The sequence below is a fragment of the Pseudomonas sp. ICMP22404 genome, assembly GCF_006227205.1.
Classification (GTDB): Bacteria; Pseudomonadota; Gammaproteobacteria; order Pseudomonadales; family Pseudomonadaceae; genus Aquipseudomonas.
On sequence record NZ_VCNG01000005.1, the window covers coordinates 230,070 to 287,740 of the forward strand.

Genomic DNA, 57,671 nt, shown 5'->3' on the forward strand with positions numbered 1-57,671 from the left:
CACGTCAACATCACCTTCAATGGCGATACCGTCTTCGAAGGCCAGCGTCGCCTGTTGCAGCGCCAGTGGGCTGAAACCAGCTACCAGATCCAGCGTCTGCGGGACAACGCCGATTGCGCCGATCAGGAATTCGACGTACTGCTGGAAGAAGACAACCCGGGCCTGAGCGCCAAGCTCAGCTACGACGTCAACCTGGACGTGGCCGCGCCTTACATCAAGAAAGGCATTCGTCCACAAGTGGCGGTACTGCGTGAGCAGGGCGTCAACGGCCAGGTGGAAATGGCGGCGGCATTCGACCGTGCCGGTTTCAACGCGATCGACGTGCACATGAGCGACATCCTCGCGGGCCGTGTCGACCTGAATGACTTCAAGGGCATGGTGGCCTGTGGCGGCTTCTCCTACGGCGACGTGCTGGGTGCCGGTGAAGGCTGGGCCAAGTCGGCGCTGTTCAACAGCCGCGCCCGCGATGCGTTCCAAGGCTTCTTCGAGCGCACCGACAGCTTCACCCTGGGTGTGTGCAACGGTTGCCAGATGATGTCCAACCTCCACGAGCTGATCCCGGGCAGCGAGTTCTGGCCGCACTTCGTGCGCAACCGTTCCGAGCAGTTCGAAGCACGCGTGGCGATGGTCCAGGTGCAGGAGTCGAACTCGATCTTCCTGCAAGGCATGGCCGGTTCGCGCATGCCGATCGCCATCGCCCACGGTGAAGGTCACGCCGAATTCGAAAGCGAAGAGGCGTTGCTCGAAGCCGACCTGTCCGGTTGCGTGTCGCTGCGGTTCGTCGACAACCACGGCAAGGTCACCGAAGCCTACCCGGCCAACCCGAACGGCTCGCCGCGCGGGATTACCGGCCTGACCAGCCGCGACGGCCGCGTGACCATCATGATGCCGCACCCTGAGCGGGTATTCCGCGCGGTGCAGAACTCGTGGCGTTCGGATGACTGGAACGAAGACGCGCCATGGATGCGCATGTTCCGCAACGCTCGCGTCTGGGTGAACTAAAGGCGTGTACAAGCTCTGCTTCTTTGTCCCGGCCAGCCATGTGGAAGAGGTCAAAACCGCCGTATTCGCTGCCGGTGGCGGACGGATCGGCGACTATGACCACTGCGCCTGGCAAGTGCTGGGCCTGGGCCAGTTTCGCCCCTTGGACGGCAGCCAGCCGTTCATGGGCGAAGTGGGTCAGGTTGAGCAGGTCGAGGAGTGGAAGGTGGAGCTTGTGGTGGCCGATGAGTTGATTCGCGTAGTGGTGGAGGCCTTGAAACAGAGCCATCCCTACGAGACACCGGCGTATGAGGTGTGGCGGTTGGAGGATTTCTGATCCTCTGCCCGTGGAAATGAGAAACCCGCTGATTGATTCAGCGGGTTTTTTATTGGGTGGACGGTTTGTTGCAGTCAGTGACGGCCTCTTCGCGAGCAGGCTCGCTCCCACAGGGTAGGGTGCAGGTCACGACTTCTATGAGCACCGCAAATCCCTTGTGGGAGCGAGCCTGCTCGCGATGACGCCCGACCAGACAATGACGTCCCGACCTGCGGCGACGCCGGGCCCATCTACTGATGCCGACGCTCCAGGCGACAAACTTCTTTCTCGATACCGATGCACTCGACCGGTTCGCTCAAACCTTTCTCGAACCGCCGAGCATTCATCAACAATCCGCCCTTGATGCCACCGATGAATGCGTAGGCGCCCTCACGTGCGCCGGTGCTACGTCCTGATAGATCAACCGCCACGGTGTTGGGCCTGACTTCATAGACCCAGCCGCCGTTCGAGGCTTGCTCGGTGGCCCAGAGCTTGGCTTCGCCATAATCGTGAAACGCTACGACGACCGATTGAGCCAAGGGAGACTCCGGCTGGGTGGCCAGTCTCAAATTCGGCGGGAGAGCGTTCCAGGCCTGCAACCCCTGGCTAAGCGCATCCGCGCCCTGCACGGGGTTGATTGTCGTAGAGCCGACGGCCCAGAGGGGTTCCTTGGTCGTTACCCAGGCCAGTCCTTCTGGAGGCTCCAGCCGATTCCAATCGATGGGAATCGCAGCAACCTGCTGCATCGTCTCGTGGCCGGTGGGTTCCCGGTAGTCCGGATTTGTCACGCAATTGGCCAGGTTCGTTGCCTTGCAGGCCTTATTGATGAAGGACCCCTTGACCCCACCTGGGAAGCTGATTTCCACCTCGCGGGGGAAGGGGCCTCCTGATTGCTCCTGATCGATCCCATGGGGGGCCTTGAATTCGTACACCCACTCGCTGGCGTAGTGCTGGGCGATGAACTGACTGCGCGTCGTGCTGCTGAACACCGTCCCGGCGGAGCCACCCGCATGGTTGTACCAGTTGTATATCCATTCGCTCTCGGGGATGCCCGCGGCTTTGGGCAGCAGACCGTCCTGAAAAGCGCTGAGACCCTGGCCCGTTGTATCTCCCCGGTAGAGCGTGTCCATGTCGGTACGCCAGCGCAACGATGGCTTGGTTTTGCGAATATCCACGTCTGGATTCGCCGTGACCTTGAGCCAGGCTTGGTACCAGGGCTCTGCTTTCGGGTCCTGAGAGCCTTGGGTCGCTGCCCACGCATAAGGGCCCGTTTGCCAGGCGCCTACAAGTACCGCCGCGACAGTCGCCGCCCGCATGAAAGTGCTTTTTCTAGTCATGATTGAATGCCTCAGCTGGAATGAGGGGCCAGTCGAATCACATACGTCATGACTACCTATTCTTCGACGTGACAGGTTTGGTGATTGATCGCGCCGGGAGGGCGCCGCTGGGGCGCGCCTCGGTCCGCCGCGTGAGTCCAAAGAATAGGCGACGGCGGGTTTTTCAGCCGTTTTTTGGGATCCAATCTTGTAACAAGCTGCTCCGGCGGAGATCGTTAGAGGGATTGCGCGCAGGTTTTACGGTTGTTCAGCATTGCCCTTAGCGCTTCACCCATTGCACTGGCCCGATTTCCCACCAGCACATGCCAGATGCCGCCTTCCATCTGGCTGACACCTTGGCAACCCAGGGCTCTCAGATCCGTCTCGGATAACCGTCGGGCGTCTTCGAGCTGCACCCGTAGCCGCGTCTGGGCGACGCATTCCAAGGCCAACACATTGTCTTTGCCGCCCAGTGCGTCCAGCCATTGCCCGACCTGCTCGGTGCTAAACGAGGCCGACTCGGCCTGCACCGGTTCACTCACCGGGTTGTGGATCGAGACGGCCATTGGCAAGGCCAGGCGGATTTCGTCGGCGATGCTGTCGGCCATCGGCCCAACCACCACCTGTAGGCTGCCGCCGTTGCCGGGGCGCACCACGGCCATGGCGCCCAGGGCCTTGAGTTGTGCATCGGAGGCCTTGTTGCGATCGACCATGTCCAGTCGCAGGCGCGTGGTGCAGGCGCCGACGGTGATCAGGTTGTCGGCGCCACCGAGCGCTGCGATGTAGGCCCCGGCTCGTTCATTCTGGGTAAAGACCGGTTTGTCTGCGGTCGGGACGTCTTCACGACCGGGGGTCTTGAGGTCGAAGCGGCGGATGCAGAAGTCGAACACGGTGTAGTAGATCACCGCATAGGCCAGGCCCACCGGCACCACCAACCAGCCGTTGTTCGACTTGCCCCAGCCCAGGACCATGTCGATGAAACCGCCGGAGAAGGTAAAGCCCAGGCGGATGTTCAGCCAGTCGGTAATCGCCATCGACAGCCCGGTGAGCAAGGCATGCAACAGGAACAGCAGCGGCGCGAGGAACATGAAGGCGAACTCCACCGGCTCGGTGACCCCGGTGAGAAACGAGGTCAGGGCCATGGACAACAGAATCCCGCCCATGACTTTGCGCCTTTGGGGCAGGGCGTTGCGGTACATCGCCAGGCACGCGGCGGGCAGGCCGAAAAGCATCACCGGGAACATTCCGGTCATGAACTGGCCGCCGTTGGGGTCGCCGGCAAAATATCGGGTCAGATCGCCGGTCACCACCGCACCGGTGTGCGGGTCGGTGAAGCTGCCGAAGATGAACCAGGCCATGTTGTTGAGGATGTGGTGCAGACCGGTGACGATCAGCAGCCGGTTGAACACCCCGAATACGAATGCCCCCAGGCTGCCGCTTTCCATCAACAGCGCGCCGAAGCTGTTGATGCCTTGCTGGATCGGCGGCCAGACCAGGCCGAACGCCACTCCCAGGCCCACCGCGCTGAAGCCGGTGACGATCGGCACGAAGCGCCGGCCGCCGAAGAACGCCAGGTACTCCGGCAGCTTGATGTCCTTGAACCGGTTATACAGTGCCCCCGCGAGCAGGCCGCTGATGATCCCGGCGAGCATGCCCATGTTGATGCTGGCGTCGAGCACCTTCAGCGTGGCGATCATGACCAGATAACCGATGGCCCCGGCCAGCCCCGCCGTGCCGTTATTGTCCCGGGCGAAGCCCACGGCGATGCCAATGGCGAAGATCATCGCCAGGTTGGTGAAAATGGCCTGCCCGGCATCATGGATGATGGCGATGTTCAGAAGATCGGTGTCGCCCAGGCGCAACAACAGGCCGGCGATGGGCAGGATGGCGATGGGCAGCATCAGCGCCCGGCCGAGACGTTGCAGTCCTTCGATGAAATGCTGGTACATGGCGGTTCTCCCTTATTGTTCTTCGACGTACTCAGCCCAGGGGCCAGTGTTGATGACAGGCCTGGCGCACGGCAGCGGCACTGCCCAGCCCCAGCAATTCGGCGCTGAGGCAAGCGCACTTGACGGCGTCAAGATCGCGCACGCGGGCTTTGATCTCGGCGATCTGCGCCGGGCTGACCGACAGTTCGCGCACACCCAGCCCCACCAGCACCGGCGTCGCCAAAGGATCGGAGGCCAGGGCGCCGCACACGCCGATCCAGCGCCCATGCCGGGCCGCGCCGGCGCAGGCCTGGGCGATCAGCCGCAGCAGTGCCGGGTGCAGGGCATCGACCCGGGCGGCGAGGCCGGCGTGGTCGCGGTCCATGGCAAGGGTGTACTGCGAGAGGTCGTTGGTGCCGATGGACAGGAAGTCCGCGTGCTCGGCCAGTTGTTCGGCCAGCAAGGCGGCCGCTGGCACTTCGATCATCACCCCCAGTTGCGGCCGTTCGCTCAGGCCCAGTTCACGGCCCAGTGCATCGAGGCGCTGGCGGATGTGCAGCAGTTCGTCGACTTCGGTGACCATGGGCAACAGGATCCGGCAGCGGTCCAGTGGACGGGTTTGCAGCAACGCCCGCAGTTGCTGGTCGAGCAATTCCGGGCGCACCTGGGCCAGGCGAATACCCCGCAGGCCCAGCACCGGGTTGGCTTCGGGCGGCAGCGGCAGGTAGTCCAACTGTTTGTCGCCGCCGACATCGATGGTGCGGATGATCACCGGCTTGTCGCCCATGGCGTCGAGCACGGCTTGGTAGCTTTGGCGCTGTTCTTCTTCGTCCGGAGCGGTGCGGCGGTCAACGAACAGGAATTCGGTACGCAGCAGCCCGACACCGTCAGCGCCATTAGCCAGGGCCTCGGCCGCATCGGCGCTGGAGGCAACGTTGGCCGCCACTTCGACCGTCACGCCATCAACGGTGCGGGCCGGTGCGTGGGCCTGGGCTTGTTGTCGAGCGCGACGGGCGGCTCGCTGGGCATGTGCCTGTTGCACCTGGGTCATGCGCTCGGCGCTGGGTCGCAATTCGAGACGGCCTTCGTCGGCATCCAGCACCACCGACTGGCCTTGTTCCTGTTCCAACAGCGCCGCGTCCAGCGCCACCAGGCACGGCATCCCTTTGCCTCGGGCCAGGATGGCCACGTGAGAAGTGGCGCCGCCCTCGACCATGCACACGCCGGCGACGCCTTGGGCACTGAGTTGCAGCAGGTCCGACGGGGTCAGTTCCTGGGCCGCGACAATCGCGCCCGCCGGCACGTCGAATTGCCAGCTTTCCCCCAGCAATGCCCGCAGGACCCGTTGGCGCAGGTCGCGCAGGTCGTTGGCGCGCTCGGCCAGCAGTGTGCTGCCCAGTTGCTCCAGCACCCGGCATTGCGCGTCGATGGACTGGTTCCAGGCGTGAGTCGCGGCGCTGCCCTGGTCGATGCAGAGGTGGGCGGCATCGAGCAGGATCGGGTCGTCCAGCAACGCCAGATGGGCGCTGAAAATCGCTTCCTCGTCGCTGTGGCGCCGGGCCTTGGCGTTGTCCAGGGTCAGGTGAATATCGCGGCTGACGTGGGCCAAGGCACTGCTCAATTGCTGGCGCTGATCTTCGACGTTGTGACCGCCCGCGTCCTCGGGCAATTGAATGCCATTCAACCGGACCAGCGGCCCGGCCACCAAGCCGGGGGCGGCGCATACGCCGTGCAGCACGCCGTCTTCGGCAGGACGAGCATGGGGTTTGAGTGCAGGTGCTGCGGCGTGGGCGTCTTCGGCCAGGGCGGTGGACAGGGTCGTCAACAATGCTTGCAGTGCCGCTTCGGCATCGTTGCCACGGCAACTGACCTGCACTTCTGCCTGCTCGGTGATCGCAAGGCTCATCATCCCCATGAGGCTGTCGCAGGAGGCCGACTTGCCGCCGAAATGCAGTTGCGAGCGACTCTTGAAGCCCTGGGCGGTCTGGCGTATCAAGGCTGCCGGCCGCGCGTGCAAGCCGCCGCGATGGGCGATGCGGATCTGGCCGAAGACCTCGATGCCGACGTCCTGAGGTTCATCCGTTGACGAGCCTGTAGCCACGGCGACGACATGCAGCAGCGGCTCGCCGACCTTTACGCCCTTGAGGGTGACGGGCCGCGCCTGAAAGCGCTCGCCATTGGTGATGACCAACAGACTGACCAGGCTCTTGCAGCGCCGCGCCACTTTGTCCACGTCATAACGCAGCAACGGCTGGCCGTTACTGACCCGTGCACCTTCCTTGACCAGCATGGAAAACCCGTCGCCACGCAGCTCGACGGTGTCCAGCCCCAGGTGCAGCAGCAGTTCGGCCCCATTGTCGGCCCGCAGGGTCACGGCGTGGCCGGTGCGGGCGACATGGATCACTTCGCCGTCGCAGGGTGCGTAGAGGGTGTCGTTCAGCGGATCGATGGCGATCCCGTCGCCCATGGCGCCGCTGGCGAACACGGCGTCCGGCACATTGGCGAGGGTGAGCACCGGCCCGCTGAGCGGGGCGCTGAGGGTCAACTCTTTATTATTGTTGGGCATGGCGCGCTCTCATCAGGCTGTCATTAATCAGTGCGTACGGGTGACTTTGCTCAGGTGCCGCGGTTGGTCGGGGTTCAGGCCCCGGGCCACGGAGAGGTGGGCGGCCATCCCGTAAAAGCTCTGGATCGCCAGGATCGGGTCCAGGGCCGGGTGTTCGGCGCGGGTCAGGGTCAGGTCGCGTTCGGCGATGTCATCGGGCGCTGCCAGCAAGACCCGGGCGCCGCGCTGGCGCATGTCGGCGGCCAGGCTCAATACGCCGGCCTGCTCGGCACCGCGAGGGGCGAGCACCAGCAGCGGGTAGTTTTCATCGATCAGCGCCATCGGCCCGTGACGCACCTCGGCGCTGCTGAAGGCTTCGGCCTGGATCGCCGAGGTTTCCTTGAACTTGAGCGCCGCTTCCTGGGCGATGGCGAATCCGGCGCCACGGCCGATCACCATCAGCCGCTGGCAATTGCGCAGGGCCTCGACGGCGGTACTCCAATCCTGGTGAGCGGCCTCGCGCAAACCTTCGGGCAGGGCGCTGCCGGCCTCCAGTAGTTCGGCGTCGTCCTTCCATTGGGCCACCAACCGTGCGCTGGCGCTGAGGGTGGCGATGAAGCTCTTGGTAGCGGCGACGCTGCTTTCGACACCGGCGCACAGCGGCACGCTGAACTCACACGCTGCTTCCAGGGGCGAATCGAGTGTGTTGACCAGGGCCACGCTCAAGGCGCCGCGCTTGCGCAACAGGCGCAGGCTGTTCACCAGGTCCGGGCTCTGGCCCGACTGGGAAAAGCCGAATGCCACCTGGCCGCTGACCTTGAGCGGCGCCTGCTGCATGGTCACCACCGACATCGGCAGCGACGCCACCGGCAAGCCCAATTGCTGCATGGTCAGGTAGGCGAAGTAGCTGGCGGCGTGGTCGGAACTGCCGCGGGCGATGGTCATTGCCACTTGCGGCGGCTGACGGCGCAGGCGTCCGGCGATTTCCTGCAGGGCCGGGTCCAGTTGCTGCAACTGGCGTTCGACGGCTTCGCAGGCGGCGAGGGCCTCTTCAAGCATTTTGGAAGTCAATGGCTTCTCCTTCGACCATCACGTCGGTCAGGGTCAGGGAACGGTCAAGGCGCACGCAGTCGGCCCAGGCGCCCGGTTGCAGGCGTCCGCGCTCGGGCAGGCCGAGGTAGTCGGCAGGAAATTGGGACAGGCGTTGCGAGGCTTCGGCGATGGGCAGGCCGATTTTCACCAGGTTACGCAGGGCCTGGTCCATGGTCAGGGTGCTGCCGGCCAGGGTGCCATCGGCCAGCCGCACGCCGCCCAGGCATTTGGTTACGGTGTGGCTGCCCAGTTTGTACTCGCCGTCGGGCATGCCCGCTGCCGCAGTGGAGTCGGTGACGCAGTACAGGCACGGGATCGCGCGCAAGGCCACGCGCATGGCGCCGGGGTGCACGTGCAGCAGGTCCGGGATCAGCTCGGCATAGCGGGCGTGGGCCAGCGCCGCGCCGACAATGCCCGGCTCGCGGTGATGCAGCGCGCTCATGGCGTTGTACAAATGGGTGAAGCTGCTGGCGCCGGCGGCCAGTGCGGCGACGCCTTCTTCGTAGCTGCCCAGGGTATGGCCGATCTGCATGCGCACGCCACGGGCACTGAGGGTGCGGATCAAGGCATCGTGGCCGGCGATTTCCGGGGCGATGGTGATCACCCGGATCGGCGCCAGGGCCAGATAACCTTCCACTTCGGCCATCAACGCGGTGTGGGCGAAGTTCGGTTGCGCGCCGAGTTTGCCGGGGTTGATGTAGGGACCTTCCAGATGCACGCCGAGCATCCGGGCGCTGCCGTTCTGCCGTTGCTCACAGAACTCGCCCAGGGCCTTGAGCACGCGGGTGATCTCTTCGCCCGGCGCGGTCATGGTGGTCGCCAACAGCGAGGTCGTACCAAAGCGCACATGGGTGCGGGCGATAGTGTCGAACGCCGGGGCGCCTTCCATGATGTCCTTGCCGCCGCCGCCGTGGACATGCAGGTCGATGAAGCCGGGCAGCAGGTAAGGCAAGTCATTGTCGGCCGGATCGCAGGGTTGGCCTTCGACGGACACGACCTTGCCGTGGGCGTGGATCAGGCGGCCGCGAACCCAGCCGTGGGCGGTGAGGATGTTGTCTTCGGACATGGGCAGTCTCTGATGTCTGGGGAGGCAGCGCTGCTAGCGCCGGAGCTCGGCGACAAAGTCGTAGTAATCGTTGCGGCAGTAGGTGTCGGTGACTTCGATGGGCGTGTTGTCCTCCAGGTAGCCGACCCGGGTCATCAGCAGCATGGCGGTGCCTGGGGCGATACCCACCAGGGTGGCGAACTCGTCCGAGGCGTTGATGGCCTGGATGTGCTGCAGGGCGCGCACCACCGGTTTGCCGATGCTGTCGAGAAATTCGTAGAGCGAAGCGCCAATGGCCTGGGGCTTGGGGATGATGGCGGCGGGCAGGGTGCTCATCTCGATGGCCATGACCGTGTCGTCGGCCTTGCGCAGGCGCTTGAGCCGCGCGACCTTGTCGGTGGGTGAAAGGCCCAGGCGGATCAGTTCTTCGTGGGTGGGCGGGGTGATTTCCCGTTCCAGCCACTGGGAGCCGGGCACGAAACCCTTGAGCCGCAACATCTCGCTGAACCCGCTGAGGCGTGACAGCGGTTGTTCCAGGCGCGGGGTGATGAACGTGCCCGAGCCTTGGTTGCGGCGGATCAGGCCTTGGTCGAATAACACTTCCAGTGCTTTGCGGGCGGTGACTCGGGAAATGCCCAGTTGTTCGCTCAAGCTGCGTTCGGACGGCATGGCTTGTTCGGCTTTCCATTGGCCGGCGTGTATTGCGGCTTCCAGGTTGCGGGCCAGTTGCAGGTAGAGCGGTGTGGCTTGGGTGTCGTCGGGGCGCAGGGCCAGGATGTCGTTCATGGGGTGTCCGATGCGGTTGTTGGGGTGTTGTCGCTCGGTGATGGGGTGGAAATTAATACCACTTGAATACCACGTCAATGAGGGTGGCCTTAAGGTTTCTGAGGTTGTCGGGGGGATTTTTGGGAGTGGATTTCAAGTGGTATTACTTTTGGTCGTTTTGGTGGAAGAGGACCGTAGCTGCTGAGGGGGACTTTGAGGGAAGTGGTATTTGCGCTTTGGTGATGGGGGTGGTTGGATTTATTTTTTTATGCCGACCGGCGGTTGTTTTGAGGGAGAGTTGGATGGTGTGTATATCCATTTCTTCGGTAACGGCGACTTATGGTTCCGCTCTTACAGCGGGTTACTTTTGGCAGACGCCCCAAAAGTAACCAAAAGGTCTTAGCCCCACCACTCGGCACCTCGCCTAGGCTCGGTGTGCCCTCACTCCGGCATTGCTCCGTGGGCCCGCCGCGAAGGGCCATCCATGGCCCAGCGCGGCTACCCCGGCATCCATGCCGGGGTACCCACTACGCAATACCTGCGTTCGGCCAGCGTGGTTAACGGGGCCTGAAGATCAAAAGCAAAAGCAAAAGCAAAAGCAAAAGCAAAAGCAAAAGCAAAAGCAAGGCGGCTTTGCCGCCGACCTGCTTTTTGAGCGTACGTGTTCCCCCTGTGGGAGCGAGCCTGCTCGCGATGGCGTCGGCTCATGCAGCACTTTTCAAACTGACCCACCGCTATCGCGAGCAGGCTCGCTCCCATAAGTGGATTCAGGTACAACCGAAAAAGTCAGGCCGGCCATTAGGCCGCCTCGCTTTTGATCTTGATCTTGATCTTAGACGCCCCGTAAACCACAAGGGCCGAACGCAGGCGTTGCGTAGTGGGCAATCCGGCATGGATGCCGGATTAGCCGCGCTGGGCCATGGATGGCCCTTCGCGGCGGGCCCACGGAGCAACGCCGGAGTGAGGGAACACCTCGCCTTGGCGAGGTGCCCAGTGGTGGGGCAAAGCGCTTTTGGTTACTTTTGGCGCTTTTCCAAAAGTGACCCGCCGTAAGGGCGGAACCTTTAGTGGCCGTTACCGAAGAAATGGATATACACACCTACTGGCATTTGCAGGCGATTGAAATCATCAGCGATCTATCGCGCGGTCTGTCAGACGCACCGAAGTTTCCGACAAGTTTTTAAGGTTGTCCCTCGGAAGCGGCGGCTCTAGCCTGTGGGTGTCGCTGCCAATTCAGCGACCGGATTTGACCGTCCGAGAATCTAGACGCGCCAGCGTTCCAAGACCCAGTTCAGGCGTTTTTCTTTCGTCTGATGTATCGTGTCGCGGCGGCTGTGCGTGGGACGTCCTCGGACGTGCCGGATTCCTGATTCCCGGTCGGTCAACCCGCGTACAGCTGCCACTTTTTGTTTGACCGCAGAAGGTTGGCAACTCCACCGAATCAGGAGCTGCACATGATCAAAGAAACCCCAAACCCTTCAAAACCCGCATCAACCTTCCCCTACGGCGACTACGCCCCCGAAAAGCTCCAGCAGGCCGGTGATCGAGCCCTGGACTTCTATCTCAAGCCTGAAGACAGCGAACCCGAATCCAAATCTTCGACGCAGCTGTTCATCGTCGCAGACAGCGTCGACACCGAAGTCCTGCTAGCCAACCTCAGCGAAACCCTGGCTTCGGCCAATGCCATGCTCAGCGACCTGGCCTTCGACCTCGACGGCTCGCGGCGGCATGTGGCGCTGGGGGTGGCGCAGATGATTGAGTTGGGCGCGTTGTTGGCGGACAAGGCGCTGGATCGGGTGGAGCTACGGGCTTGATGGCGTAAGGGCCGGCGCCATTGCGAGCAGGCTCTCCCACAGGGGGGGGCACAGATGTGTGGACCCCCTGTGGCGAGGGGATTTATCCCCGCTGGGGCGCGCAGCGGCCCCAAAGCAAGCGACTCAATCTGCCTGACGCACCGGGTTGTTTGGCTTTAGGGACGCTGCGCAGCCCAGCGGGGCGGTGCGACGTTTCGCTGAATCCCCTCGCCACAAAAGCTTTCATGTCGCAACAAGGCTTCCATGCCTCAACAAGCGCTTGCCACATAAGAGACAGAGGCTACGGCCGAATCTCGATCATCGTGCCATCCGGCACCAGGTTCCAGACTTCGCGCATGTCGACGTTGCGCATGGCGATGCAGCCATCGGTCCAGTCCAGGGTGTGGAACAGCTGTTCAGGGGTTTCTTCGGAATCAGGCGTGCCGTGGATCATGATCATGTTCCCAGGCTCCACGCCTTCGCGCCGGGCGCGGGCGGCGTCGCTGATGTTGGGGTAGGAGATGTGCATCGACAGGTAGAAGCGATCACTGACCTTGCGCCAGTCGATCCAATAGAAACCTTCAGGGGTGCGCTTGTCGCCCTGGATCAGCTTGGGGCCTTTCTTGGCGCCCTTGCCGAGGGAAATACGGTAGGTCTTGAGTGGTTTGCCGTCGTTGATCAATTGCAATTGATGGGCGGACTTGAGCACCAGCACTTTTTCGATGACCTTGCCGTCGTAGGTTCCCACCGCAGAAGCCTGGGACACAGCAGCGAACGACAAGCAGAACAGCACAAGCAACCAGCGCATTGAAACGGTATCCCTAAAGGTCGTGACGATATGGTTTTTCAGGTCTTGGCAGGCTGAGCCAGGGGTGGGATCGATTCGGATCGCACCGGGTAATGCTCGGTCCGCCGATCAGCATAGAAGTATTCCAGGGTCCGGCCCACTGTGCGAAAAGCCAGTTCGTCCCAGGGAATGTCCGCTTCTTCGAACAGTTTCACTTCCAGGCTCTCGGGTCCGGCGGCGAAATCCTCATCCACCAGCTCGGCGCGAAAGAATACATGCACCTGGCTGATGTGCGGTACGTCGATCAACGTATAGATGCTTAAATTTCGCACCCGGGCGCAGGCTTCCTCGGCGGTTTCGCGTTCGGCGGCCTGTTCGACGGTTTCGCCGTTTTCCATGAAGCCCGCCGGCAGCGTCCAGTAACCGCGTCGCGGCTCGATGGCGCGGCGGCACAGCAGGACTTTGCTGCCCCAGGTCGGTACGCAACCGGCCACGATGTTGGGGTTCTGGTAGTGGATGGTGTGGCAGGTGTCGCAGACAAAGCGCAGGCGCGAGTCGCCTTCGGGTATGCGCTGGGTCACCGGGTTACCGCACTGGCTGCAGAATTTCATGCTTGGGTTCCTGAATGCTGCGCCTATCTTGGCGTGCGGGACGGGTGTCGGCAAGTTGTCGTTTCGCGACACGACGCGGTCCGGGGGTTGGGCGGCTTGAACGATTGGTGCATGATGCAAGGCAGCGAATGAATCGAGAAGTCTCATGCTGGACGAGCTACTGCATCGAGTAAGCAACCATACCCCGCGTGATTTGCAGGCCGACCGACGTTTCCCTGAAGCCGCGGTGCTGGTGCCGATCACCCGCAGTGACGAGCCGGAGCTGGTACTGACCTTGCGCGCCAGCGGGCTCTCGACCCATGGCGGCGAAGTGGCCTTCCCCGGCGGACGGCGCGATCCGGAGGACCCGGACCTGGTGTTCACCGCCCTGCGCGAAGCCGAAGAGGAAATCGGCCTGCCCCCCGGCCTAGTGGAAGTGATCGGCCCCCTCAGCCCGTTGATTTCGTTGCATGGCATCAAGGTCACGCCCTATGTCGGAGTGATTCCGGATTTCGTCGAGTATCAGGCCAACGATGCCGAGATCGCCGCGGTCTTCAATGTACCGCTGGACTTTTTCCGCAAGGATCCCCGCGAACACACCCATCGCATCGATTACCAGGGCTGCAGTTGGTACGTGCCCAGCTACCGTTTTGGCGAGTACAAGATCTGGGGCCTGACGGCGATCATGATCGTCGAGCTGGTGAACCTGCTGTTCGACGCCGGCATTGACCTGCACAAACCACCCAGAAGCTTCATCAATACCTGAGCCCGAGGATCCTCATGAAATACCGCCTGGGCGATGCCCGTGTCGAAACCCACCCACAGAGCTGGGTCGCCCCCAACGCCACGCTGGTGGGCAAGGTCCGCCTCGAAGAAGGCGCCAGTGTCTGGTTCAACGCCGTGCTGCGCGGCGATAACGAGTTGATCCTGATCGGCAAGGACAGCAACGTGCAGGACGGCACGGTGATGCACACCGACATGGGTTTTCCACTGACCATCGGCACCGGTGTGACCATTGGCCATAACGCCATGCTCCACGGTTGCACGGTGGGGGATTACAGCCTCATCGGCATCAATGCGGTGATTCTCAACGGCGCGAAGATCGGCAAGAACTGCATCATCGGCGCCAATGCGTTGATCGGCGAAAACAAGGAAATCCCCGACGGTTCGCTGGTGATGGGCTCACCTGGCAAGGTCGTCCGGGAACTGACCGAGGCCCAGAAGAAGATGCTCGAGGCCAGCGCGGCGCATTACGTCCACAACGCGCAGCGCTATGCCCGCGACCTGGCTGAGCAAGACTCATGAACACCCCCGAACGCCCGGTGCCTTCGCCCTGCGTGAGCATCTGCTCGCTGGACGATGACGATGTCTGCACCGGCTGCCAGCGCACCGTGTCCGAGATCACCCGTTGGCGCAGCATGGACAACGATGAGCGGCGTAGCGTATTGGCGTTGTGTCATGAGCGGGCGAAGGCCAGTGGGCTGGTGTGGATGTTGCCGGGGAGGTCTTGAGTACAAGTCCTCTGTGGCAGTCTTCTAATACCGTTGCCCCATCCACCGATCCAATCCCACCACCCCCAGCGCGATCCCGACAAACCCCAGCAATATCTCCCCGGCATTGATGAACACCTGTGGATAACCCAGCGTTGCCACGTCGATGAAAGGGTAGGGGTACGCCCCGAGGAAACTCCCCCGCAACAGGACATGGGCGAAGTACACCACGGGGTAAATCACCCACAGTCCGATATGCCGCAGGCGCAGGGTGCCTTTGGGCACGTACCGCCACCAATAGGCGATGAACAGCAGTGGCATCACGTCGTGCAACAGTTCGTCGGCCAAGAACTGCCAGCCTTCGGGTTGCCACAGATGGCGCAGCAGCAGGTTATAAGCCAGGCCGACCAGGGCGATGCTCGCGGCGATACCACTGCTGACGGCGGGGCGCAGGAACCAGCGTCGGGCGGCCGATTCGCGGCGGGTCACTTCACACGTCAGCACCACGGCCACCAATATATTGGTCAATACCGTGAAGAAGCTGAAGACATTCACCAGGCCGCCCAGCAGGCTCGCGCCCAGTTCCCAGCGCCCCAGCAGGATCAGATACAGCTGGATGCTCAATCCCGCCCAGCCCAGCAGCGCCGCCACGGATACGAAGCGCTGTCGAAGGTTCATGAGTCAGACCGGCCGCTTGGTACGCATCAGCTTGATATACAGCCGCTCGACTTTCTCCCGCGCCCACGGCGTCTTGCGCAGGAAGGTCAGGCTCGACTTGATGCTCGGGTCGCTCTTGAAGCAACGGATATCGATGCGTTCGGCCAGGCCCGACCATTCGTAGTGCTGCACCAGGGCGTTGAGGATTTGCTCCAGCGTCACGCCGTGCAGGGGGTTGTTGTGCTGTTCGGTCATGGAGGTATTTGCGTGAAGAGGAATAAGCCGCGCACCTTATCCGAGGCGCCCATGTGTTGGAAGTCTAGTGGCAACACTGTTACCGGATTCGAAAAGATTCATGTCGGCAAAAGCGCTTTCTCTATTGGTAGCGGGCCATTATTCTTGCGCCCCCTGCTGAAACGGTTCTTCTGACGTATCAGGATTTAAAAAGATAGCGCTGTCTTGCCCTGCAACCTCATGTGGGAGCGAGCCTGCTCGCGATTGCGGCGTCACACGCAACAGGCGTGTTGGCTGATCCACCGCAATCGCGAGCAGGCTCGCTCCCACAAGAGGCTGCTGATAGCGGGTCAGCTTTTTACTGAACCATGCCTGCGCAAGATCGTCATCTACAGTGATTACTTGCGCGGGACTCCTTAAATATCACGGAGAATCACACTATGAGCACTGAAGGTGCTTTGAACCGAGGCCGTCTGCTACCGAGTCTGCTCGGCATTCTGCTTCTATTGATGGGCTTGGCGCTGTTGGCCGGCGGGGTCAAGCTGAGCACGCTTGGCGGTTCGTGGTATTACCTGCTGGCCGGTATCGGCTTGGCGCTGACGGGTGTGCTGTTGATCATGGCCCGTCACGCGGCCCTGGGCCTGTACGCGCTGGTGCTGTTCGCCAGTACGGTATGGGCCTTGTGGGAAGTGGGCCTGGACTGGTGGCAACTGGTGCCGCGCCTGGCGATGCTGTTCGCCCTGGGCATCGTCCTGTTGTTGCCATGGTTCCGTCGTCCACTGCTGACGGCCGATGCATCACCCATGGGCACTCGTGCGCTGGGCGCCGCCGTGGTCATCGCCGGCGTCGCGGCGCTTGCCAGCCAGTTCACCAACCCGGGTGAAATCAAGGGGCAACTGGACCGCGACAACGTCGCGGGCATGGCCAACACCGCGCCGGCAATGCCGGACGGCGACTGGAATTCCTATGGACGTAGCGCCCATGGCGACCGTTATTCGCCGCTGGCGCAGATCACGCCGCAGAACGTCAGTAAGCTGGTACCGGCCTGGACCTATCGCACCGGCGACCTGCCGGGACCGAACGACCCGGGCGAGACCACCGCTGAAAACACCCCGTTGAAAGTCAACGGCATGCTCTACGTGTGCACTCCCCACAGCCAGGTAATTGCCCTGGAGCCTGAAACCGGCAAGGAAATCTGGCGTTTCGATCCGAAGCTTTCCACCCAGAAGGCGGAAAACTTCAAGGGTTGGGCCCACATGACCTGCCGTGGCGTGAGCTATCACGATGACGCCGCGTACGCCTCTGCCGAGCAGAGCCCCACCGGTGCTGCCAGCACCACGCCGGCCAGCGCCGTGTGCCCGCGTCGCATTTTCCTGCCGACCGCCGACACCCGCCTGATCGCCCTCAATGCCGACACCGGCAAGATGTGCGAAGACTTCGGTGACAAGGGCCAGGTCGACCTGAGCGCCAACATCGGTGGTTTCACCGCGGGCGGTTACTACTCCACCTCGCCTCCGGCCGTCACCCAGAACCTGGTGGTGATCGGCGGTCATGTCACCGACAACGTTTCCACCGACGAACCCAGCGGCGTCATCCGCGCCTACGACGTGCACACCGGCAAGCTGGTGTGGAACTGGGACAGCGGCAAGCCGGACGACACCATGCCGATTGCCGAGGGCCAGACCTACACCCGCAACTCGCCGAACATGTGGTCCATGTTCAGCGTCGATGAAAAACTCGGCATGCTCTACCTGCCGATGGGCAACCAGACTCCCGACCAGTTCGGTGGCTTGCGCACCCCTGAATCGGAAAAATACTCCGCCGGCCTGACCGCGCTGGACATCGCCACCGGCAAGGTGCGCTGGTACTTCCAGTTCACCCACCACGACCTGTGGGACATGGACGTCGGCGGTCAACCGACCCTGATGGACATGAAGACTGCCGACGGCGTGAAGCCGGCCGTACTGGCTTCGACCAAGCAGGGCAGCATCTACGTGCTGGACCGCAGCAACGGTCAACCGATCATCCCGATCAAGGAGATCCCGGTGCCGCAAGGCGCGGTAGAAGGCGACCACACCTCGCCGACCCAACCGATGTCCGACCTGAACTTCGTGCCGCCGGTCCTCAAGGAGCGCGACATGTGGGGCGTGACCCCGTTCGACCAAATGCTCTGCCGGATCGACTTCAAGTCGCTGCGCTACGACGGCATGTATACGCCGCCGTCGCTGCAGGGTTCCATCGTTTACCCGGGTAACTTCGGGGTGTTCGACTGGGGCGGCATTTCGGTAGACCCGGTGCGCCAGATCGCTTTCGTCAACCCGAGCTACATGGCGTTCAAGTCGAAGTTGGTACCGGCGGCCGAAGTGGCCGGTGGTCCGGGACGCAAGAGCGAAACCGAAGGCGTGCAGCCGAACAAGGGCGCACCCTATGGCGTGATCCTCGAAGCGCTGCTCTCGCCTATGGGCCTGCCCTGCCAGGCTCCGGCCTGGGGTTATGTGGCCGCGGTCGACCTGACCAACAACAAAACCCTGTGGAAACACAAGAACGGCACCGTGCGTGACAGCTCGCCAGTGCCGATTCCGCTGAGCATGGGCGTACCGAGCCTGGGCGGCACGTTCACCACCGCCGGTGGCGTGGCGTTCTTGAGCGGCACCCTCGACCAGTACCTGCGTGCCTATGACGTGAAAAACGGCAAGCAACTGTGGGAAGGCCGCCTGCCCGCTGGCGCCCAGACCACGCCGATGACCTACACTGGCAAGGACGGCAAGCAATACGTGCTGGTCGTTGCTGGCGGTCATGGTTCCCTGGGTACCAAGCAGGGTGACTATGTCATCGCGTACAAGCTGCCGGAATAAGCCCAATCGGCGCTCATGAAAAAGGCGACACCCTTGCGGGTGTCGCCTTTTTCATTTGATCGTTCCCACGCTCTGCGTGGGAACGCAGCCCGGGACGCTCCGCGTCCCAAAGAGCCGAACGCGGAGCGTCCGCAGAGGCGTTCCCACGCGGAGCGTGGGAACGATCAATGCAGCAGGGTAGTCGCCAAACTTAAAGCTCGATCTTCACCGCCTGGGAAGCCCGGGTCGCCTTGGCGCGGGCGGCTTCGATGGACTCGTCGCGGGCCAGGGCCACGCCCAGGCGGCGTTGGCCGTTGACTTCCGGTTTGCCAAACAGGCGCAGCGCGGTGTCCGGTTCGCTCAGGGCCACGCCCAGGTTGGCGAAAGCGGTCTGGGTCGACTGGCCTTCCACCAGGATTACCGCCGAGGCCGACGGGCCGAACTGACGGATCAACGGGATCGGCAGGCCGAGGATGGCGCGAGCGTGCAGGGCGAACTGCGACAGGTCCTGGGAAATCAGCGTCACCAGTCCAGTGTCGTGAGGGCGCGGAGAGACTTCGCTGAACCACACCTGATCGCCCTTGATGAACAGCTCGACGCCGAACATCCCACGCCCTCCCAGAGCCTCGGTCACCGCCTTGGCGACGCGCTCGGATTCGGCCAATGCCACCGGGCTCATGGCCTGGGGCTGCCAGGATTCCTGATAATCGCCTTTCTCCTGGCGGTGACCGACCGGCGCGCAGAAGGTGGTGCCGCCGACATGACGCACGGTCAGCAAGGTGATTTCGTAGTCGAAGTCGATAAAGCCTTCAATGATCACCCGACCCTTGCCGGCGCGGCCGCCTTCCTGGGCGTAGTCCCAGGCTTTCTGCACGTCGTCGTTGCCACGCAGCAGGCTCTGGCCCTTGCCCGACGAGCTCATCACTGGCTTGACCACGCACGGGAAACCGAGGGTTTCAACGGCCTTGCGGTAGTCTTCCACGGTATCGGCGAAGAAGTACGGCGAGGTCGGCAGGCCCAGCTCTTCGGCGGCCAGGCGACGGATGCCTTCGCGGTTCATGGTCAACTGCGCGGCGCGGGCGGTAGGGATCACGGTGAAGCCTTCGGCTTCCAGTTCCACCAGGGTAGCGGTGGCAATGGCTTCGATTTCCGGCACGATGAAGTGCGGCTTCTCGGCCTCGATCACGGCACGCAGGGCGGCGCCGTCGAGCATGTTGATCACATGGCTGCGATGGGCCACTTGCATGGCGGGTGCGTTGGCGTAGCGATCCACGGCGATCACTTCCACGCCCAGGCGCTGCAATTCGATTACCACTTCCTTGCCCAGCTCACCGCTGCCACACAACAAAACGCGGGTCGCGGTGGGCGACAAGGGAGTTCCGATACGGGTCATCTGAAGGTCCTCAAACAGGAGCGGATCATCGAGGGTTGCACGCCGGGCGAGCTTCCCATAGGGAGAAAACGCGGCATTTTACATGAACCACGGGGTTTGGCTTCAGCCGGCGACGGCCTGTTTGCGCAAACGCCAGGCCATGATCAGCCAGACGGCAGTGACCCCTGCGAATTTCGAGGCCAGGGCGGTGATCACCACCGGTGGGGTCAGGGCGTCGATCAGGCCGAAGAAGATGAACGTGTCCAGGGGAATGCTCAGCGCCGAGCTGATCCACAATCGATCATGCAACGGACGCTTGGTGATCGTGAACACCAGCCAGTCGATGCACTCGGACACCGCGAACGCCGTGGCGCTGGCCAGGGCGATGGTCGGGTCCGAGGTGACATAGGACAGCACCAGCGCCGCCAGCATCGCCGCGATGGCGCCATGACCGAACCGGGTCTGCACCATGTCCCGCAGGATGAATACCAGGCCACCCCAGGCCGACCAGATGATGTCCAGGTGCGGTGCGGCAGAAAAGGCGTAATTGATCAGCACGACGCTGGCGATGTAGGCGATCAGGAAAAGCATGCAGGTACCTGGCTCAGCAAATATTCGAAGACGAATGATAAACCTGCCTTGCCGTGGCAGGCCGGGTTTGTCGGAGGATCATTCCTCCTCGCTACCATCCGCCTTCCAATAACCCACCGCTTTTACGAAGTCCTGGTCCAACCCTTTCTCCTCCAGCAACACCTTGCGAATCTGCCGCGATACCTTGCTTTCGGTGGCGACCCAGGCGTACAGCTTGCCGACAGGCACTTCCAGTTGACGGACGGTGGTCAGCAGGCTGTCGTGGCGACCCTCGCGCAGCACCCAGATCACGTGGACCTGGGCCGGACTTTGCAAAACCTGCTGCTCAGCACCGTTTTCCACTTCCACGACCACCAGGGCACGCCGGTTGGGCGCCAGGCCTTCGAGGCGACGGGCGATGGCGGGGAGGGCGGTTTCGTCACCGATCAGCAGGTAGCTGTCGAAGATGTCCGGCACGATCATCGAGCCCCGTGGCCCTCCGATGTGGAGGTACTGCCCTGGCTCGGCCTGGGCCGCCCAGGTCGAGGCGGGGCCGTCGCCGTGGAGCACGAAATCGAGGTCCAGCTCCAGGGTATCCAGGTCGTAGCGGCGCGGGGTGTAGTCGCGCATTTCCGGCAGCGCGCTCTGGGCCTTGCCGGCGCTGGGATCGAAGGTTTCCAGGGCGGCCCGTTCCTCGGCGTTCTGCGGGAAAAACAGTTTTACATGATCATCCGTGCCCAGGCTGACGAACCCGGCCAGTTCCGGCCCACCGACGGTGATGCGGCGCATGCGCGGGGTCAGGTCCACCACCCGCAGGACTTGCAGGCGACGACGCTTGATCTCGTGGCTGACGCGGTGAATGGTGTTTGGATCGATTTCAGTCATCGCTTGACTCCGAAACAGGTGGACGGGCAGGGCCGTCCATGATGGCTTTGGCGGTGTCGTTGAGTAGATCGCGTATCCGCTGGATTTCTTCCGGGCTCCAGCGATCCTGGTGTCTCTGCAGGGCACGACGCAGGTTACCCACCGCTTCGTGGATTTCAGCCGGTCGATCCTGCTCGCGCAGGATGCGCTTGCTGGCTTCGATGCGTATCCGCACGCCGTCCAGCGCCTCGGCCTGGTCTTGAAGGAATAGGCGTCCGACGTCGGTGGCGCTGTAGCATTTTTTCCCGCCCTTGGCGTCTCCGCTGACCATCTTACTCATTTCCAGATGAGTCAGGGTGGGGTAGATCACGCCGGGGCTTGGAGTATAGGCACCGTCGAACATGGCCTCGATCTGGCGTATCAGCTCATAACCGTGACAAGGCTTTTCGGCGATCAGTGCCAGCAGCAGCAACTTAAGGTCGCCGGCAGCGAACACCCGTGGACCGCGCCCACCTCTCTCACGGCCCGACGGGCGCCGTTCGAAGCCATCGTGATGACCCTGTTCGCGAATGGAAGGAGGATAAGGAACTGTCATCTATCTGCTCTCTGTTCTGCATAAATAGAACCGAGATATATCTTTGACTTCAGATATATCTTCGACTATAGATATATCTTTGTTAAAAGATATATCTCAGTTGCGTCATACTTGAAATGAAACAAGACCTTACCTGAATCCCTTATGTCTGCGGGACGAAACCGGATGGTTGTCTGGGTGTTTTAACGGCAACTAGTGAAAATGTCGGAAGTCTCTTACATTAAAAGTTACGTTTTATCGAAAAGTGCGTATTTTTCGACGTTTTGTATGCGCGATTTACTACATGAGTCTACGAACTTTCCTGCTTATTTTTAATTAAAGAGCGACGATCATGCACCGGCGTTGAAGGGGCACGCCAAGCTGTATTGGTGTGCAACTTCGGCCCTTCTCTCTTTATTGCTATGAACAGGTGTTAACAATGCTCATGAAAATCGTAACCGCCGCTTCCCTGACCGCTGCGGCCCTGAGTTCTTCGCTGGCTTTCGCTCTCGATGACGCACGTTCGTCCATCCACATCACCGCGAATATCCCGACCCAGCAGTTCCATGTGCAGCCACGCGACGGGAGCTGGGGTAAGGACGAGACCATGTCCTACAACACGGTCAGCGGCACTCTGACTTCGCTGCGTCAGACCTACGACGTGAAGAACACCGACGGTTCGGTCAATGCCTACATCGAAGGCGGCCCGGCTTCGCTGTACAACGGCAGCGATGCCATCGCCCTGACCACGACCTTCAATGGCGTCACCCTGACCGCCCTGTCCCAGGAAGTGGTCGACGATGCAACCTCTACCCCGGGCACCCAGGCTGAGATGACCATCGTTCCGGCCAAACCGCTCGCGACCCAGAACGGCCTGTACACCGCCGACATGACCGTCATCTTCGACGCCGTGCCGCGCCCGTAAGGCTATTCGTTACCCGGTGAGCCTCACCTCGCCAGCAGCAGGTCGGCCGGATCTCCCCAGCCGGTCGGCCTGAACCTGAAACACCCCGAAAGCTCGCTGATTATGAGAGTCCGTTGATGTTACCGATGACACCCATCGCGGGTGCGCTTGCGCTGTTGTTATGCGCGAGTGCATTGGCCGCGCCGACTGCCCCCGGTACTACACCGACAAGCCTGCTGTCCCAGGCCAAGGGTCTGCCGGCGGAGTTTGAAGCCCACTTCTTCGATGTGCCATTGGCTGTTCGTATTGAGCTCAATCAACAGTATCTCGGTGAAGCCATGGTGGTCTTGACGCGGGATGATCGCATTACCCTGCTGGAATTTACCGACACCCACGACAGCACGATCAAAGCCGCTGAGCGGGACCAATGGGAGCACACACTCAAACAGGGACAACTGTTAGGTGCCTGTGAAAAAAACTGCACCGCCGGGCTGCTTGCAGTGCACTACAGTCTTGAAAACTCACTGGTGTCGATCCTCACTCGGGATGTCGAGCGCGGTACCGAAACCCAGCGCTATCACGACCAGCCCCAGGGGGGCAGCCTCGGCCTGATCTTCAACAACCAACTCAACCTCAACGGTGGCCAGGAACAGGACACCGGTGGCCGCTATGGCCTCAATGCCAGTTCCAGCGTGGGCAACTGGAGCCAGTCCATGGACCTCCAGCTCTCGCGCCTGGGTGGGCCGGACGACAAGCTCTACCACGCCGTTTATGAGCTGTTCACCCAACGTGAACTGGAAGGGCATTTTTTCCGGCTGGGGTATTTCACCCCCAGCTCCGATGGCTTGAACCGCCAGATCCGCTCGTTTGGCGCCAACCCGGACACTGCTCTGGGCGTGATGTATGGCAGCTCGGACAGCCTGGCGATCGAAAACCCCAAGCCCAGCGTCTACCCCATTTACGTCACCGCCAGCCGCCAGGCTTCGGTGGAGATTTATCGCAGCGGCCTGCTGATCAATACCCAGGCCGTCAGCGCAGGTTTGCAGAGCCTGGACACCCGCCCATTGCCCGGCGGCATCTATGAAGTGGAAGTGCGGCTGATCGAGGACGGACAAACCACTGCCACCAGTCAGGAACTGGTCTACAAGCCGAACAATTGGAGCAGCACCGAGGAGCGTTGGCGCTACAACCTGTTCGCCGGTCGTGAAACCCGGCTCTGGAGCAATTGGGAAGACCAGCCCTCGGGGTTCACGACGGCGGGGTTTGGCGTCAATTACCTGCTGCACCCACGGGTTATCGTCGGCGGTTCCACGCGCCAGGTGCAGGACAAACTGCAACTCGGCACGTCGGTGGACTGGACGCTGGCCTCCCACACCAGTCTGTACGCCAACGTCTACCACACCGAGCAGTACGGCAACGGCATGGACGTGCAAGCCCTGTACAGCTACGGCCAGGGCAGTCTCGTCGCCAGCCACAATCGCAGTTGGCTGGACACCCGCAACACCTACGAGACCCTGCCGGACGGCACCCGCATCCGGCAGCGCAACGTGTTCGTCGGCCAGACCAGCAACTCATCGCTGTCGGTCAATCATCGCTTGAACAACAAGTCCTCCATCAACGGCCGGCTGGCCTATAGCGAAGGCAATGTCCAGGGCGCGGGCCTGGACCTGGGCTGGACCCAGCGCGGCAAGTTGCGTGGCAGCGATGCCAACTGGCGGCTGTCGGTGTTCGATCGTCCCGGCACCTCGAGCACCAACGACCGTCGCAATCGCGGCGTGGACCTGAGCTTCAGCGTGGCATTGGGCGGGCCGGGGGAATACTGGTCGGGCAGCATCGGCACCCGCACGTCTCGCGAAGGTGACCGGGACAACAATGCGTCGCTGACCTATCGCCGCGACCTCCAGGATCACGTGCTGCAAAGTGTCTCCGGCACAGCGCTGGCCGATACCTATGGCGTGGGCCTGTCCGGCATCGCCAGCTTCAGCACCGAGTCGCTCTATGGCGACGGTTTCCTCCAGCGCTCGTCCTATAACGACAACCTCACCGGCGGCCTGAACCTGAGCAGTACCGTGGCCGTCGGCGGCGAGAAAGCCGTCTTCACCGGTCTGCCCCAGGGCCGTGGCGCGGGGATGATCGTCGACGTGGAAACCGACCTGGACGACATCGTCCTGCGCGCCGACGACCTGACCGGCGGCAGTACCACCTTGCATCCGGGCCGTAACTTCGTGCCGATCACCGCCTACCGCAACAGCATGGTGACCTTCGACTTCGAGGGTGTGCATCCACCGGCGGCGAGCATCGAGCCGGCACGCACCCGTTATCACCTGAACAAGGGGGGCGTCGATTACCGCAAGGTCAGCGTGGTGAAAACCGTGACCGTGCTCGGACGCTTGCTGGACGAACAGGGGCAACCGCTCAAGGGCCATCACGTGATCAACCACGCCAGCCGCGGCGTCAGCGAGGCGGACGGATTCTTCTCCATGGAGATGAATGCCGCGTCCCCGACCCTTGAGGTGCGCTACGGCAACGAGTTGTTCTGCCGCTTCCGTCTCGACCCGGAAAACGCCAGCGACGAAGGCGATGTGTTGATGATCGGCGACCTGCGCTGCACGCCGGACAGCCTGGCCGATAGCTCACTGGCCGCGGCCGACCTGGCGAAGCAGCGTTCATGAGTTGTGGGAGCAAGGCTTGCCCGCGATGAACGATAACGCCGTTCGCGTGAAGACCGGGGCGCCTGCATCGCGGGCAAGCCTTGCTCCCACTGTGAAATTTTCTCCCAAAAACTAGCAGGGATTGGCTTTGATGTATGAGGTTGTATAAATGAAATCCTTATCGGTAGCCGTGAGCAGCGTGGTCTCGATGCTGTTGCTTGCCTGCGTGCCTGCTGCCAATGCCGTGAACCAGAATATCAGCGCGATATTCAGACCCGATGCTTCGAAACCAAACCTGAATCAATTTACCAATACCACCCCGGTCAGTGGCTATTGCACCTTCTATCCGGCGGATTGCGCGGCCACCAAGATATTCAGTATTCAGTTGCCTATCCGCTTCAGTTCGGTCGGCCCAATTCAGGCGAATCACACTGATTACCGGCAAGGGGCGACGTTCAAGGTCCCCGCCAACTGGCGTACCGCCCAGGTGACTCACGCCGGTACGGGTGAAACTGAAACCATCGAAGTACGCTTTTCGGGAATCGGCTCGAGATACCGCCTTCCGATGAGCGTGCTCGAACTGATAGGTAATCCAAGCATAGACCTTACGCTGGCACACAACCGGTTATGGGGCGGTTATGGGAATAGCTGGGTGAACCCCCCTTCACCTTGCGGATATACCGGTCACGGAGGTTTGAACGCGACGACTTACAAGTTTTTCTGGAAGACCCGAGTCGAAGCGCCTTGCTCCAAAAAGAGTAGTTTTCTGATCCCCAGCCTGGTCTACGACTATCTGGACTTCGCCTACGAATTGCGCACCCCGAACCCCCTGAAAATGTCGAGTGGTTTGTACACGGGGTCTTTGACCTACAGCATCGGGCCGGGCCAGGATCTGGACATGGGCGATATCATGATCCCCTCCGATCCGATACTCACGTTCGATTTCAAGCTGACTGTCGAACACACCCTCAAGGTCGAAGTCCCCCCCGGCGGCAATCGCGTGGAACTGGTGCCCCAGGAAGGTTGGCAGTCCTGGCTCAACAGCGGACGCAAGCCAACGCGCCTGTTCCGTGACCAGCGCTTTCATATTTCCGCCTCATCCCGTTTCAAGATGGCAATCGAATGCCAGTACATCAGCGGCAACACCTGTGCGATCGCCGAAACCGATACCGGCCACACCGTGCCGGTGAACGTCGGCGTGACCCTGCCCGATGGCGTGACGGACGGCGCCGGGCAACCGGTCAATCGCCGACGACTGTTGCGCGACGGCAGTGGCACCGAATTGTTCCAGCCCGGCATCTACGTCGATCGCCGGCTCGGGATGCTGCATTTCGAAGTGGACCGCAGCGGTGTCGAGGCGATGCTCGACACCGGGGCCACGCGTTACGCCGGCGATGTCACGGTGATCTGGGATTCGGAAGTTTAAAGGGCATGGATTGGCCAGCCTGAGGCGAAAGGAAGGTGAGGGATTGATGAAAGGTCTACCAGTAGCAGTGCGTAGTGTGGTTTCGGTGATGTTATTGGCCGGCGCATCGACGGCTCATGCCGTGAGCAAGGAGATCACCGCAATCTTCAGGCCCGATCCATCGAAGCCCAACGAGAATACCTTTCGCAATACCACGCCGGTCTCGGGTTATTGCGCCTTTTACCCGGCCGACTGTGAAAGGGAGAACATGTCCAGCCTTCAGTGGAACATCAACTCCTATTCCAACGCGCCCATCCAGGCCAATCATGCGGATCTGCGGCAAGGGGCGATATTCCATGTGCCTGCCAATTGGCGTCTGGCGCAGATCACTCATACCGGTACGGGCGAGACTGAAATCGTCCAGGTACGCATCGCCGGCATCGGCTCGATGTACTACCTGCCGGTCAGCGTGATCGACCTGGTCGGAGGGGGGGTGGACATGGGGACCGCTCATGCGATGTTGTGGGGCTCCACCTGGAAGTACGCCCCTGCACCTTGTCGATCCAGCAGCCAATCGAGCTTGAACGACCGTGCCTATTCCTTCTTCTGGAAAACCCCGGTCGAAGGGAGCTGTGCCAAAAGGGCCCGTTACCTGATCCCGGGCATGGAATACACCTCCATGGACTTCGCCTACGAACTGCGCACCCCCAACCCGTTGAAGATGTCGTCCGGCCAATACACCGGCTCCCTGGTCTATGGCCTCGGTCCGAGGCAGGACTTCGACTTCGGTGACGTGATGATCCCCAATGAATCGGTGATCACCCTCAATTTCAAACTCGACGTCGAGCACACGCTCAAGGTGGAGGTGCCCCCGGGTGGCAACCGGGTGGAACTGGTGCCCCAGGAAGGCTGGCAAGCCTGGCTGAACAGCGGGAGCAAACCGACGCGGCTGTTTCGCGACCAGCGCTTCCATATCTCGACCTCTTCTCGTTTCAAGATGAGGCTCGAATGCCAGCACGCCAGCGGCAATACCTGCGCGATTGCGGAAACCGGCACCGGCCATGCCGTGCCGGTGGACATCAAGGTGACGTTGCCTGAAGGCCTGACCGACGCCGCTGGGCAACCGGTCAACCAGCGCCCGTTGCGGCTTGACGGCAGCGGCACCGAGCTGTTCCAGCCGGGCTTTTATGTCGATCGCAGGCTGGGAATGCTGCACTTCGAAGTGGCCCGGGGCAGCGTCGAGGCGATGCTGGACAGCGGCGCCAAGGCCTACACCGGCAGTGTCACGGTGATCTGGGATTCGGAAGTCTAGCGGCTTGTACGGTTAGTTTGAGTACACGAATTAGCTACACAGGCCACCAGTGACCTGCCGGCCAAATTTCTAGTGAGTTGCGTTTAATGCATGAGGTTAAGCAAGTGATGAAACAGCTATGGGCATGGGTTGGTTTTTCCCTGTTTTGCGGCGTGGCCCAGGCCGGTCCGCAGATCGGTGTCGGGGTGGTCTACGACTACCTGGACGGCAACAAGACCACGTACATGAAACGGGTGTTCAACGGCGGCACGTCGACGGCTTTCGTCAAGGTGAACATCTTGGAAATCATCTACAACGAAGACGGCACCTACAGCGAGGTGCCCCTGCAGAACCAGGCCAGTGCCCAGGCCAAGGATGGTCTGATGGCCAGCCCGGCGCGCCTGATCGTGCCGGCCAACGGTGTGCAGGGCACGCGGTTGCTGTTCATGGGCAACCGTGACAAGGAGCGTTACTTCCGTGTGCGCTTCGTGCCGGTGGTGCCGGAAGCGGAAGACGAATTCGCCGTCAGCGCGGAGGAGCGCGAAGCGTATAAAAAGGAACGCGTGGCGGCCGGGGTCAAGGTACTGGCGGGGTACGGCACGGTGTTCTTCGTACGGCCCAAGGACACCCGCTTCGACACCGTGATCGATAACAACGCCAATCGCTACGTGCTGCGCAACAACGGCAACAGCGTGGTGGTGGTCGATGAGTTCAAGGACTGCGAAGCGAAGAAAGAGAACGAATGCCGGCCGACCACCAAGCATCACGTCATGACCGGCCGCACGTTCTCGTTCGACAAGGAAGCAGGGCGTGAATATCGCTTCACCCTGATCGAAGGCAGCAAGACCCAGAACGTCGAGATCAAGGGCTGACGGCGACCGTCGCCGAACCGTCGTTGACCCAAGAGGTAAATCAAAATGATCAAGACACGGCTACGCCCCCTTGCATTGACGGCCCTGCTGATGCCCTGGACCTCGGCCTGGGGGGCTGTCGAACGGGAAACCTTCGAACTCTACGTGACCATCCCGACGGCCGACTTTTATGTGTTGCCCCTCGACCCGCAGTTGGTCCAGCGCGAGCAGCGCCTGCCGTTCAGCACCATCACCTCGGACCTGAGCCCGTTGCGGGCTACCTACGAGGTGAAAAACAGCAACGGCTCCATTGGGGCTCGCCTCGGGGAGGAGGCCTATCTGTCCAATGGCCGTGATCGCATCGACTTGCGCGTGCGCTTCAACGGCGTCGAACTGACCCTGGATTCCGCCCAGGTGGTCTCGGCCGTCGAGGCACGGCCGGGCCGTCAGGTGCCGCTGGAAATCGCCGCCATCAAGCCCGATGACGACTATAAGCCTGGCGACTACTACGGCACGGTGCACATGGTGTTCGACGCCACGGCGCCGTAGGGCGACCGGAGGCAGTAAAGAACCTGCGCGGTGAGGGAACAAGCTCCCTCGCCACGGGTTAGCAGTAATGGCATGGACGCTTCTTTAACAATAACGATGAAAAAAGGTAGCAAGCATGCTCAAGCAATTTGTTTCCGTCATGGCCCTGGGCGTCGCGACCCTGAGTCCTTCGCTGGCCTTCGGGGCCGATGATGCTCGGTCCGCCATTCATATCAAGGCGAACATTCCCACCCAGCAGTTCCATGTCCAGCCACGGGATCCCGAGTTCGGCAAGCACGAGGTCATGCATTACGACCCGTTGAACGACGACCTGGGCATTTTGCGCCAGATCTTCGACGTGAAGCACACTGAAGGTTCGATCCACGCCTACATCGAGGGTGGCGCGGCGTTCCTGTCCAACGGCAATGCCAGAATCCCGTTGCGGGTCCGGTTCAACAAAGTCCGCCTGGATGGCCTGCCTCGGGAAGTCGTGGACGATGCGTCCTCCACGCCCGGTACCCAGGTCGAGATGACGATTCGTGCCGATGCCATGCCGGTCCAGCGCCGGCCGGGCTTCTATACCGGCGACTTCACCGTGATCTACGACGCAGTGCCGCGGATCTCTGCGTGACCCATCCTGTTCTTCTACGGCTGAAAAGGTATTTGGCATGTTCAATAAAAAGGTAGCTGCAATGGCCCTGGGCGCCGTTGCCCTGAGTGCTTCGCCGGCGCGCGCGGCGGATGATGCTCGCTCGTCGATTCACATCACTGCGAATATTCCGACCCAGCAGTTCCATGTGCAGCCCCGGGACCCGGAGTTCGGCAAGGATGAGGTCATGTATTGGGACGCTGTGAAGAGTCAACTGTCCCCGATACGCCAGACTTTCGATGTGAAGAACACCGACGGTTCGGTGCATGCCTATCTCCCGGCTGGCCAGCCAGCGCTGACCAACGGCAGCAGCGCCATTCCCCTGCTTGTCCGGTTCAACAACGTCACCCTGACCTCCACGCCCCAAGAGGTGGTGGACGACCCCACGTCCACCCCAGGTACGCAGGCAGAGATGGTCATCTATGCCTCGGCCATACCGCTTCCCGACCAGACAGGCCTGTTCAACGCCGACTTCACGGTGATCTTCGATGCGGTACCGCGGGTGAGCCCGTAGTTCTACCCTGGCGACGAAACGCCCTGGCGCGCCACCAACGGCGTGCACTGGGTGTGACTGCCCGGCTGCAAGTAGGGCGTGAGAAACGGCGCCATCCCCTTGAGCACCTGCACCGGCAAGGCCGAGGTGAACTTGAAGTTCTGCGCCGAGGCCCCCGGTACATAGGCGGTGAGGGTGCCGAAATGGCTGTCGCCAATGTAGAACACGAAGGTGGCCGTGCGGTTGATCGACTTGGAACTGAGGATGCGCCCACCGGCGCCGATGGCTTCGATACGGTTGTCGCCGGTGCCGGTCTTGCCGCCCATGGCCAACGGCGTACCGTCGGCCAGTTTGAAACTGCCGGCCACCCGTTTCGCGGTGCCGGCATCCACCACCTGGGACAACGCACCGCGCAGGGCCTGGGCCACTTCCGCCGGCATCACGCGTTTGCCTTTATCCGGGTCGTTGATCAGTTGCGTTTCGTAGGGGGTATCGACGGCGAAGTGCAGGCTGTCGACCCGCAGTGCCGGTTGACGGATACCGTCGTTGAGAATGGTGCCCACCAGCTCTGCCAGTGCGGCGGGGCGGTCACCGGAGCTGCCGATTGCCGTGGCCAGCGAAGGCACGAGATGGTCGAACGGGTAGCCGACTTTCTGCCAGCGCTGGTGGATATCCAGGAACGCTTCGATCTCGAGCATGGTGCGGATGCGACTGTCGCGTGCGCTCTTGTGCCGGCTTTTGAACAGCCAACTGTAGACTTCCTGGCGTTCGAACTCACTGGCCTTGACGATCTGGCTGAACTTGGCGTCCGGGTTGTTCAGCAGGTAACCCATCAACCATAGATCGAGCGGGTGGACCTTGGCGATAAAGCCCTGGTCCGGCAGGTCATAGGCGCCGGGACCGTAGCTCTGGTAGAGCCGCTCCAGGCGTTCGTCGGTGAGTTTCTCGGCGTTCTTGGCCGATTGCAGATGTGAACGCACGAAGCGGTTGAAGCTGTCCTGGCTGTCGTTGGGAAAGAAATAGCGGTGCACGGCGGCCAGGCGGATCGCCGTGGGGTGCATGCTGTCGAGAAAGGTTTCGAGGCGCTGGCTGGTGTCCTTCTTCTGATACTTCTTCCAGAACCTGAGCAGGAACGAGGTGCCTTCGCGGTCGGCGAACTGGGCCAGGTATTCCTGGCGCCGCGGGTCGCTGTCGTCCTTGAGCAGTTCAGCGCTGTTGTTGGGCCCGGCGTAAGTGGCATAGCGCACCAGGTCGCGCATGAGACGGATGAACGGCAGGTTGATCGACTCGCGCAGGGCATCGCGCAAGGTGGGGTTGCGGCCGTTGTCCTCGCTGCGGAAGTTGTGGAAGGTGTGCAGCCCGCCGCCGGTAAAAAATGCCTCGCCGGGGCTGGCGGAGTACGTACGATCGAGTGCCGCCTCGAGCATCTTCGGCAGGCTGCGGTCGCTGTTCTGGATCAGGTAATCGACGGCCCAGCGGGACAGGCGATCCTGCTCGGCGACCTCGACTTTTTTCAGGGCCGCCGGAGTTTCAGCGCCATAGCGGTCGTGCAGTTCGGCAATGATCTGCAAATAGGTGGTGAGTACCCGCAACTTGGCGGTGGAACCGAGTTCGAGTTTGCTGCCTTCGTTGATGTCGAAAGGCTGGTCGGTGCTATCGGTCTGCACCCGCACGCGCGAACCGTCCGGGGTCAGTTCCAGCAGGGTAAAGCTGTAGCGCACCTGGGTGGTGCTGGTGGGGGTGAGCAGGCGTTCTCCCATGAGGCCGATCTCCGTCGCGAAGGCCGGGTCGGCCAGGCGCTTGAGGTACTCGGTGGCCTGGGTCTGCAAGTCGTTTTGCAAAGTGCTGGTGGCGGACAGGTCCAGTCGGTCGAGGTCGTACAACGGCCGGTCGAGCAGCGTGGCGAGCCGACTGCGGGCGGCGCTGATGCCTTTGTTGGTTTCGTTGGGCTGGATCGTCGGTTGCTGCACCCAATCGCGATAACTGACCTGACTCGCCAGGGCGGCATCGGCCAGGGCGGCGTCGATCACACCGTTCTGGGCCAGCAGCCGGATGTGGCTGTCCGTCAGGCTCGCCAGCTCGTCATGCCCCTTGGACAGGTAATGGGAAGGGCGCCGCTGAGCGATCATCAACGACAGCATCTGCCGCAAGGCCAGACCCTTTTCCGCCAGGCTCCGCGGATCGGTGGCGGTGCTGAACAACTGCTCATTGGCGCGGTTGAAGTCGGCGCCGTACCAGACCCGCAAACCTTCGGCCATGCCATGGACCTCTCCATGCCCCGGCACGGCGGAAAGTGGCACACTGTTGAGGTAATCGCGCACGATCCGCTGCCGCGCCTCGAGGGTTTGCGGACCGCTCCGATAGGCGCGCACGCTGGCGGAAATCATCTGGCGGATCTTCTCACTCCCCGAGACGGTCAGGCCATCGGGGGAGTGACGGTACTTTTCCAGCTGCGTCGCCAGGGTGCTGCCCCCGGCGGACTGCCCCGGCAAGCTCAACAGCTTGGCCACCTGCGACCACGCCGCCATGCCGAAGCGCGGCCAGTCTACCGCCGGGTTGGCCTGGGGCTGGTGGGGATCGAGCAGGAAGCGGTTTTCGATGAACAGCAGGCTTTGCACCACCACGGGAGGGATGGCGTCGAAACTGGCATACAGCTGTTGTGGATACTTGAACTGATACAGCGGCGCGGCGCGGCAATCGGTGATGGTCAGGCCGGCCTGGATCTTTTCCGTATAGGGCACGAACAGGCCTTTTCCGACGTAGTCCATCAAGGCTGGCGAAAAGCGGGTCTGGGCCTGGATCACGTAGTTGCGCTTGAGCAGTCGCGGCAGGAACTCCCCCAGCGAGCTGTAGCCCAACCGCCGGTCGAATGGGCCGGCTCCGGGATAGACAATGGCATCGCTGGGCCCCGGTTGCAGCGAATAGCTCAGGGAGGCAGCGTATTTGCTGATCTCCCTGGCCTGGAACCTGGAGGTGCGCATTTCCTTGGCCACCGCGAGCCCGACCACCACGACGATAATCAGCAGCAGCAACCAGAACGCCCGCCAGCCATGCCGCGCGCGGCGTTTTTTTGGGGGTGTAGACGCTTCTTCCATACGTTCAGTCGGGACCATAGGTTTGTTCGAATCGGTTTGCCATAGAGCGCCCATAGTCGACTGATCCATTCACGCAGATTGATCGGACTTGCTTGAAGCTTAGACGGTGGTTTGCGTGGGGGAGGGAAATTGTGGACAGGCCGGCACCCTGAAATCCTGTAGGCACCATGAAACCCCTGTGGCGAGGGGATTTATCCCCGCTGGGCTGCGCAGCGGCCCTAAAACCAGACTACCTCGGTACATCAGGCAGATCCGGTCGACTGTTTTAGGGCCGCTACGCGCCCCAGCGGGGATAAATCCCCTCGCCACAGCTTCAGAGCCAGATGGCATCCCGGAGCGGGTAATCGCCAATTCGGCTTACCAGCCCTGCGCGAACCGGGTGGGCAATGATGTAGCGGGCGAAGGGCTGGATGTCTTTATTGTCGCGGAGTGCATGGTCGTGGAAGCTGCTTTGCCAGAGCGGGTCGGACGCCCCGGTCCGACTGTTGACGCTGTGTGTGCATCGAGCTTTGGTGGCACCAATGACTCGACTCAGAGGGGTATTGTTGATTTGAACCAGCCAATGGAAATGATCCGGCATCACCACCCAGGCCAAGGAGTTGACCTGGCCCGAGTCATGGGCTCGTTTAAATTCAGCTACTAACAATCTTCCAACTTTCCAGTCAGCGAATATTGGACGTCGTCGATGAATGACAGCCGTTACCAGGTAGCCGCGCCCTTGCTCCGAACAGCGACCTCGGCGCAAGCGATGGGAATCGGGGCGTGGATGCATTCCTTGCTTCCTTTGAAGGGGGTGTCAATGCAGCCTAGCCATGTAGGTGTTTCCACGACGCTGAGACGTATGAGCGAAAATTCCGAAATCTGCGTAGTCCCCTGTGGCGAGGGGATTTATCCCCGCTGGGCTGCGCAGCAGCCCCATCCCCAAAGCACTCAATCTGTCTGACACACCGAATCAGCAGGTTTCAGGGCTGCTACGCAGCCCAACGGGGATAAATCCCCTCGCCACAGGGGGGGCGGTGCTCTTAAATCCTCTGTATTCCCAGTCAATGCTTCTCCAAAAACCCGACTTTTGCTGTGGCTTATCCCTGAATTTCCAAAGTTTTACAGTGAAACTCTCTATCCTTGGCTTTTTATACTGCACGACCCACCGGTCTTGACGTTCTGGTTTCCGGGACGGTCTGTCCACGAGGCAGGCCCGGTTTCGGCAAGGTGGCAGGCTTATCGGCCTGTGGCCTTGGAAACCCGGTGGCTAATCCAATAACAAAACGGAGTTGTATCCCTATGCCTGTCGGCAATCATCTGCCCCATGGCGAGACCGCTCAGGGCGGTCCGCTCAAACGTGAACTCGGCGAGCGGCATATCCGCCTGATGGCGCTTGGCGCTTGCATCGGTGTCGGACTGTTCCTCGGTTCGGCCAAGGCCATCGAAATGGCCGGCCCGGCGATCATGCTGTCCTACATCATCGGCGGCCTGGCGATCCTGGTGATCATGCGCGCCCTCGGCGAGATGGCCGTGCACAATCCAGTGGCCGGTTCGTTCAGCCGTTATGCCCAGGATTACCTCGGCCCGCTGGCGGGTTTCCTGACCGGCTGGAACTACTGGTTCCTGTGGCTGGTGACCTGCGTGGCGGAAATCACCGCGGTAGCGGTGTACATGGGCATCTGGTTCCCCGACGTGCCCCGCTGGATCTGGGCCCTGGCCGCACTGGTCAGCATGGGCTCGATCAACCTGATCGCGGTCAAGGCCTTCGGCGAGTTCGAATTCTGGTTTGCGCTGATCAAGATCGTGACCATCATCGCCATGGTCATCGGCGGCGTCGGCATCATCGCCTTCGGGTTCGGCAACGACGGCGTGGCCCTGGGTATTTCCAACCTCTGGACCCACGGTGGGTTCATGCCCAATGGGGTGCAGGGTGTATTGATGTCCCTGCAGATGGTGATGTTTGCCTACCTGGGCGTGGAGATGATCGGCCTGACCGCGGGTGAGGCGAAGAACCCGCAGAAAACCATTCCCAACGCCATCGGTTCGGTGTTCTGGCGGATCCTGTTGTTCTATGTCGGCGCGTTGTTCGTGATCCTGTCGATCTACCCATGGAACGAGATCGGCACCCAGGGCAGCCCGTTCGTGATGACGTTCGAGCGCCTGGGTATCAAGACGGCTGCCGGCATCATCAACTTCGTGGTGATCACCGCTGCGCTGTCGTCCTGCAACGGCGGCATCTTCAGCACCGGGCGGATGCTCTACAGCCTGGCGCAGAACGGCCAGGCCCCGGCCGGTTTTGCCAGGACCTCGGCCAACGGCGTACCGCGCCGCGCGTTGTTGCTGTCCATTGCCGCGTTGCTGCTGGGCGTGCTGCTCAATTACCTGGTGCCGGAAAAAGTCTTCGTCTGGGTGACCTCCATCGCCACCTTCGGGGCGATCTGGACCTGGGTGATGATCCTGCTGGCCCAGCTCAAGTTCCGCAAAGGCCTGAGCGCTTCCGAGCGTGCCGCCCTGAAATACCGCATGTGGCTGTATCCGGTCAGCTCGTACCTGGCGTTGGCGTTCCTGGTGCTGGTGGTTGGGCTGATGGCGTACTTCCCGGATACACGGGTGGCGCTGTATGTGGGGCCGGCGTTTCTGGTGCTGCTGACGGTGCTGTTCTACACCTTCAAGTTGCAGCCAAGGGCTGATCAACAAGGCGCGGTGCGTCCGGCTTTGTAACGACGCCAAGTGGAAGAAATCGGCCGCCTGTCGGAAAGAGCTGCGAACCTGTAAGTTCTGACAGTAGACCGTCCCTGCATGGTGACCTAGCTTTAAAACCCGCTAACGGGTCAGAGCAAGGTCTCACGATGAAGGGATTCTCTGCATTGATGGTTATCGGCCTGGCCAATGGACTGATCCATTGGCAGGTCTTTTTCGTGTTGCGTAGTGCTGTCGGGCTGAGCCAGGCGGTCAGCAACCTGACGGCATTTTGTGTGGCCACAGCGTTTTCATTCTATGTGAATGCGCTCTACATCTTTGAGCCTGGGGCGCCTCGGCGCGGTTATTTGCCGCTCACTGCTGCGATGGCTGGCTTGAGCTACGGTATTGGAGCTGCCGGCGATACCCGAAACCTGCCTGGATGGGTGGCGTTGGTTTCGTTTTCGTTGCTGAACCTGGCGATTGGCTACAGTTTTTTTCGGTTTGTCGTGTTTCGTGACCGTCATCAAGTATGAACGCCTGCGACCAGGTAGTGCAGCCCATGACGGAAGACCGTTCAGCTTCGCTGCCCTTTGTTGTCGACCTGGATGGCACACTGCTCAAATCTGATCTGTTGTTTGAATGCGCCATGGCGTTTGTCCGCAGCCAGACTTGGCGCTGCCTGAAAGTTTTGGTCTGGGTGCTTCACGGCAAGGCCTACCTGAAGAAGCAGCTGGCTCAATCGACGGATGTCGATGTCAGCCTATTGCCCTACGACCAGGACGTGCTGACCCTGATCGACGAACAGCGCGGGCTAGGCCGCAGGATCGTGTTGGCCACCGCCAGTTATCATTCGTTGGCGCAAAGGATCGGAGAGCACTTGCAGGTGTTCGACGACATATTGGCGACTCGCCTGGAATGTAATCTGACGGGTCCGCACAAGCGTGATCGATTGATTGAATTGTTCGGCCAACGAGGCTTCGATTACGTCGGTAACGCACTGGACGACCTTGTGATCTGGCGCTCGGCCAGGCTTGCTTACGTGGTCAATCCTTCCGCACCGGTCGAACTGGCCATCCTTAGCCTGGACAATGTCGTGCGACTGATCCGCTCCGGCACGACGGGGTTTGGCGAATGGCGAAAGGCCCTGCGCCTGCATCAATGGGCAAAGAATGCGCTGATTTTCGTGCCGTTGCTGGCCGCACATCAGATCACCAACCCGCTGTTGCTATGGCATGGCTTGGTGGCATTCATATCGTTCGGGTTATGTGCTTCCGGCGTTTATATACTCAATGACCTGCTGGATCTGGAAGACGATCGAAGGCATCCAACCAAACGGAACAGACCCTTTGCAAACGGATGTCTGTCGATCAAGTCGGGTCTGATGATTTGCCCATTGCTGTTGATCATATCGCTTGGCGGTGCCTGGTGGTGGCTACCTTCACAGTTCGTTTCGGTGTTGGCGTTTTATTACGCCTTGACGCTGGCCTATTCGTTCAAGTTGAAGCACATCATGCCCCTGGACGTGATTACACTGGCGTTGCTCTACACCTTGCGAGTCATCGCTGGTGGCGCGGCCTTCGATTTGGAACTGACGGCATGGATACTTGCGTTTTCCATGTTTATTTTCCTAAGCCTCGCTTTGGTCAAGCGCTATACCGAACTTCTGGTGGTCTCGCGCAACGGGGTTACCGGTAAAGCCAGCGGTCGAGATTATTACCCAGACGATATGGCGATGCTTTCATCGCTAGGCGCGGCTTCCGGTTATCTCGCGGTACTGGTTTTGGCACTGTACATCCGCGACGGCGCAACCGTTGCTCTGTATGAGCGTTCACAAATCATCTGGCTTGCCTGCCCCTTGTTGCTGTTCTGGATCACTCGGATCTGGATGCTGACTCACCGCGGATTAATGAAGGAGGACCCGGTGGTGTTTGCGCTAAAGGACCGGTTGAGCCTTGCCGTAGGCGTGTTGTTTTGCCTGATTTTCTGGAGTGCGACATGAACGATTGTCCTGATGCCGCAGGCCTTCTCATTGATACCGCGCAGTCGTGCCTGCAATGAGCTTACCGTTGAGTTCGTGGGGGCAATATCCCGCTGAACCGCAAATCGCTCATCCCTGTGCCTGGCGAAATGATCTGGATGATCAGTGGCTGCGGGTCAGTAAAATCCATGGCTCGACATTGCCGTTCGGGAATGGCCGCAGTTATGGCGACAGTTGCTTGGCCAGCAATGGCCATGTGTTGCACATGCGGCCCTTGAGTCGGTTCATCGAGGCCAATTGGCAAACGGGAGAGATCTGCGCCGAGGCGGGGGTCACTTTGGGTGAAGTGCTGCAGCTGGCCGTTCCTCGCGGCTGGTTTTTGCAGGTCACGCCTGGAACCCGCCATGTGACGCTGGGCGGAGCGGTAGCCAACGATGTTCATGGGAAAAATCATCACTGCCGTGGGACGTTTGCCCACTCGGTCTTAAGTTTTGGATTACACAGGTCCGAGCAACCTTTGATGGTGTGTTCGCCAACGGAAAATCCCCAGTGGTTTGCGGCTACTCTCGGCGGATTAGGTCTGACGGGCATTATCAGCTGGGTCAGCATTCGTCTGCGCAGAATCCAGTCCAGTCGGATCGATACGACCCGGGTGCGATTTGGTCGACTGAGTGACTTTTTCGCGCTGGCGACAGAGCTTGATGCCTCTCATGAATACAGCGTGGCCTGGATTGATTGCCAGGCCAAGGGCTCTGCGTTGGGGCGCGGTGTCATGATCGTAGGGGACCACTGTGAGCACGGACCGTTGGAAGTGCCAACGCCCCGTGTCATGACGTTACCCGCCTCGCCTCCGGTGTCCTTGGTCAACCCATTCATGGTGGGATTGTTCAACCGCTGTTACTGGCACATGCAGCCGGCCAGCAGGAAAAACCAGGCGATTGCTTACAGTCCGTTTTTTTACCCGCTGGATAGTATTGAGCGCTGGAATCGGATCTACGGCCGCAAAGGATTCCAACAGTTCCAGTGCGTAGTACCACAAGCGGTTGCCGAGGACGCCTTGGCGCAGTTGCTCGACGTCATTGCCCGTAGCGGACTGGGATCTTTCCTGGCGGTACTCAAGCGTTGTGGTGATATCGCTTCCCCGGGATTGTTGTCCTTTCCGATGCCTGGGACTTCGCTGGCGCTGGACTTCCCCCAAAGCGGCGCCCTGAACAGCACCTTGCTGCCGCGGCTGGACGCTATTGTCCATGAGGCCGGCGGCCGGTTGTACCCGGCTAAGGATGCGCACATGAGCGCCCGCGATTTTCGCCAGGCTTATCCCGCTTGGGAGCGTTTGGAGGCAATGCGCGACCCGACATTGATGTCCCGTTTCTGGCAGCGAGTTACACAATGAAAAAAATCCTGATTGTGGGCGCTACTTCTACCATCGCCTGTGCTTGCGCACGACGGTGGGCGATTGAGCAGAGCGAGTTCTTTCTGGTTGCCAGGGATGAGTCAAAACTGCTGCAAACCTGTGCCGATCTTGAGGCGCGAGGTGCAAGCAGGGTTATTCCCTGGGTGATGGACCTCGGCAATATTGATGCACAGACCATCATGCTGGAGCAGTGCCTGGCTGTGATGCAATCGGTGGATATCTGTTTGATTGCTTATGGGTCTTTGCCAAATCAACACGAATGTGAGCGAAGTGTCGAATCGGCCATGGCCGAGTTCGCCAACAATGGCAGTTCGGTGATTGCCTTGCTGACTCGTCTGGCGAGTCTGATGATCGTTCAGCGCTGTGGCACGCTGGCGGTTATTTCTTCAGTTGCCGGGGATCGCGGGCGCCCCTCCAACTATGTGTATGGCGCAGCCAAAGCGGCCGTTTCCACATTCTGCGAAGGTCTGCGCGCGCGGCTGTTCAAGTTGGGTGTGCATGTGATCACCATCAAACCCGGCTTTGTCGATACGCCGATGACCCGCGGATTGGCATTGCCGGCTTTCCTGGTGGCGCAACCGGAAGCTGTCGCCCGTCGAATTGTGGCGGGTATCGAACGCAAGGTCTCGGTGCTTTATGTACCAGCGTTCTGGGCGTTGTTCATGTGTCTGATACGGGCATTGCCACAGTCACTGTTCAAAAGGCTCAACCTGTGAACCAGATCGTGGCTTTGACAGGATGGCGCTATCAGTTTTTGATCGGTTCGGCGATCTGCACGGCCCTGGCTTACCTCGCCATTTCCCTCTGGGGTGGATGGGCGGCGGTGAGCGGGGCGGTCAGTCGGGTAGGGTGGTGGGACGGGGCGCAAATAGTCGTCTTGGTTCTGCTTGGCTATGGGCTGCGTTTTTTGCGCTGGCAGATTTATCTCAGTGCCTTGGGACATACGTTGCCTTGTTGGCCCAGCTTGAAAATCTATCTGGCGGGATTTGCATTGACTACAACACCTGGCAAGGCGGGCGAGGCGTTGCGTGGAGTTCTGCTGAAACGCTGGGATGTGCCATACGCACACAGTTTTGCTGCGCTACTGAGTGAGCGGTTTTCGGATTTACTGGCGATAGTTGTTTTGGCGCTGTTGGGCTTGAGTGCTCACCCCAAATGGCTGCCGATGATGGTGGCCACTCTGGCGTTGCTGGTCTGCGGCGTACTGCTGATGGTGCGTCCAGTACTAATAGGGAGCATTGCCCGCCGTATCGACAAGGGAAGTCGCTGGATTTCCCGGATGCTGCGCCATCTCGTTCGAGTGTTGCGTCAGGCACGCCGGTGTCATACCCCACGTCGACAGATTGTCGCGACGTTATTGAGTCTCATGGCCTGGGGGCTTGAAGTGATGGCGTTCTACTGGATTTTGAGGGCTGTGGGAGCGGACGTACCTCTCACGTCGGTCATGTTCATTTATGCCATTTCCATGCTGGTTGGAGCCCTGAGTTTCATGCCCGCCGGATTGGGCAGTACCGAAGCGGTAATGGTGGCTTTGCTGGCGTCTGGTGCCGTTGCGATGGCAAGTGCAATTGCAGCGACGGTTCTGTTGCGGATGGTGACGTTGTGGCTGGCGGTAGGGCTGGGGGCTGCATGCTTGATCGGGCGGGAACGATCGTTACTTGGACGAGGACGTGGAGAACAATAATGATCATGAAAGCAACTCCACAAAGTGGACCAATGTATCTATCGTTGGCAGGCGCAATGATCGTCGGTTGCTATTTGAGATTGCATAACATCGACACGCATGGACTTTGGCTGGATGAAGCATTCAGTGTGGCAGTCAGTGATCCGGATAACAGTTTCAAGCGGGTCTATGAACGCACATTGCTAGATGTGCACCCACCACTCTACCAGGCACTTTTATGGCTATTTTATAAAGCGTTTGGTTACGCTGAGATAAGCGGAAGGTATCTGTCGGTTTTTTTCGGTGTCTTGCTGATACCGAGCGTTTTCTATTTGGGTTGGAAGTTTTTTGGCCGACGGACAGGACTGATTTGTGCGTGGCTGGTGGCGGTTAATTTTTATTTGATAACGTACTCTCAAGAAACCAGGTCGTATGCATTACTGGTGTTGCTTGTCGTGCTTTCGTTTTTGGTTTTTTTAACGCTGGTGCACAACCCTACAGCCTTGAATGCAGTTTTGTATGCCGTCGTGACGGCAATGCTGGTGAATACCCACTATTTCGGTTTTTTTCCAGTCCTCGCCCAGATCGGATTGTTTTATCTGATTTATGGCCGAAAAGCTTTTCGGATGAGAATGATTTTGATGTTTTTGGCCGTTGGGCTATTTGTCTTTCTGAGCCTCCTTCCAAGCATCGGATATATAGTGGCTAATATAGAGCGAAGTGGGTTTTGGGTGCCGGCTCCGGACGACAATTTTTTTACTGAATTATTTGCGCTGTATTTTGGTAATAAAACCCTCGCCATGATGGTCGCCATTTTAATGATGTTCGGGCTCTTGGATATTCTCAAAGGCAGTGAGAGGAAGGAGTTTTTATGGTTTTTTATTCTGTGGATAGGTGTGTGCGCGATGGTTCCCTATATGCGCTCTTTCTATATTCAGCCTGTCTTGACGATGCGTAATCTTATCGTATTGTTGCCTGCATTGTTGATGCTGGCGGGGTATGGCCTCGGTCTTTTGCGAGATCAGGTGCTTTTTTATAGTGTAATGATTGTTGTTTTTTGTTTTTCGCTAACGCCTTTGTACGCTGGGGTCAAGCCTGTTTATACTTTCAGAAATCAATTGCCTCCTGTAAGTCAGATGCGTGATGTCATACAGTTGATAGCGGGTGAATGCGCTGATCGAGCAGTATACTCGTTCGCACATTTGGAGGCTCAAGGGTATGCGAAGGTGCTTGGCTTGGAGTTAAAGGTTAAGAGCGTCAGTGACATGGAGAAGGATATTGAGTCCGCCGCCCAGCCAATGGAGTTTTGTATTTTAGGCACGCACGGAACCTGGATACCGGACGCGGAGTATAGGAAGGAACATGGTTATCATTTTGTTGATGAGCGTGCAGTCGGAGACTCATCAATAGTTAGATACCAGACTGACATTCGATGAGGGGTTTGCGTAAGACTGGATACCCGGTGTTACGCAAACTAAGCTGTGGCGATTTCCTCCGGCTCAAAACTGTCCGCCCGCGCCATCTGCCACATCCGCGAATAAAACGCGCCATTGACCTCGCCCGTCAGTAACTCCCCGGGCTTGAGAAACACATGCAATTGGGAAAACAGCTTGATCTCGGTCGCGGACATCCGCCGAACCAGGTGCTTGGGTTGCAACTGCGACGGGTGTTCGAGGCCTGCGGCGGCGAGCATTTCTGCCAGGGCCTTGAGGGTGTTGCGGTGAAAGCTGTAGACCCGCTGGGCCTTGTCCGGGACGACCAGGGCGCGCTGGCGCAAGGTGTCCTGGGTGGCGACGCCGGTAGGGCATTTGTTGGTGTGGCAGCTTTGCGACTGGATGCAGCCGATGGCGAACATGAAGCCCCGGGCGGCGTTGGCCCAGTCGGCGCCGATGGCCAGTACGCTGGCGATGTCGAAGGCGCTGACGATCTTGCCGCTGGCGCCGAGCTTGATCTTGTCCCGCAGGTTCAGGCCCACCAGGGTGTTGTGAACGAACAGCAGGCCCTCGCGCAGCGGCGCGCCGATGTGGTCGGTGAACTCGACCGGTGCGGCGCCCGTGCCGCCCTCCTTGCCGTCCACCACGATAAAGTCGGGCAGGATGCCGGTCTCCAGCATGGCCTTGGCGATTCCCATGAACTCCCAGGGATGACCCAGGCAGAACTTGAAGCCCACCGGTTTTCCACCGGACAACTCACGCAACTGCTGTACGAACTGCATCAACTCGATGGGGGTGGAAAAAGCGCTGTGGCAGGACGGTGAAACGCAATCCTCGCCCATGCGGATGCCGCGGGTTTCGGCGATCTCCCGGGTGACCTTGTGCTTGGGCAGAATCCCGCCGTGGCCGGGTTTGGCGCCCTGGCTCATCTTGATTTCAATCATCCGCACCTGTGGGTTCCGGGCCTGGGCGGCAAAACGCTCCGGGTCGAAGTGGCCGTCCGGGGTGCGGCAGCCGAAGTAGCCGCTGCCCAGCTCCCAGGTCAGGTCGCCGCCATGTTCACGGTGATAAGGGCTGATGCTGCCTTCGCCGGTGTCGTGGGCGAAGTTGCCGAGCTTCGCCCCTTGGTTCAAGGCCCGGATGGCGTTGGCGCTCAGGGAACCGAAGCTCATGGCGGAGATGTTGAACACCGAGGCCGAGTACGGCTGGGTGCACTGCGGGCCGCCGACTGTTACGCGAAAACCGCTGGGGTCGCTCAACGGGGCTGGACGCATGGAATGGCCAATGAATTCGAAACCGGCCTGGTAAACGTCGATCAGCGTGCCGAAGGGTTTGTCGGCGCTTTCGTTCTTGGCCCGGGAATACACCAATGAGCGCTGGGCGCGGGAGAAGGGCAGGGCGTCGCTGTCGGATTCGAGCAGGTACTGGCGGATCTCCGGGCGAATGCCTTCGACCAGGTAGCGGATATTGCCCAGGATCGGATAGTTGCGCCGCACGGCGTGGCGGCTTTGAAGCAGGTCGAACAGCCCCAGCAGGCTCAGCAGGCCTGTCACCAGCGCGAACGGCCAGAGCCAGTCATGCGCAAGGAACGGCAGGCTGGCGAGGGTGAACAGTACACAGCCGGCGAAGAAGGCGTAACGGCTCAGTAGCGACAGGCTCATGCGGTTTCCTTGGGGTAGGGGCGAAGGGCCATTCTGCGCTGGTGGCGAAACGCTGGGCAACTGGTGATGAGAGGATTTCATGTGCCGAGGGATTTATCTGTGGCGAGGGGATTTATCCCCGCTGGGCTGCATAGCAGCCCCAATACAATCGACTCAATCTGCCTGATGTACCGAGTCGACTGGTTTTAGGGCTGCTGCGCAGCCCAGCGGGGATAAATCCCCTCGCCACAGGTCATCCTTCCACAGATAAATCATGTTTAATCCATGTCACCCCACCAATTTCATCTGCCGCACCGGCAACTCGACCCGGAACGTCGTCCCCACCCCCACTTCGCTGCGCACGGTGATCTCGCCGTTGTGCTTCTTCACGATGCCATAGGACAACGACAGTCCAAGCCCCGTGCCCTGGCCGATGGGTTTGGTGGTAAAGAACGGGTCGAAGATTTTTTGCAGGGTTTCCGGTTCGATGCCCGAGCCGTTGTCGGCGACTTCGATCCACACGGTGTCGCCGTCGACGCCGTTGCGCAAGGTGATGGTGCCGCGTTCGGGACCGATGGCCTGGGCGGCGTTGACGATCAGGTTCATGATCACCTGATTGATTTGCGACGGCAGGCATTCGACCTCTGGCAGCGGGCTGTACTCCTTGACCACATCGGCTTTGTACTTGATTTCGTTGGCCACGATGTTCAGCGTCGAATCCATGCCCTGCTGCAGGTTCGCCATCTGCCATTCCTGGTTGGAGTCGACGCGGGAGAAGTCCTTCAGGTCCTTGACGATCTGTCCGACCCGGGCGATGCCGTCCTTGGATTCCTTGATCAGCAACGGGATGTCTTCGACGAGGAAGTCCAACTCCACCTGCTCGCGCAGCTTGGTCAGGTACATCACCAGCTCCGGCGAAGCGATGGCTTCTTCGGCATTGCCATAGGCCAGGAGCATTTCCTCCAGCTTGTTGAAGTAGCCGTCCAGCGCGCCCAGGTTGGAAGAAATGAAACCGATGGGGTTGTTGATTTCATGGGCCACCCCGGCTGCCAACTGGCCCAGCGAGGCGAGTTTTTCCGATTGCACCAACTGGGTTTCGAGCATCTTGCGTTCGTCGATTTCCATCTGCAGCAAGGTGCTGGCCTGTTTGAAGGCCTGGGTGCGTTGCTGCACCAGTTCTTCGAGTTTGTTCATTTTCAGTTGCGCGCGGGAGGTCATTTCCCACTTGGTGGTGAGGGTGTTGGCCATCTGCTGGACTTCGATGTTATCGAAGGGCTTTTTCAGGATCAGCAGGCGGTCGTGACCGTTCAGTCGATCCAGCAATTCATCCCAGGAATAATCCGAATAGGCCGTGCACACCACCACCTGCAACTGCGGGTCGCATTTCCACAGTTCCTCGATGGTCTTGGCACCGTCCCACCCCTCTGGCATGCGCATGTCGACGAAAGCCAGGGCATACGGGCGGTCCTTTGCCAGCGCCGCCTGTAATTTGCTCAGGCCTTCCTGGCCGCCATAGGCCGAGTCGAGCTCGAACACCGTACCGACCGGTTTCGGTGCATCGCCAAACAGCGCGCTTTCCATGTCTTGCAGGTCGGCGTTGCTGTCGTCCTCGGGGGTGAGAATCTTGCGAAAATCCTCATGAATGGCGGGCGTATCGTCGATCAACAGGATGCGCCGGTTACTTAAACTGTTCATGAATCGTCTTCCGCGAGTTTCAGGGGTACGTGTAGTACGAACGTCGCCCCCTTGCCTGGCCCCTCACTGTGGGCGGTGAGGCGGCCGTTCATTTCGATGGCGGCCGTTGCACAGCTGTGCAAGCCGAACCCGTGGCCTTCCTTGCGCGTGGTAAAACCGTGGGCAAAGATGCGGGTCATGTTTTCTTCCGGAATACCTTCGCCTTCGTCCTTGACACTGATCTGCAACGTCTCGTCATTTACGACCTCCGCACGCAGGGTCATGTTCCGCGCATGATTCGAGACTCCGGCCATGGCGTATTTGGCGTTGCTGATCAGGTTGATCAGAATCAGCAACAAACGGTGCTTGTCACCCATGATCCGCGGCAAGTTGCCGTACTCCTTGATCACCGTCACATGGTGCCGGGTCAGGGCGCCGGAGTTCATGCGCAGGGCGTCTTCCAGCAGTTCGCTGACCACCAACGGTTCCACCAGGCTGTTGGCACCGGCATAGGATTGCTGCGTGGAGACGATGTCCTTGATGTGGTCCACGCTCTTGCTCAACTGGGCCAATTCATCGATCAGGCTTTGCTGTTCGACCGCAATCGCGTCCGCCAATTGGTTGAGATAACCAGGTAGCAGCTTGCCTTTTTCGTCTTCGCTGAGGAAGTGCCCGAGGTCGTGGCCGTGCTCGTTGATCAGGGTCATTGCCTTGCCCAGCCCCTGGGCCTTGCTGCCGCGCAACTTGCGGCTGACCAGGTCGGCGGAGATGTTCACGCTGTTGAGCACGTTGCCGACGTTGTGCAGCACATTGGTGGCGATCTCCGCCATGCCGGCCTGGCGGGCGGTGTCCATCAATTCGCTCTGGGTATCCTTGAGCTGGCGGGTGCGCTCTTCGACCCGTTGTTCCAGTTCGTCGTTGGCGGTTTTCAGGGCTTTGTTGACGTGCTTGATCTCGGCAAAGCTGCGTACCAGCCGGATGGCCAGCCAGATCAATATCAATACCAGCAGGGTGGCGAACACCAGCAGGTACACGTGGTTGCGCTGGTACTTGTCGGCAGCTATTTCCTGATCCTTCTCGATCAGGCGGGTGATGGTGTCCAGATGATCGGAGACGGGAACGGCTTCGATGCTCTCCAGCAACTCGTTGACCCGCGGCTGCTCGCGCAGGATCAGGGCGATGTGCCGGCTCAGGATGTCGATGGAGTCATGCAGGCCCACCGGCAGGCGCTCCTTGTTGACATCGAGACGGTTCAGACCCAGTAGCACCTCGGCGGCTATTTCGCGGGTGGTGAGCAGAGAGAACTCCATACTGCTGAGTAGCAGGTCGTAGGTGTCGATGGCGACACTTTGCAACTGCAGCTTGTCCTCGTCGGACAGTTGCGCGAACTCGGCCTGAATGTCGTCCTCGGCGGTGGGCAGGAACGCCAGGGAGTTGCGCAGCACCGCGTTGTGGGACTTGAACTGTTCCACCAGGCGGGTTTTTTCCTTGACGGCCTTGAGATACTCGTCGCGCTGGTTCTCCCAGAGCGAGGGCGCATGGCGACCGGGCTCCGATTCAATGGTGTCGAGGCGTTGCCACAGGCGCGTCATTTCGTGCAGTGGGGACACCAGCGGGTCGTAGTTATGGCTCAGGGCGACCCGGGATTTGAGGACCTCGTTGTCCCAGATGGCGTCCTGCTGCTTGAGCAGGCGGATCAGGTCCCGGGACTCAATGTACGAGGCAGCCTGTTGCGCACTGGAATTGACGTACATGAACAGCAGGACCGAGGCGAGCAGGGCGCCGATGAAGAACAGGCCGAAGCGGCGAAGGGCCTTCATAGTGGCTTGCCCTCGTGTTCACCGGTCAGGGTCTTGAGGAATTCGACGATCAGTTCCGTGTCGTTCTTCAACGGTTCACGGCCCAGCTGGTATTTGAACATCACTTCCACCGCACGCTCGAGGGTCGGTGCGGATCCGTCGTGGAAATACGGTGCGGTAACGGCCACGTTACGCAGGCTGGGGACCTTGAAGACCTGACGGTCGGAGTCATCGCCGGTGACGTTGAAACGTCCTTCATCGACCCGGGTGGGGTTGCCCCGGTCCGCGATGTAGTCACCCATGACGCCGAACTTCTGGAACATGTTGCCGCCGATGTTCACGCCCTGGTGGCAAGCGATGCAGCCGTATTCCTTGAAGCGCTGGTAACCGAACTTTTCCCGGGGGGTGAGAATGTCGGTGTTGCCCAGCAGATATTGGTCGAAGCGCGAGTTGGGCGTCAGCAGGGTGCGCTCGAAATCGGCCAGCGCGCCCTGGATATTGGGCTTGGTGACACCGTCGGGATAGGCACTGGCGAAGTCCTTGGCATAACCCGGGTCATCGGCGATGCGCTTGACCACCGCTTCCCAGGTATTGCCCATTTCCGTGGGGCTGGTCACCACGGCGTGGACCTGGTCTTCCAGGGTATCGACGCGGCCGTCCCAGAACTGATGGAAGTTCAGGCTGGCATTGAACACGGTAGGCGTATTGACCTCCACCGGCTTGCCATCGAACCCCAGGGAAAGCCGCTTGTCGTCGGCGCCGCCCTTGTCAAGATGATGGCAACTGGCGCAGGAGAGAGTGTTGTTGACCGAGAGCCGAGGATCGAAGAACAGTCGCTGTCCCAGTTGGACACGCTTGGGGTCCAGGGTCGGAACAGGGGGCAGCGGTTTGAGCGGCTCGTCCAGTGGTGCGGCGTGAGCAGCCACGCCCAAGCCCATGAGCAGGCCGAGAGCGAGTAACAGTCCAGATGACGCCATCGGATGCTTCCTTGAATCTTTTGGTTGATGGGTGTTTCACGAAAACGGATTCGGACGTCGTTCCCACTGGGCCATCCACTGGACAAAGGCTAGCGGCTCCACCGCCTTGCTGAAGTAATACCCCTGGGCCTCTTCGCACTGGTGGACCTTGAGAAACTCCAACTGCTCGCGGGTTTCCACACCTTCGGCGATGATGTGCAGGTTCAGGCCCTTGCCGAGGTTGATGATGGTGCTCACCAGCTTGGCGTCGTTGCTGTCGATGCTCAGGTCACCGACGAACGATTGGTCGATCTTCAGCACGTCCACTGGAAATTTCTGCAGGTAGCTCAAGCTCGAATAGCCGGTACCGAAGTCGTCGATGGCCAGCCGGATTCCCTGTTGCTTGATGGCCTTGAGGATGGCGACGGTGGTATCGATGTTCTGCATCAACACGCTTTCGGTGATCTCCAGTTCCAACTGTGTCGGGTCCAGTCCCGTTTCCTTGAGGGTGCGGGCGATGCCTTCGACGAAACCCCGTTGACGAAAATCGATGGCCGAGACGTTGACCGACAGGTACAGCGGCCGCATGCCTTGGGCTTGCCAGGTGCAGGCCTGCTGGCAGGCTTCCTGGAGTACCCATTGGCTGAGTGGCACGATCAGCCCGCTGTCCTCGGCCACCGGGATGAAATCCGATGGCGGGACCAGCCCATGGCCTGGTCGGTCCCAACGCACCAGTGCCTCGACGCCGACCACCTTGCCACTACGCAGGTCCAGCTTGGGCTGGTAATGCAGCACGAACTCCTTGCGTTGCAGGGCCAGTCGCAAACCGGACTCGATGGTCTGTTGCTGTCGGGCCCGGCGGTTCATGTCTTCGGTGAAAAAACGGTAGTCGTTGGGACCGGTTTCCTTGACGTTGCGCATCGCTGTCTCGGCTTTCTTGATCAGCGCCACGGCGTCGAAACCGTCGGCCGGATACACGCTGACCCCCAGGCTCGCGGTGACGCTCAGGTCATGCCCCTCGATGGGCTGGGGCGAGTTGACGGCCGCCAACAGCTTTTCCGCCACGCCCTTGATCTGTTGCGGATCGGCGATGTCCCCCAGCACCACCACGAACTCATCGGAACCGTAGCGAAACACCGAGTCGGATTCACGTACCACCGTCGCCAGCGCACGTGCCACGCGCTTGAGCATCTCATCGCCCACCGGATGGCCGAGGGCATTGTTGATGCGCTTGAAGCGATCCAGGCCGATGAACATCACCGCCAGCTGCCGGTCATGGCGCCGGCACTGGGCCATGGCCTGGGTCAGGCGATCACCGAGCAACATGCTGTTGGGCAATTCGGTGAGCACGTCGTATTGCAGCAGGTGAGACACCTTGAGCAATTCCTGGACCCGTTCCTCGATCGTGCGTTCCAGGCTGCGCATCTTTCTCGCCGCATCCTGGGCCAGTTGCCATTTCCAGGTCATGGCGCTGGCCATCTGGCGGATTTCCAGGGTGTCGAAAGGTTTTTTCAGGATCAGCAGTTGATCATCGAACTCGATGCGTTCGGCCATGGTTTCCCAGGTGTAATCCGAAAAGGCCGTGCACAGGGCGATTTGCAGCCGCGGGTCGGCTTGCCACAAACGCTCGATGGTCTGCAGGCCGTCCCAGCCCGGCGGCATGCGCATGTCGGCGAACACCAGTGCATAGGGCTGGCCTTCGGCCTGGGCGCGCTTGACCAGCTCCAGGGCTTCTTCGCCCTGATAGGCCGAGTCGATCTGAAATTGCAGTCGGTTGACCTGGGGCGTTCCGAACAACAGGCTCTCGGTGTCGTCCAGCGAATCATCGCTGCCGTTGCCGGGGCTGAGGATCTTGCGGAAGTCCTGATGGATGGCCGGCGTATCGTCCACCACCAGGATCCGCCGGTTGGCAGGTACCGACATGGGGTTCATGGGTTGCTCTCCGATAGCTGGCTCGCCGGCCGGGTCCAGTGATCCACCACGGGAACGATGGTGCCGGCCTTGAGCAGTTCGGCGGCCTGGCCGCTGTCCACCGCCGTGCTGAAATAGTGCCCCTGGGCTTGCATCTCTCCGCCGGTGGACATCAGTGTGGTGCGTTGCTCCTGGGTCTCGACGCCCTCGGCAATGATGCCGATGCCCACGTCCCGGGCAAAGTTGATGATCGCCCGCAGGGTCATGGCGTTGCCCGGGTCGTCGTTGGCGCTGTCGAGCAAGCGTTGGGCGAGTTTCAGGTGATTGACCCGATAGGTCTTGAGGTAATCGAACGAGGAATACTCGGTACCGAAATCATCGATGGCCACCTGTACCCCCAGTTCACACAGGCGCGGCAATACGTCGTTGTGGGTCCATTTGGTCTGGGCGAGGGTGGCTTCGGTGACATCGAAGCGCAGGTCCCAGGGGGCCAGCTCCCAGCGGGCGGTGGTCCGCAGGACATCGTAGATCAGTTCCGGCCCGGTCTTGAGCTGGGTCAGGGACAGGTCGATGGCAATGACCGGAGGGGCCATGCCCTGGTCACGCCATTGGCGCATCTGCTGGCAGGCTTGATCCAGCACCCAATGCCCGAGGGCAATGATGAGCCCGGTTTTTTCCGCCGCCGGCATGAACGCCGATGGTTCCAGCCAGCCCCGTTCGGGGTGTTTCCAGCGTACCTGCACGCCCATGCCCAGGATTTTGCCGGTGCCGAGGTCGACTTCCGGCAGGTAATGCAGGTGCAACTCCTGGTTTTCGATGGCCTGGCGCAGGTCGTTGGTCAGGGCGACCCGGTCCGTCACCTCCTGGTTGATCTCCTCGTTATGGAAGTGGTACTGGTTGCGGCCCTTTTCCTTGGAGCGGTACAGGGCCATGTCGGACTGGGCCATCAGGCTGTCGGCACTCAGGGTCTGCGGCGTGTACAGGGCGATACCGATGCTCACGGAGATCCGTACGTCGTTGCCGTCCAGGGAGTAGGGCACCACCAGGGTATCGCGGATCTTGGCCGCCAGCGCGGCGCAGTGGGTGGGTTCGTGGACATCCAGTTGCAGGATGGCGAACTCGTCACCGCCCAGGCGTGCGACCACGTCGTTTTCCCGGGTGCAGTCCTTGATGCGCCTGGCGACTTCCTGCAACAGCAGGTCGCCGATGGGATGGCCCAGGGTGTCGTTGATCCGCTTGAAGTGGTCCAGGTCCAGGTAGAACATCGCGAACGCCGGTGCCCCCCGGCGCGCGGCGGCGAATGCCTGGTGCAGCCGTTCTATCACCGTGGCGCGGTTCGCCAGCCCGGTCAGGCCATCGGTACGGGCCAGCAGGGCGATTTTTTCCTCGGCCAGCTTGCGTTCGGTGATATCCAGGATGATGCCTTCCACCTCCAGCAACAGGCCTTGCTCGTTGCGCACCGGGATGTAGCGGTTCTCCACCCAGCGGTACGTATCGTCGCCGGTGCGCATGCGGAACTCGATGGACGCACCCGCCGTATCGCGATCCAGCACGCGAACCATGGCGTCGTCGACCTTGGACTGGTCGTCGGGATGGATCAGCACCTGTGCCCAGTCCGGTGAGCTGACCAGTTGCCCGGCGACATGACCGAACTTGGTGATGTTGTGGGAGATGTACATCAACGGGAACGGCGGTTCGCCCCGCAAGCGATAGAGGATGGTCGGGCTGTTCTGCACGATGATGTTGGCGTCGGCCAGTTCCCGGGTGCGTTCCTCCACCGCGTGTTCGAGCATGTCCATCTTCAGCGCCGCGTCTTCGGTCATCTGCCATTTGACGGTCAGGGTACTGGCCATCTGGCGAATTTCGATGGCATCGAAGGGTTTTTTCAAGATAAGCAGGCGGTCGCCCAGTTCCAGACGCTCGGCGATGTCTTCCCAGGAATAGTCCGAATAAGCGGTGCATAGCGCGACTTGCAGCTTGGGATCGGCGCGCCATAGCCTTTCGATGGTTTCCAGGCCATCCCAGCCAGGGGGCATGCGCATGTCGATGAACGCCATGGCATAGGGCTGCCCCTGGGCCAGTGCGGTCTCGACCTTGTTCAGGGCTTCCATGCCCTGGAAGGCCGAATCAAGCACGAAACTCTGGCTGACGACCGCGACCGGCGCGCCGAACAGGGCCTCTTCGGCACTGCTCAGGTTGTCTTCGGCGGGTGCCTGGGGACTGAGGATCTTTCGAAAGTCCTCATGGATCGTCAGGGTATCGTCGACGATCAGGATCCGCCGATTGGCTCTTTCCAGGGGCAGGCTCATGGCCGTGCACCGAGGTGATGCTGACTACCGAACCGTGGGTACATCTGATATCCCTTTCGCTGGCATGAGTATTCTGGCCTGTACTTGGCCCTTCATGGGGTACAGCATAGTCGTCTGATCGGGATGCGCTTGGTCAGTGATGGCAAATCGTGCCTAAATTTACGCAATCTACTAGCCTGTCTTTTGGGGGTAAGGTAGAACGGTTGTCGTCTTATAGGAGGGGGGTAGCAATGGAAGATCAATCGCCGGACGTTCCGGTCACGAAGCCGACGGTGCTGTTGGTTGATGACGAAGAGTCGATTCTCAATAGCCTGCGCCGGTTACTGCGCAGCCAGCCCTATGAGATCCTGCTGGCCGACAGCGGCGCCAAGGCCCTGGAAATCCTCAAGGAACGGCCAGTCGACCTGGTGATGACCGATGCGCGCATGCCCAACATGGACGGTGCGACGCTGCTGGCCCAGATCCGCAAACTCTATCCGTCGACCCTGCGCATCCTGCTCACCGGCTATGCCGATGTGGACATGATGACCAAGGCCATCAACGAGGGGGGGCTGTATCGCTACCTCAGCAAGCCCTGGAACGACGATGAACTGGTGCAGGCCCTGCGCCAGGCCCTGGCCCATCAGCATTCCGAAAACGAACGCCAGCGCCTCGAAGCGCTGAACCGCGAGCAGAACCAGCAACTCAAGACCCTCAACGCCACCCTGGAAAAGCGCGTGGCGTCACGCACCGCCGAGCTGCAGCAGACCGCCGACATGCTCGACCTGGCCTATGAAGAGCTCAAGCGCAGCTATGTGACCGGCACCGAGGTGTTCTCGCTGATCGCCAACTTGCGCCTGCCCAAGGCCAAGCAGACCAACCGGCAGATCATCGAACTGATCCGGGTCTACAGTCGGCTGCACTTTCTCGACGAGTCCACCGATCGCGACCTGACCATGGCCGCCGCGCTCTACAACATCGGCAAGCTGAGCTGGACCGATAACATGATGGTCACGCCGGCTGACCTGCTGCATCACAACGAATTGGATCTGTATCGCTCCTATCCGAAACAGAGCGAATCGCTGCTGATGACCCTGGACCCGATGAAGGACGCGGCGCGCATCATCCTCCATCACCAGGAGCGCTGGGACGGCAGCGGCTTCCCGGATCACCTCAAGGGCGAGGCGATTCCGTTCGGTTCCAGGCTGTTGAAACTGGCGGTGGATTTCATCGAACTGCAGCGCGGGCTGATTCTCGAACGGCAGATGAACAGCGACGAGGCGCTGGTCTACATCCGCAAATACGCCGGCAAGCTGTACGATCCGGACATGGTGGAGGACTTCATCAAGGCCTGTGCCGAATACCTGGAGGACGTGACCCTGTCCGACCCGACGGTGAAGGTCATGACCACCCGCGAACTTGCGGCCGGCATGGTCCTGGCCCGCAACCTCAACGCCGACAACGGCATGCTGTTGCTCAATGCCGGCAAAGTGTTGAGTGCACCGTTGGTGGATAAGCTCATCGCCTTCGAAGCGATGGAAGGGGCCCGGTACAGCGTGTTCGTCAAGATCCCCGAGGAAGAACTGGATCCTTCGGCGCCGAAGCCGATGTTGGGGTGATCCAAGCCTGACTGGCGACTCGAATCCCCCTGTGGGAGCGAGCCTGCTCGCGAAAGCGGCGCATCAGCTGTTGAGCAGTTGACTGACACACCGCCTTCGCGAGCAGGCTCGCTCCCACAGGGATTGGTGTTGCTTGTGCACGTGGGGCAGGCTTTGCTCCAGCCTCTGAGGTCTGTAATCTCCCCCGGCATTTTTCCGCCAAGGCCGATCATCCATGACCACTCCCCTCATCCACATCGCCGCCGCCCTGCTGATCGGGCCGGACGGTCGAACCCTGCTGGTGCGCAAGCGCGGTACCCGGGCCTTCATGCAGCCGGGCGGCAAGATCGAGCCCCATGAGCAACCGATTCAGGCCCTGGCCCGGGAGCTGGAAGAAGAGCTGGGGCTGACAATCGATCCGGCACAGGCCCGCTACCTGGGCCCGTTCAGCGCGCCGGCCGCCAACGAGCCGGGTTTTGTCGTCCAGGCCCAGGTGTTCCTGCTGAACATCGATGCTGCGGTTTCGCCCGCTGCCGAAATTGAAGAAGTTCGCTGGATCGACCCGGCCGGCGATAGCGGATTGTCGCTGGCCCCGTTGACAGGCGAGGTGATCCTGCCGTTCTATCGGACTACAGGCCTTTCGAACCCACGCCTCAAGGATTGACACATGATTCCCCTGCCGGACCTGCTGGTTTTTGCCGCCGCCGCGTTGTTGATGGTACTCACGCCCGGGCCGAACATGATCTACCTGATTTCTCGTTCGATCTGCCAGGGCCGCAAGGCCGGGGTCACCTCTTTGCTGGGGGTGGTGGCGGGGTTCTTCGTGCATGTGTTCGCGGCGGCGGTGGGGCTGACGGCGGTATTCCTGGCCGTGCCCATGGCCTATGAAATCCTGAAATGGGCCGGTGCGTTGTACCTGTTGTGGCTGGCCTGGCAAGCCGTGAAGCCAGGTGCGCGTTCGCCGTTCCAGGCCCAGCAGTTGCCCGCGGACTCGACGCGCAAGCTGATCACCATGGGCTTTCTCACCAGTGCCCTGAATCCGAAAATCGCGGTGTTCTACCTGTCGGTATTTCCCCAGTTCATCAGCCCGGAACATGGGTCGTTGTTCACCCAGAGCCTGATCCTCGGGCTGGTCCAGATCAGCGTCAGTTTCAGCGTCAACCTGCTGATCGCCCTGTTCGCTGCGGGCATTGCCTCGTGGTTTGTCCACAACCCCACCTGGCTGGCGGTGCAGCGTTATTTCATGGGCTTTGTGCTGGGTGCGCTGGCGCTGCGGCTGATGCTTGAGCAACGGCGAGCCGCGTGAGCATCCGACGGCTGCGGGCCGGCGATGCACCGGCCTATCGCGAGCTGATGCTCCAGGCCTACGGGCTGCATCCGCAGGCCTTCACCTCCAGCGTCAGCGAGCGGGCGACGATGCCCATGAATTGGTGGGAGTCTCGCCTGACCAACCGGCTTGACGTGGTGCTGGGGGCGTTCGTCGAGGGGGAACTGGCCGGTATCGTCGGCCTGTCCCTGGAGGCCCGACAGAAAGCCCGGCACAAGGCGACGCTGTTTGGCATGTACGTCGTCGATACCCATCGTCACCAGGGGCTTGGCCAGCAACTGCTGGAGGCCGCGCTTGACGAAGCCCGTCGCCATACCTTCCTGCGCCTGGTGCAACTGACCGTCACCGCGGGCAACGATCCGGCGCTCAAGCTCTATCAACGCTGCGGTTTCGTGCTCTACGGCCTGGAGCCGATGGCGATACGGGTGGACGACGAGTATCTCGACAAAATCCATATGTGGCGCGAGCTCTAAGGCGCCATCGCGAGCAGGCTCGCTCCCACATTTGGATGTGTGTGCATACAGACAGTGAGGCCAACGCAGCCCCTGTGGGAGCGAGCCTGCTCGCGATAGCGGTGCCCCGGTATCACCGAACGGCACTGACCCCATCCAACGTGGAAAACGAAGTGTCCTTGGCCGTCAACAGGAAGTCGCGCATGTACGGTGCATCGAGCATGTCGGTGCGAACCGCCGCGTACAGCGTGGCGAACAGGCCTTTCTCCCCCAGCCGCTTGGCTTTCACATAACCCCGTGAGCTGTATTCATGCAGGGCCCAGTGGGGCATGCCGCAGACGCCACGGCCGCTGGCTACCAACTGCATCATCATCACCGTCAGTTCGGACGTGCGGACCTGGGCCGGTTCGATGTCGGCCGGTTCGAGGAAGCGGGTGAAGATGTCCAGTCGATCCCGTTCCACGGGGTAGGTGATCAGGGTTTCGCTGAGCAGGTCTTCGGGCACGATATAGGGTTTGCTTGCCAATCGATGCTGGTTGGCCACGGCGAGCATCGCTTCGTAGGTGAACAGCGGCACGTAGGTGATGCCCGCCAGTTCCAGTGGGTCGGACGTCACCACCAGATCCAGGTCGCCACGGGCCAGGGCTGGCAGCGGGGCGAAGGCGAAGCCCGAAGCCAGGTCCAGTTCGACTTCCGGCCAGGCGTCGCGGAACTGGTCGATGGTCGGCATCAGCCACTGGAAACAGCTGTGGCATTCGATTGCCATGTGCAAGCGCCCGGCGGTCCCTCCTGCCAGCCGCGCGATGTCCCGCTCGGCGCTGCGCAGCAATGGCAGGGTGGCGTCGGCCAGCTGCAGCAAGCGCAGACCAGCGCTGGTGAACCGCACCGGTTTGGTCTTGCGCACGAACAACTGCATCCCCAGACGTTCTTCCAGCTCCTTGAATTGGTGGGAGAGGGCGGACTGGGTCAGGTGCAGGCGTTCGGCGGCTTCTACCAGGCTATCGGCTTCGCGCAGGGCGTGCAGGGTCTTGAGGTGGCGGAGTTCAAGCACCGGAATTGCTCCATGAGTAAAACTTGTGATCAACACGAAAAGGTTGAGTTTGTCTCATGCAGAGTCAGCTGTCGACAATGGCGTCATCTTTTACAGGAGGACTCTTACCATGGCCCTGGCCCACACCCTCGGTTTTCCCCGCATCGGCGCCGACCGCGAACTGAAGAAAGCCCTCGAAGCCTACTGGAAGGGCGACCTGGCGC

50 protein-coding genes (2 of these 50 cut by a window edge) are annotated in these 57,671 nt (G+C 60.7%); 27 read left to right on the forward strand and 23 right to left on the reverse strand.

The genetic code is table 11. The features are described from left to right. Both purL and FGE05_RS11745 read left to right on the forward strand, forming a co-directional pair. Window positions 1–1,002 carry the end of a phosphoribosylformylglycinamidine synthase gene (gene purL / locus FGE05_RS11740; protein WP_139645034.1) on the forward strand. Its footprint begins 2,895 nt before the window's first position, so 1,002 of the gene's 3,897 nt are visible here — the last part of the coding sequence; the start codon falls outside the window, past its left edge; its stop codon occupies window positions 1,000–1,002. A gap of 4 nt (window positions 1,003–1,006) precedes the next feature. After that, window positions 1,007–1,318, forward strand: a complete 312-nt coding sequence (locus FGE05_RS11745) for a YqfO family protein (protein ID WP_139645036.1) — start codon at window positions 1,007–1,009, stop codon at window positions 1,316–1,318. A gap of 230 nt (window positions 1,319–1,548) precedes the next feature. Here FGE05_RS11745 and FGE05_RS11750 read toward each other — a convergent pair whose 3' ends face one another. The 6 genes from FGE05_RS11750 to FGE05_RS11775 form a co-directional block, all read right to left on the reverse strand. Next, the gene (locus FGE05_RS11750; RefSeq protein WP_139645038.1) at window positions 1,549–2,634 is read right to left on the reverse strand and encodes a hypothetical protein; all 1,086 of its coding nucleotides are present in this window, start codon (window positions 2,632–2,634) and stop codon (window positions 1,549–1,551) included. A gap of 215 nt (window positions 2,635–2,849) precedes the next feature. Then, window positions 2,850–4,562: an N-acetylglucosamine-specific PTS transporter subunit IIBC gene (gene nagE, locus FGE05_RS11755; RefSeq protein WP_139645040.1), complete on the reverse strand. Its 1,713-nt coding sequence runs from the start codon at window positions 4,560–4,562 to the stop codon at window positions 2,850–2,852. Window positions 4,563–4,593: 31 nt separating this feature from the next. Further along, entirely contained in the window at window positions 4,594–7,107 is a 2,514-nt protein-coding gene (gene ptsP, locus FGE05_RS11760) for a phosphoenolpyruvate--protein phosphotransferase (RefSeq protein WP_139645041.1), read from the reverse strand. Between the two features lie 27 nt (window positions 7,108–7,134). Beyond that, window positions 7,135–8,157 carry an SIS domain-containing protein gene (locus tag FGE05_RS11765; RefSeq protein WP_139645044.1) on the reverse strand — a complete coding sequence of 341 codons (1,023 nt, stop codon included), beginning with the start codon at window positions 8,155–8,157 and terminating at the stop codon, window positions 7,135–7,137. After that, window positions 8,138–9,244 (reverse strand): N-acetylglucosamine-6-phosphate deacetylase, encoded by a 1,107-nt coding sequence (nagA, locus tag FGE05_RS11770; protein WP_139645046.1) that lies wholly within the window; start codon window positions 9,242–9,244, stop codon window positions 8,138–8,140. The genes FGE05_RS11765 and nagA overlap by 20 nt, the downstream gene beginning before the upstream one ends. A gap of 33 nt (window positions 9,245–9,277) precedes the next feature. After that, window positions 9,278–10,009: a GntR family transcriptional regulator gene (locus FGE05_RS11775; protein ID WP_139645049.1), complete on the reverse strand. Its 732-nt coding sequence runs from the start codon at window positions 10,007–10,009 to the stop codon at window positions 9,278–9,280. Between the two features lie 1,433 nt (window positions 10,010–11,442). Here FGE05_RS11775 and FGE05_RS11790 point away from each other — a divergent pair. Continuing rightward, a complete protein-coding gene (locus FGE05_RS11790; protein WP_139645055.1) occupies window positions 11,443–11,802 on the forward strand; it encodes a DUF6124 family protein in 360 nt (119 codons plus the stop codon). A 280-nt stretch (window positions 11,803–12,082) separates the two neighbouring features. Here FGE05_RS11790 and FGE05_RS11795 read toward each other — a convergent pair whose 3' ends face one another. Beyond that, on the reverse strand, window positions 12,083–12,589 hold the full coding sequence (locus tag FGE05_RS11795) for a murein L,D-transpeptidase family protein (RefSeq protein WP_139645056.1): 507 nt from the start codon (window positions 12,587–12,589) through the stop codon (window positions 12,083–12,085). Between the two features lie 38 nt (window positions 12,590–12,627). Then, window positions 12,628–13,179 carry an NUDIX hydrolase gene (locus tag FGE05_RS11800; RefSeq protein ID WP_139645058.1) on the reverse strand — a complete coding sequence of 184 codons (552 nt, stop codon included), beginning with the start codon at window positions 13,177–13,179 and terminating at the stop codon, window positions 12,628–12,630. A 145-nt stretch (window positions 13,180–13,324) separates the two neighbouring features. On the opposite strand from FGE05_RS11800, the gene FGE05_RS11805 reads away from it, so the two are divergent. The 3 genes from FGE05_RS11805 to FGE05_RS11815 are packed head-to-tail and all read left to right on the forward strand — an operon-like array spanning window position 13,325 to window position 14,669. After that, window positions 13,325–13,924, forward strand: a complete 600-nt coding sequence (locus FGE05_RS11805) for a CoA pyrophosphatase (RefSeq protein WP_041023011.1) — start codon at window positions 13,325–13,327, stop codon at window positions 13,922–13,924. Between the two features lie 14 nt (window positions 13,925–13,938). Then, window positions 13,939–14,463, forward strand: a complete 525-nt coding sequence (locus FGE05_RS11810) for a gamma carbonic anhydrase family protein (protein ID WP_139645060.1) — start codon at window positions 13,939–13,941, stop codon at window positions 14,461–14,463. Further along, window positions 14,460–14,669, forward strand: a complete 210-nt coding sequence (locus FGE05_RS11815; RefSeq protein WP_139645062.1) for a DUF1289 domain-containing protein — start codon at window positions 14,460–14,462, stop codon at window positions 14,667–14,669. Before FGE05_RS11810 ends, FGE05_RS11815 begins: the two co-directional genes overlap by 4 nt. A 24-nt stretch (window positions 14,670–14,693) precedes the next feature. Here the strand turns inward: FGE05_RS11815 and FGE05_RS11820 are convergent, their stop codons facing one another. Both FGE05_RS11820 and FGE05_RS11825 read right to left on the reverse strand, forming a co-directional pair. Further along, window positions 14,694–15,326, reverse strand: coding sequence for a Pr6Pr family membrane protein (locus FGE05_RS11820; RefSeq protein ID WP_139645064.1), 633 nt, complete (start codon window positions 15,324–15,326; stop codon window positions 14,694–14,696). 3 nt (window positions 15,327–15,329) lie between these two features. Then, window positions 15,330–15,560: a VF530 family DNA-binding protein gene (locus FGE05_RS11825; RefSeq protein ID WP_024780901.1), complete on the reverse strand. Its 231-nt coding sequence runs from the start codon at window positions 15,558–15,560 to the stop codon at window positions 15,330–15,332. A gap of 419 nt (window positions 15,561–15,979) precedes the next feature. On the opposite strand from FGE05_RS11825, the gene FGE05_RS11830 reads away from it, so the two are divergent. Then, window positions 15,980–18,394 carry a glucose/quinate/shikimate family membrane-bound PQQ-dependent dehydrogenase gene (locus tag FGE05_RS11830; RefSeq protein ID WP_139645066.1) on the forward strand — a complete coding sequence of 805 codons (2,415 nt, stop codon included), beginning with the start codon at window positions 15,980–15,982 and terminating at the stop codon, window positions 18,392–18,394. A gap of 190 nt (window positions 18,395–18,584) precedes the next feature. Here FGE05_RS11830 and purT read toward each other — a convergent pair whose 3' ends face one another. The 4 genes from purT to FGE05_RS11850 all read right to left on the reverse strand — a co-directional run bounded on the left by purT (window position 18,585) and on the right by FGE05_RS11850 (window position 21,774). Next, the gene (gene purT, locus FGE05_RS11835; protein WP_139645068.1) at window positions 18,585–19,766 is read right to left on the reverse strand and encodes a formate-dependent phosphoribosylglycinamide formyltransferase; all 1,182 of its coding nucleotides are present in this window, start codon (window positions 19,764–19,766) and stop codon (window positions 18,585–18,587) included. 102 nt (window positions 19,767–19,868) lie between these two features. After that, entirely contained in the window at window positions 19,869–20,336 is a 468-nt protein-coding gene (locus FGE05_RS11840; protein WP_139645070.1) for a preQ0 transporter, read from the reverse strand. A gap of 78 nt (window positions 20,337–20,414) precedes the next feature. Beyond that, complete coding sequence (locus tag FGE05_RS11845; protein ID WP_139645072.1) at window positions 20,415–21,200, reverse strand: siderophore-interacting protein; 786 nt, start codon at window positions 21,198–21,200, stop codon at window positions 20,415–20,417. Then, on the reverse strand, window positions 21,193–21,774 hold the full coding sequence (locus tag FGE05_RS11850; protein ID WP_139645074.1) for a PadR family transcriptional regulator: 582 nt from the start codon (window positions 21,772–21,774) through the stop codon (window positions 21,193–21,195). The genes FGE05_RS11845 and FGE05_RS11850 overlap by 8 nt, the downstream gene beginning before the upstream one ends. A 418-nt stretch (window positions 21,775–22,192) precedes the next feature. Here FGE05_RS11850 and FGE05_RS11855 point away from each other — a divergent pair, with 418 nt between their 5' ends. From FGE05_RS11855 to FGE05_RS11890, 8 genes are all read left to right on the forward strand, one after another. Further along, window positions 22,193–22,678 (forward strand): CS1 type fimbrial major subunit, encoded by a 486-nt coding sequence (locus FGE05_RS11855; RefSeq protein WP_139645076.1) that lies wholly within the window; start codon window positions 22,193–22,195, stop codon window positions 22,676–22,678. A 116-nt stretch (window positions 22,679–22,794) separates the two neighbouring features. Further along, complete coding sequence (locus FGE05_RS11860) at window positions 22,795–25,329, forward strand: CS1-pili formation C-terminal domain-containing protein (RefSeq protein WP_139645078.1); 2,535 nt, start codon at window positions 22,795–22,797, stop codon at window positions 25,327–25,329. 148 nt (window positions 25,330–25,477) lie between these two features. Continuing rightward, window positions 25,478–26,734 carry a hypothetical protein gene (locus FGE05_RS11865; RefSeq protein WP_139645080.1) on the forward strand — a complete coding sequence of 419 codons (1,257 nt, stop codon included), beginning with the start codon at window positions 25,478–25,480 and terminating at the stop codon, window positions 26,732–26,734. 46 nt (window positions 26,735–26,780) lie between these two features. Beyond that, on the forward strand, window positions 26,781–28,025 hold the full coding sequence (locus tag FGE05_RS11870) for a hypothetical protein (protein WP_139645082.1): 1,245 nt from the start codon (window positions 26,781–26,783) through the stop codon (window positions 28,023–28,025). Between the two features lie 107 nt (window positions 28,026–28,132). Next, window positions 28,133–28,876 (forward strand): molecular chaperone, encoded by a 744-nt coding sequence (locus tag FGE05_RS11875; protein WP_175363055.1) that lies wholly within the window; start codon window positions 28,133–28,135, stop codon window positions 28,874–28,876. A gap of 45 nt (window positions 28,877–28,921) precedes the next feature. Continuing rightward, window positions 28,922–29,404, forward strand: a complete 483-nt coding sequence (locus tag FGE05_RS11880) for a CS1 type fimbrial major subunit (protein WP_139645086.1) — start codon at window positions 28,922–28,924, stop codon at window positions 29,402–29,404. Window positions 29,405–29,519: 115 nt separating this feature from the next. Further along, complete coding sequence (locus FGE05_RS11885; protein WP_139645088.1) at window positions 29,520–30,014, forward strand: CS1 type fimbrial major subunit; 495 nt, start codon at window positions 29,520–29,522, stop codon at window positions 30,012–30,014. Between the two features lie 37 nt (window positions 30,015–30,051). Further along, window positions 30,052–30,546, forward strand: a complete 495-nt coding sequence (locus FGE05_RS11890) for a CS1 type fimbrial major subunit (RefSeq protein ID WP_139645090.1) — start codon at window positions 30,052–30,054, stop codon at window positions 30,544–30,546. Between the two features lie 2 nt (window positions 30,547–30,548). Here the strand turns inward: FGE05_RS11890 and FGE05_RS11895 are convergent, their stop codons facing one another. Together FGE05_RS11895 and FGE05_RS11900 are read right to left on the reverse strand one after the other, a co-directional pair. Continuing rightward, complete coding sequence (locus tag FGE05_RS11895; protein WP_139645092.1) at window positions 30,549–33,674, reverse strand: transglycosylase domain-containing protein; 3,126 nt, start codon at window positions 33,672–33,674, stop codon at window positions 30,549–30,551. Window positions 33,675–33,933: 259 nt separating this feature from the next. After that, complete coding sequence (locus FGE05_RS11900) at window positions 33,934–34,392, reverse strand: transposase (protein WP_139645094.1); 459 nt, start codon at window positions 34,390–34,392, stop codon at window positions 33,934–33,936. A gap of 509 nt (window positions 34,393–34,901) precedes the next feature. Here FGE05_RS11900 and FGE05_RS11905 point away from each other — a divergent pair. The 7 genes from FGE05_RS11905 (at window position 34,902) to FGE05_RS11935 (ending at window position 42,775) form a co-directional block, all read left to right on the forward strand. Further along, a complete protein-coding gene (locus tag FGE05_RS11905; protein WP_139645096.1) occupies window positions 34,902–36,323 on the forward strand; it encodes an amino acid permease in 1,422 nt (473 codons plus the stop codon). Between the two features lie 128 nt (window positions 36,324–36,451). After that, on the forward strand, window positions 36,452–36,817 hold the full coding sequence (locus FGE05_RS11910) for a GtrA family protein (protein WP_139645098.1): 366 nt from the start codon (window positions 36,452–36,454) through the stop codon (window positions 36,815–36,817). Between the two features lie 26 nt (window positions 36,818–36,843). Continuing rightward, entirely contained in the window at window positions 36,844–38,283 is a 1,440-nt protein-coding gene (locus FGE05_RS11915) for a UbiA family prenyltransferase (protein ID WP_139645101.1), read from the forward strand. A 55-nt stretch (window positions 38,284–38,338) separates the two neighbouring features. Further along, entirely contained in the window at window positions 38,339–39,655 is a 1,317-nt protein-coding gene (locus FGE05_RS11920) for an FAD-binding oxidoreductase (RefSeq protein WP_139645103.1), read from the forward strand. Beyond that, window positions 39,652–40,392 carry an SDR family oxidoreductase gene (locus FGE05_RS11925; RefSeq protein ID WP_139645104.1) on the forward strand — a complete coding sequence of 247 codons (741 nt, stop codon included), beginning with the start codon at window positions 39,652–39,654 and terminating at the stop codon, window positions 40,390–40,392. Before FGE05_RS11920 ends, FGE05_RS11925 begins: the two co-directional genes overlap by 4 nt. Continuing rightward, window positions 40,389–41,360 (forward strand): lysylphosphatidylglycerol synthase transmembrane domain-containing protein, encoded by a 972-nt coding sequence (locus tag FGE05_RS11930; protein ID WP_139645107.1) that lies wholly within the window; start codon window positions 40,389–40,391, stop codon window positions 41,358–41,360. Before FGE05_RS11925 ends, FGE05_RS11930 begins: the two co-directional genes overlap by 4 nt. Next, window positions 41,360–42,775 carry a glycosyltransferase family 39 protein gene (locus FGE05_RS11935; protein WP_176563003.1) on the forward strand — a complete coding sequence of 472 codons (1,416 nt, stop codon included), beginning with the start codon at window positions 41,360–41,362 and terminating at the stop codon, window positions 42,773–42,775. Before FGE05_RS11930 ends, FGE05_RS11935 begins: the two co-directional genes overlap by 1 nt. Before the next feature lie 38 nt (window positions 42,776–42,813). Here FGE05_RS11935 and FGE05_RS11940 read toward each other — a convergent pair whose 3' ends face one another. From FGE05_RS11940 to FGE05_RS11965, 6 genes are all read right to left on the reverse strand, one after another. After that, window positions 42,814–44,433, reverse strand: a complete 1,620-nt coding sequence (locus tag FGE05_RS11940; protein WP_139645111.1) for an FMN-binding glutamate synthase family protein — start codon at window positions 44,431–44,433, stop codon at window positions 42,814–42,816. Between the two features lie 267 nt (window positions 44,434–44,700). Then, window positions 44,701–46,107, reverse strand: coding sequence for an ATP-binding protein (locus FGE05_RS11945; RefSeq protein WP_139645113.1), 1,407 nt, complete (start codon window positions 46,105–46,107; stop codon window positions 44,701–44,703). Then, complete coding sequence (locus FGE05_RS11950) at window positions 46,104–47,906, reverse strand: DAHL domain-containing protein (protein WP_139645115.1); 1,803 nt, start codon at window positions 47,904–47,906, stop codon at window positions 46,104–46,106. Before FGE05_RS11950 ends, FGE05_RS11945 begins: the two co-directional genes overlap by 4 nt. Further along, window positions 47,903–48,862, reverse strand: a complete 960-nt coding sequence (locus tag FGE05_RS11955) for a cytochrome-c peroxidase (RefSeq protein WP_139645117.1) — start codon at window positions 48,860–48,862, stop codon at window positions 47,903–47,905. Before FGE05_RS11955 ends, FGE05_RS11950 begins: the two co-directional genes overlap by 4 nt. 36 nt (window positions 48,863–48,898) lie before the next feature. Beyond that, window positions 48,899–50,773: a GGDEF and EAL domain-containing protein gene (locus FGE05_RS11960; protein WP_139645119.1), complete on the reverse strand. Its 1,875-nt coding sequence runs from the start codon at window positions 50,771–50,773 to the stop codon at window positions 48,899–48,901. Then, window positions 50,770–53,061 carry an EAL domain-containing protein gene (locus tag FGE05_RS11965; protein WP_139645121.1) on the reverse strand — a complete coding sequence of 764 codons (2,292 nt, stop codon included), beginning with the start codon at window positions 53,059–53,061 and terminating at the stop codon, window positions 50,770–50,772. Before FGE05_RS11965 ends, FGE05_RS11960 begins: the two co-directional genes overlap by 4 nt. A 230-nt stretch (window positions 53,062–53,291) precedes the next feature. Between FGE05_RS11965 and FGE05_RS11970 the strand changes: the two genes are divergently transcribed. The 4 genes from FGE05_RS11970 (at window position 53,292) to FGE05_RS11985 (ending at window position 56,438) form a co-directional block, all read left to right on the forward strand. Beyond that, a complete protein-coding gene (locus FGE05_RS11970) occupies window positions 53,292–54,659 on the forward strand; it encodes an HD domain-containing phosphohydrolase (RefSeq protein WP_139645123.1) in 1,368 nt (455 codons plus the stop codon). 214 nt (window positions 54,660–54,873) lie between these two features. After that, window positions 54,874–55,302 (forward strand): NUDIX domain-containing protein, encoded by a 429-nt coding sequence (locus FGE05_RS11975; protein WP_139645125.1) that lies wholly within the window; start codon window positions 54,874–54,876, stop codon window positions 55,300–55,302. A gap of 3 nt (window positions 55,303–55,305) precedes the next feature. Next, entirely contained in the window at window positions 55,306–55,944 is a 639-nt protein-coding gene (locus FGE05_RS11980; RefSeq protein WP_139645127.1) for a LysE family translocator, read from the forward strand. Then, entirely contained in the window at window positions 55,941–56,438 is a 498-nt protein-coding gene (locus FGE05_RS11985; protein ID WP_139645129.1) for a GNAT family N-acetyltransferase, read from the forward strand. The genes FGE05_RS11980 and FGE05_RS11985 overlap by 4 nt, the downstream gene beginning before the upstream one ends. A 112-nt stretch (window positions 56,439–56,550) precedes the next feature. On the opposite strand, the gene metR is transcribed toward FGE05_RS11985, so the two are convergent. Beyond that, window positions 56,551–57,468, reverse strand: a complete 918-nt coding sequence (gene metR, locus FGE05_RS11990; RefSeq protein ID WP_139645131.1) for a transcriptional regulator MetR — start codon at window positions 57,466–57,468, stop codon at window positions 56,551–56,553. Window positions 57,469–57,577: 109 nt separating this feature from the next. On the opposite strand from metR, the gene metE reads away from it, so the two are divergent. Continuing rightward, window positions 57,578–57,671, forward strand: partial view of a 5-methyltetrahydropteroyltriglutamate--homocysteine S-methyltransferase gene (gene metE, locus FGE05_RS11995; RefSeq protein WP_139645133.1) — the 5' end (the start) only. 2,219 nt of this gene lie beyond the right edge of the window; only the first 94 of its 2,313 coding nucleotides appear in the window; it begins with the start codon at window positions 57,578–57,580; its stop codon lies beyond the right edge, outside the window.

Bases quoted from the DNA above. Each gene is read 5' to 3' on its own strand.
- FGE05_RS11750 (WP_139645038.1), bottom strand. From the start codon at position 2,634: ATGACTAGAAAAAGCACTTTCATGCGGGCGGCGACTGTCGCGGCGGTA.
- nagE (WP_139645040.1), bottom strand. From the start codon at position 4,562: ATGTACCAGCATTTCATCGAAGGACTGCAACGTCTCGGCCGGGCGCTG.
- ptsP (WP_139645041.1), bottom strand. From the start codon at position 7,107: ATGCCCAACAATAATAAAGAGTTGACCCTCAGCGCCCCGCTCAGCGGG.
- nagA (WP_139645046.1), bottom strand. From the start codon at position 9,244: ATGTCCGAAGACAACATCCTCACCGCCCACGGCTGGGTTCGCGGCCGC.
- FGE05_RS11775 (WP_139645049.1), bottom strand. From the start codon at position 10,009: ATGAACGACATCCTGGCCCTGCGCCCCGACGACACCCAAGCCACACCG.
- FGE05_RS11790 (WP_139645055.1), top strand. From the start codon at position 11,443: ATGATCAAAGAAACCCCAAACCCTTCAAAACCCGCATCAACCTTCCCC.
- FGE05_RS11795 (WP_139645056.1), bottom strand. From the start codon at position 12,589: ATGCGCTGGTTGCTTGTGCTGTTCTGCTTGTCGTTCGCTGCTGTGTCC.
- FGE05_RS11800 (WP_139645058.1), bottom strand. From the start codon at position 13,179: ATGAAATTCTGCAGCCAGTGCGGTAACCCGGTGACCCAGCGCATACCC.
- FGE05_RS11805 (WP_041023011.1), top strand. From the start codon at position 13,325: ATGCTGGACGAGCTACTGCATCGAGTAAGCAACCATACCCCGCGTGAT.
- FGE05_RS11810 (WP_139645060.1), top strand. From the start codon at position 13,939: ATGAAATACCGCCTGGGCGATGCCCGTGTCGAAACCCACCCACAGAGC.
- FGE05_RS11815 (WP_139645062.1), top strand. From the start codon at position 14,460: ATGAACACCCCCGAACGCCCGGTGCCTTCGCCCTGCGTGAGCATCTGC.
- FGE05_RS11820 (WP_139645064.1), bottom strand. From the start codon at position 15,326: ATGAACCTTCGACAGCGCTTCGTATCCGTGGCGGCGCTGCTGGGCTGG.
- FGE05_RS11825 (WP_024780901.1), bottom strand. From the start codon at position 15,560: ATGACCGAACAGCACAACAACCCCCTGCACGGCGTGACGCTGGAGCAA.
- FGE05_RS11830 (WP_139645066.1), top strand. From the start codon at position 15,980: ATGAGCACTGAAGGTGCTTTGAACCGAGGCCGTCTGCTACCGAGTCTG.
- purT (WP_139645068.1), bottom strand. From the start codon at position 19,766: ATGACCCGTATCGGAACTCCCTTGTCGCCCACCGCGACCCGCGTTTTG.
- FGE05_RS11840 (WP_139645070.1), bottom strand. From the start codon at position 20,336: ATGCTTTTCCTGATCGCCTACATCGCCAGCGTCGTGCTGATCAATTAC.
- FGE05_RS11845 (WP_139645072.1), bottom strand. From the start codon at position 21,200: ATGACTGAAATCGATCCAAACACCATTCACCGCGTCAGCCACGAGATC.
- FGE05_RS11850 (WP_139645074.1), bottom strand. From the start codon at position 21,774: ATGACAGTTCCTTATCCTCCTTCCATTCGCGAACAGGGTCATCACGAT.
- FGE05_RS11855 (WP_139645076.1), top strand. From the start codon at position 22,193: ATGCTCATGAAAATCGTAACCGCCGCTTCCCTGACCGCTGCGGCCCTG.
- FGE05_RS11860 (WP_139645078.1), top strand. From the start codon at position 22,795: ATGTTACCGATGACACCCATCGCGGGTGCGCTTGCGCTGTTGTTATGC.
- FGE05_RS11865 (WP_139645080.1), top strand. From the start codon at position 25,478: ATGAAATCCTTATCGGTAGCCGTGAGCAGCGTGGTCTCGATGCTGTTG.
- FGE05_RS11870 (WP_139645082.1), top strand. From the start codon at position 26,781: ATGAAAGGTCTACCAGTAGCAGTGCGTAGTGTGGTTTCGGTGATGTTA.
- FGE05_RS11875 (WP_175363055.1), top strand. From the start codon at position 28,133: ATGAAACAGCTATGGGCATGGGTTGGTTTTTCCCTGTTTTGCGGCGTG.
- FGE05_RS11880 (WP_139645086.1), top strand. From the start codon at position 28,922: ATGATCAAGACACGGCTACGCCCCCTTGCATTGACGGCCCTGCTGATG.
- FGE05_RS11885 (WP_139645088.1), top strand. From the start codon at position 29,520: ATGCTCAAGCAATTTGTTTCCGTCATGGCCCTGGGCGTCGCGACCCTG.
- FGE05_RS11890 (WP_139645090.1), top strand. From the start codon at position 30,052: ATGTTCAATAAAAAGGTAGCTGCAATGGCCCTGGGCGCCGTTGCCCTG.
- FGE05_RS11895 (WP_139645092.1), bottom strand. From the start codon at position 33,674: ATGGGCGCTCTATGGCAAACCGATTCGAACAAACCTATGGTCCCGACT.
- FGE05_RS11900 (WP_139645094.1), bottom strand. From the start codon at position 34,392: ATGCATCCACGCCCCGATTCCCATCGCTTGCGCCGAGGTCGCTGTTCG.
- FGE05_RS11905 (WP_139645096.1), top strand. From the start codon at position 34,902: ATGCCTGTCGGCAATCATCTGCCCCATGGCGAGACCGCTCAGGGCGGT.
- FGE05_RS11910 (WP_139645098.1), top strand. From the start codon at position 36,452: ATGAAGGGATTCTCTGCATTGATGGTTATCGGCCTGGCCAATGGACTG.
- FGE05_RS11915 (WP_139645101.1), top strand. From the start codon at position 36,844: ATGACGGAAGACCGTTCAGCTTCGCTGCCCTTTGTTGTCGACCTGGAT.
- FGE05_RS11920 (WP_139645103.1), top strand. From the start codon at position 38,339: ATGAGCTTACCGTTGAGTTCGTGGGGGCAATATCCCGCTGAACCGCAA.
- FGE05_RS11925 (WP_139645104.1), top strand. From the start codon at position 39,652: ATGAAAAAAATCCTGATTGTGGGCGCTACTTCTACCATCGCCTGTGCT.
- FGE05_RS11935 (WP_176563003.1), top strand. From the start codon at position 41,360: ATGATCATGAAAGCAACTCCACAAAGTGGACCAATGTATCTATCGTTG.
- FGE05_RS11940 (WP_139645111.1), bottom strand. From the start codon at position 44,433: ATGAGCCTGTCGCTACTGAGCCGTTACGCCTTCTTCGCCGGCTGTGTA.
- FGE05_RS11945 (WP_139645113.1), bottom strand. From the start codon at position 46,107: ATGAACAGTTTAAGTAACCGGCGCATCCTGTTGATCGACGATACGCCC.
- FGE05_RS11950 (WP_139645115.1), bottom strand. From the start codon at position 47,906: ATGAAGGCCCTTCGCCGCTTCGGCCTGTTCTTCATCGGCGCCCTGCTC.
- FGE05_RS11955 (WP_139645117.1), bottom strand. From the start codon at position 48,862: ATGGCGTCATCTGGACTGTTACTCGCTCTCGGCCTGCTCATGGGCTTG.
- FGE05_RS11960 (WP_139645119.1), bottom strand. From the start codon at position 50,773: ATGAACCCCATGTCGGTACCTGCCAACCGGCGGATCCTGGTGGTGGAC.
- FGE05_RS11965 (WP_139645121.1), bottom strand. From the start codon at position 53,061: ATGAGCCTGCCCCTGGAAAGAGCCAATCGGCGGATCCTGATCGTCGAC.
- FGE05_RS11970 (WP_139645123.1), top strand. From the start codon at position 53,292: ATGGAAGATCAATCGCCGGACGTTCCGGTCACGAAGCCGACGGTGCTG.
- FGE05_RS11975 (WP_139645125.1), top strand. From the start codon at position 54,874: ATGACCACTCCCCTCATCCACATCGCCGCCGCCCTGCTGATCGGGCCG.
- FGE05_RS11980 (WP_139645127.1), top strand. From the start codon at position 55,306: ATGATTCCCCTGCCGGACCTGCTGGTTTTTGCCGCCGCCGCGTTGTTG.